Source organism: Shewanella vesiculosa (assembly GCF_009994065.1).
Classification (GTDB): Bacteria; Pseudomonadota; Gammaproteobacteria; order Enterobacterales; family Shewanellaceae; genus Shewanella; species Shewanella vesiculosa.
The window spans coordinates 230,687-288,357 of sequence record NZ_JAACSD010000006.1 but is presented as its reverse complement, the minus strand read 5'-3'; the positions used below and the strand labels follow the sequence as shown (position 1 = coordinate 288,357).

Here is a 57,671-nt window from a genome sequence, read left to right as displayed (position 1 = left end):
GGTTGCGGAGTTAACCACGACACGGTAATGAGTGTCGGTTAAGTAGTAGGTGATAAGGTCGTCGATGATGCCAGCGGTTTCGTCTAGCATTCCGCCGTAAAGGGCTTTACCTGGTACGGTAAGCTTGGCGACATCGTTAGCAAGTAACTTACGTAAAAAGGCACAAGCATCGCTGCCGGTAACGTCAACTACCGTCATGTGAGACACGTCGAACATGCCTGCATCTTGACGAACTGCGTGGTGTTCTTCGATTTGAGAGCCGTAATTAATCGGCATGTCCCAACCGTGGAAATCAACCATTTTGGCTTTAGATTCTAAATGCTTGTTAAAAAGTACGGTTTTGCTAGCCATTATTATCCCTTTTTTTGAGGCCTTTCTTATGTAGGTTTTTGATAAAATGCGGCCAAAATTATACTCCGCAGACCTACTTTGTATACAAAAAATTTTTCTAATCCGAGTCCTGTCGCATTAGTTTAGCTAATCTATTGTTGTAATTTATTTACATAATTTTTTACAGTAAAAACGCCGACTTAGCTGTATAGACTGATATTAAACAAGTTTCTATATTCGCTACGATGAAATTGGCTCACGACAAAGTTTAGGTAATGTCATTTTGTTACCCATAGCCTGTTTGATGAACACTGTTTTCAGCCCAGCGACATTATCAACTAGGGTTAGGCCTATGTCGCGCATGGCTTTTTTAAGCGGATTGCTGCCGGCGAACAATCTTTTAAAGCCTTCCATGGTGGCAATCATCTCCATGGCTTCAGCTTTACGCCAACGTTCAAGGGCGCGCAAATGACTGTATTCGCCTAAATCTTTGCCTTGTTCGTGCAATTGGCTAAAGGTGTCGATAATACTGGCGGCGTCTAAAAAGCCGAGGTTAACCCCTTGGCCAGCAAGCGGGTGAATGGTATGGGCAGCATCACCAGCCAGCACTAATCGATGGCGGGCAAAATGGCGCGCATAACGCATACGTAATGGGAACGATTGTCGCTCGCTAATCACCTGGCACAGGCCTAAACGACCATCGAGTGCAGCGGTTAACGTTTTGCCAAATTCGATATCGTCTAATGCTAATAATTGCTCGGCTTGATCGGGCGATACCGACCAGACGATGGAACATAAATTATCGTCATACAAGGGCAACATGGCTAGCGGACCACCGGGTAAAAAGGCTTGTCTGGCGGTCGCATCGTGGGCTAACTCAGTGCGCACAGTAGCCACTATGGCATGGTGGCCGTAGTCCCAGAATGTCAGCGGAATATTGCATTGTTCACGCACCCAAGAATTGGCTCCGTCGGCGGCCACCACCACTGCGGCGCTGATGTTGTCGCCGCCGGCTAGGGTTAGCCAGGCTTCACGTTCGCCAAAGGCAATGCGTTCAAGGCGTTGACCTTGTAAATGAGTTAAATTGCTGATTTCGCTGGCGCGCTTAGCCAGTGCATAGCTAATGGCATCATTCTCGATAATTGAGCCTAAATAGGCTTCGCTAATACTGTGAGCGTCAAATTCAATTTTGCCTAGACCGTCTTTGTCCCAAACCGACATTTTTTGGTAAGGGCTAACACGGCTGTCATCAAGGTATTGCCACGCACCGAGATTTTCGAGCAATTGTTGGCTGGCTTTGTTAACGGCACTAACACGCAATTTGGGCTCGCCACTCACAGCTTGGGTTTCGCCAGCATCAATGACCACCACATTAAGGTCGGCATTCGCTAACCCAATTGCCGTTGCCAGCCCGACCATACCACCGCCAACAATGGCAACATCATATGTTTGAGTAGAAAACATGCTCAATCCTTACCTTAAAATGAGTTAACGCCAGCCCATTGCGGTTTGTGCGATGGGACGTTTTAACGGTGGTAGCCAAGACAATAGGCGTAAACCAAGATTGCGACCCGCTACCATCGGCCAATATTGGTTGGAAAAGCCACGTACTAAAAATTCGATATTACTCAGCGTGCTGTCGCGATCCGCTTGGCGTGCGGCTAAATACTGATGCAAGATAGCATTACTGCCGACATCGACCTCGGTTGAGGGATTAGCTAATTGATACGTACTGAAAGCCTGTTTCAGTACATCCAGTAAGCCCACAACATCACGCAGGCCAAGATTAAAACCTTGTCCGGCAATCGGGTGTAGGGTTTGCGCCGCATTACCAATAAAGATGCAGCGATGGTAAATAGGTCTTGGCATGTACGATAACGTCAGTGGATAACTGCTGCGCTGACCCACATCAACGAAGCGACCAACGCGATGGCCAAAGGCTTGTTGTAATGCGGCTAAAAACTCGGCTTTGTCGGCATATTTTAGTTGCTCTGCTTGAGCGGGCGGTAATGCCCACACTACGGAAAAACGCGACTGAGCAGCGCTGGCTGACACAGCAGTATGCGCCGCAGCAGTCATGGGCACTGAACTCATAGGCAGCAGAGCTAATGGCCCTGTTTGCGTAAAGCGTTCGTAAGCCCAATGCTGGTGCGGCTGGTCAGTACTCACATTGGCGACAATGGCCGTTTGATCGAAATTGATTTGTTCTGTCGGTTGGCCAAGATGTTGACGCACCACGGAATTAGCACCATCGGCAGCAACTAATAACTGGCAATGCAATTGCGTACCGTTATCTAAAGTTAATAAGTGACCATTGGTTTGAGCCTGCAACTCAGTCACGGTAGCCGGACAAAGCACCTCAACAGATGATTTAGCCAATTGCTCAAACAACACTTTGCCCACTTGGGCTAACTCAACCACCTGCCCTAATGCTCCTAAGCCAAGGGGTTTAGCGTTAAGTTCGGTCATACCAAAGTGGCCGCGATCAGAAACATGAATATTTTCGATCGCCGTGCCTAGATGCTGCAACTTGGGCCAAATACCTAAACGAGTCAGTTCGAAAATAGAACCGTGCGCAATGGCAATGGAGCGAGCATCAAAACCTGGGTGATTATTGCTCGCTAAGTGGGCTTCGATTAAGGCGATGCGCAGCGGACGCGACAAGGTGGCAGATAACTTAGCTAGCCCGAGGGCTAACGTGGCTCCGGCCATGGCGCCACCGACAATGGCAATATCAACATTTAGCTGTGCTGTGATGGTGTGTGCTGTGGTCATACGCTGCGTTGCTGCCTATACCAAAAATGTTAGTGGAAAGTTGAAGACTCATCGGTGTCATTCAATGGCATGTCTAAGCCAAACTCTGAGTAGCATAAAATAGCTGACATTCTGACAAACTCTTGTAGCTCAAAGTAAGCAACTTCTGACTCTTCATCATCACCAACATCAAATTCTACTTGAGCAATATCGGCCAGATCTTTAATCACTTCACGTACATCTGGCGATGCTTTGGCTAGCTGTGGTTGAATAATGGCAATGCCGGTTAAAAAGCTTTGAGTCCACAGGGCTAACGCTTCGACGCGATCGCTTAATGACGCTTCTTCTTCTGGCAATAAGAGGGTAAAACCAAATTCGAAATCCACTAATCGATTAACCGTATCTTGATACAATTCGCTGATCAGCAGTTGTAAATTAGGCTCTAACGGTTGCCCATCGTTCATTAACTCAACTAACGGTGTTAACCAGGCTAAATTTTCTTGCTTAACGCCACCACAAATAAGCCCAACCAGTGCGCCGTGCACTTCTACTGGATGCTGGCCAACTTCTGCGTAATCTAGGGCCTGTTTTAGTTTTTCAATACATAATGAAGGTGGGGTTGCCATGGTTAATTCCTAATAGCGCAATATCTGCATCAATGCTAGCAGAGTTAGGATGATGCTCCAAATGCTAGTGTGTAATGTGGTTAAATTTGTGAGCCATAAAGTGACTATAATAATTGACAATGAGTGTATTTGTTCAGACAACCAGCAAATAGTTAAAAAGGCGCGTTGTTGCCTTGCTCTTTTAAATTCAGCCCTATATAGTTCGCCACATGCTTGAGTTTAACTAAGGATCTGTGGCGACATTATGAGTAACAGTGCTGTTGATATCACCCTATTAGGGCGCACCTACTCTATCGCATGTCCAAAAGGACGCGAAGATGCCTTGCGCACGGTAGCCAGAGAAGTTGAAAACCAACTGACAACCTTAAAATCTCGTACTAACAATTTGAGCCGTGAAGAGCTGGCCATTATGGCAGCATTAAACATTGGTAATGAACTGTACGAAGAAAAGCAAAAGAATAAGCAGTACATGGCGCAAATGGATGAGCGTATTTCGTTATTGCAATCAACCTTGGAAACATCGTTGGTTGAACGAAGCCGCTAGGAAGGCTAGACTAAGATTTAAGAATGAAGCAAAGCTTGATTCAACCAGTTTTGCTCCCTGAGATATTCGCCAGTTGGCTAAGTCCCTGTGCCGATAATTACAAACCCAGGGTGAATGCTTTTGTTGACATTGTGCATGCTCGGCTCGTACCGAGAAGCCTTAGGAAATGAACATTTACCCGCCTTGAACCTACGGTTCAAGGGCTACGCCGGCAGCGGTATTTTGGGGAGCATTCTAATTTTATGACCATCACTCGTTTTATGACTAACACAGAAAATCGTCCGGTTACGTCAACATCTTCGGCACGTATTAGCTACTTTGCCACCCCTTCTGAGTTTCAAGAACCGCTGTTCGATAGCACAGACATGAGCCGCGACAACATTCGCCGCCATGTTCGCCAAGAGCGAAATAGCCTTAGTCCTGAAGAACAAAGCCAATTAGCCTTAATTGCTAGCCGCCACATGCTTGCTGAAATTCAAGCTCAGTCGGCTAAGCATGTTGCCTTGTATTTTACCCAAGACGGTGAATTAGCGACTCAAAAGCTGATTGAAGCATTATGGGATCTCGACATTAACCTGTATTTGCCTCGGCTTCATCCGTTCAGTAAAGGCAACTTACTGTTTATTCGTTATGATCGCGATTCTGTGATGCTTGAAAATCAATACGCTATTAAAGAGCCACAATTGAATGTGCAGCATGTTATTACTGTCGATAAACTCGATATGATCATCACCCCTTTGGTGGCATTTGATGAACACGGTAACCGTATGGGCATGGGCGGCGGATATTACGACCGCACTTTGGCACAAGTGGTCGATAACAAGCCCTTAGCAGTAGGCTTTGCCCACGATTGTCAGCAAGTGAGCCAAGTTCCTACCGAGTTTTGGGATATGCCTTTACCAGTGATTATTACCCCAACGAGGCGATTAGCTATTTAAAATAGCTTAATACTATTAAGGTCGTGGCGTTTCGCCCACACCAGACCAAGAAGGGGAAAACTGCTTCCCGCTCTTAGATCTCCCCGCCAGCTCCGGCAAAATGTTAGTCCTCATAGCATAATAAAAATCACCTAACGACTCAGATGGTACATCTGATGTGAATGGACTGACGAATGTCGTGATGACATGGATGTCAAAAAACGACCATGCCCTCCGAGCCTGTTACATATCTGCAAAACAGGAGTCTACATGCCTTGAAATACAGGCATGTGTGATAAAGGCCATGATGTCACTACGACATTTTCATTATGCTATTTCGGACACTTTGGACGGAGACACCTTGATACTGCAGGTTCCTCTTATATACCAACTAGACTGTGTAGAAGGTAGGAATTAAACATAACAGAATAGAAAAAGCCCCATCAATAAACGCTATTGATGGGGCTTTTTTCATTATATTGCTTAGGTAAAAATAGGCTTACACAATTGCTTTATCTAATGCTTGGCTAACATCGGCGATGATGTCGTCTATGTGTTCAATACCCACAGATATCCGCACTAAGTCTTCTGATACACCAGCTTTAGCTAACTCTGCGCCGCTCAGTTGGCGATGAGTGGTACTGGCTGGGTGACAAGCCAGCGATTTAGCGTCACCGATATTGACCAAACGAAGCACCATTTGCAATGCATCAATAAACTTACCACCAGCCACTTTACCCGCTTCAGCATTGGCGGCTTTAATGCCAAAACTAATGATACCAGAGGCTTTACCGCCAGTGATTTTTTGGCAAGTTGCATGGTGTGGGCTGTCAGGTAATGCGGCATAGTTTACCCAACTAATGCTTGGGTGTTGCTGCAAGTATTCCGCTAGTGTGAGCGCATTACTGCAGTGACGTTCCATGCGTAAACTTAGGGTTTCTAAACCTTGTAGTAATAAAAATGAACTGTGTGGCGACAATGCTGCGCCAGTATTGCGCAGTGGCACAACTCGACAGCGACCAATAAATGCCGCGGGGCCAAAGGCGTCGGTATAAACTACGCCGTGATAAGACGGATCGGGCTGATTAAGTATCGCAAAACGTTTTTTATTGGCGACCCAATCGAATTTACCCGAGTCAATAATCACCCCACCAATAGTGGTGCCGTGGCCGCCAATGTATTTAGTTAATGAGTGAATGACAATGTCGGCGCCATGATCAAATGCGCGGCACAACACTGGCGTGGCCACAGTATTATCGACAATTAACGGCACCCCATGTTTGTGGGCAATATCGGCCAAACGCTGTAAATCGACAATATTGCCGGCAGGGTTACCAATTGATTCACAAAATAATGCTTTAGTGTTGTCATCAATTAACGCATCGAGGCCATCGAAATCATCAAAGGCAGCCATACGCACTTCAACGCCTTGGCGCGGTAATGTATGCGCAAATAAGTTATAAGTACCGCCATACAATTGGCTAGTACTGACAATATTGTCGCCTACTTGAGTTAATGCTTGAATAGCATAAGTAATGGCCGCCATGCCAGAAGCTACAGCCAGTGCACCAATGCCGCCTTCTATCGCCGCTAAGCGCTGTTCCAGTACACTGGTTGTGGGGTTCATTATGCGGGTGTAAATATTACCGGCGACTTTTAAGTCGAACAGATCCGCCCCGTGTTGGGTATCGTCAAAGGTGTAAGAGGTGGTTTGGTAAATCGGCACTGCAGCAGCTTTAGTGGTTGCTTCTGACTCGTAACCATAATGTAATGCCAGTGATTCCAGTTTCATGTTTGCTGCAGTCATAGTAACTTCCTTCAGGTAATAGGCTGTGTGATATTGCACTGATATCCACACTAGCAATTAGCCATCTAGAAGTCTATGTTAAATTATCGCTTCACACTTTTTAATGATGATGTTGACTGGCTATTTTAATTGTCTGCCGCCATCAACCGCATAACTGCGACCCGTAACATAATGACTCGCATGCAAATAATCGATTAAGGCGATGATTTCATCATTACCCGCTTCTTTTGGCAAAATCGCTTTGGCTAACGCTTTTACTTTATAAGCATCATCGTCATGGTCGTTAAATAAGATCATCGCAGGGGCAATAGAGTTCACTTTAACGTGCGGTGCTAACAAGCTGGCAAATGACAGTGTCATATTATGCAGTGCAGCTTTACTGGCAGCATAAGCAATATGCTTTTTACTGCCCTTTTCGGCGACATAATCGGTAATATGAATAATGTTACTGGCACCAATACTGTCGTGATTGATTTTAGCCGCGCTAATAAGCAATGGCGCTAAAGCAAGGTTGATTTGATAAGGCGCAGTGACGTGAATTTGCATCATTCTCGCCATGGTGTCACTCGGGCTTAAACCGCTGTTGTCGGGCAACCAGTCGGATGCATTATGAATAATGGTATCGAGGCGATCGTGATGCTGATTGACGTGGCTAATTAAGCCATCAATGGCGCCTGCATCGGTTAAATCGCATGAATGTAAACTCGCGCCTAACTTACCCAACTGTTCAATACTGTCGTAGTGAGTGCGATAAGTGCCAATAACATGGTGACCTTGAGCCAAATAATACTTAGCCAGTGCATAGCCAATACGCTTACCTACGCCAGTGATCAGTATTGTTCGTTCCATAATGTTGCCTTTATTGGTTGTCGCTCTGATAACGTGTGACTTTATCATAAGCAAAATTAGATGGTTATCTCAAAGTAATGGATAATGAAACATTTACCCTACCGACTAATAATGACAAAAGATAGTCGGTTAAATTATAAAAAAATGACTCCGCTAGTGGGAGTCATTCAATCATAATGATACCGTGGTTTACTAAGCTAAAAATTCAGCGCGGCTAGCTGGGTTGGCTTTAAAGCAGCCACCAAGTGCAGTGGTTTGGGTGCTTGATGAGGTATCCATGATGCCACGAGATTTTACGCAATAATGAGTAGCATTAATGCTCACGGCGACATCTTCGGTGGCAAGCAAGGTTTGCAAAGCCACTAAAATTTGCTGAGTTAAGCGCTCTTGAACTTGAGGACGCTGCGCAAAAAAACGCACGATACGGTTAATTTTCGATAGACCGATAATGTTGTCTTTGGGGATGTAGGCCACCTTGGCAAGCCCGTCGATAGTAATAAAGTGATGCTCACAGGTACTGACCACACTGATGTTACTGATCTTAACCATCTCTTCAACACCCATTTTATTGTCAATTTGGGTGATTTTAGGGAAGTTAGCATAATCAAGACCTGAAAAAATCTCGTTAACGTACATTTTAGCAATGCGATGCGGCGTTTCGGCCAAACTGTCATCGGTTAAATCGAGCCCTAAAGTAGACACAACCTCAGTCATTAAACCTTTAATACGCTGATATTTTTGCTCGCTAGTCATGTCACTCGGTACCAAAGGAGTTTCCAGTCCGTGAGCAACTAACGCTTGTTGTACTTTTAATGCTTCTGCAGACAACTCTACACGGGTTATGTCATTAATGGTCGTCATAATAACATCCTTAATATTGGGTTAGGCTTGATACTCTAAAGATAACGATACAGAATCTGCGAATCGCAATGCATGCGGCTTATCAATAGTGACCCGAGCTAAAGTAACAGTTGGGTGTTCACGGCAAATATCTAACACGTCAGCAACTAATTTTTCCAGTAACAAGAAACGCCCTTCTTCTACATGCTGAATCACTTTTTTGGTGATGATTTTGTAGTTTAGCGCATCGGCAACGTCGTCGGTTTGAAACGATCGATCGGCTGGATAATGGATCTCAATGTTGATCACCACATCTTGCTGTTTTTCGCGCTCGTCTTGGTTAAAACCAATAAAAGTACGTAAACGTAAATTGGTGACCTTAATAATGGCTTGGCTTAATGGCATTATTTAGCCCTTGTGAATTGTTTTGAATAGATACGCGAGGGTGCAATAAAAAGATCATAAATATTGATTTTGATCGGTTGAACCGCCTGTTGCATTAAGGTGAGAACATAAAGGTAAACTAGCTGGGCCTATTGTGCGTACAATGATTTATATACACATTAGTTCGAACGAGGTTAATGATGGAACTGACGGTTTTTTACGATGGCACTTGCCCGCTTTGCCTCAATGAAATGAAGCAATTGAAGCGTTACGATAGCTTAGATCGCATCAAGCTTGAAGATATTAATGCCGATGATATTAATGATCGTTTTCCTGATTTAGACGTGGCACATGCTAATACCGTATTACATGGATTGCAGGCTGATGGCAGCTGGCTTTATGGTTTAGATGTTACGGCTAAAGCATGGGGCCTAACCGGTAAACATGGTTGGATAAAACTGTTGCGCTTGCCATTGATAAAACCGCTTGCTGATATTGCTTATTTAGCTTTTGCCCGCAATCGCTACCGGATATCTTATTTACTCACTGGCCAAAAGCGCTGTGATAATGGCAATTGTAAGGTTAAATAAGCGCTTCATTTATGAAAAATAAGGTATGAGATTAGCTATGAGTGAGTCAACTTCAATACAGACCTTGGTAGTTATTGGGGCATCATCGGCTATCGCCCAAGCCTTTATCGACCATGCCATTGCTGCTGCTTTGAAGGGGCTTGCTGACATGGCAGAACAAACTGATGATTTAGCCTTAAATGTTATTACTGTTAGCAGACAATCCGAGCTGACATTAGCCAATCTAAGTAACAAGATTACCCACCAGCATTTTTATTGTAATTACCAGCAAGCATCGATTATTGATTGTGTTAACAGTATCGGCAAGGTCGCAGGCAAAATCAGTCGCATTGTGATGTGTAATGGTATTTTGCATTCACAAACAGCTGACGTGCAAATTCAGGCTCAACAACCTAGCTTGATGCCAGAAAAACGCATTGAAGATATTAATGCTAATGCCCTAGAGCAATTATTTTATGCCAACAGCATTGTGCCCATGCTGTGGCTGAGTGCATTGACGCCGTTATTATCGCAAGCCCGTCATAAGGTAGACGCTGACAATAAGTGTGTGATCAGTATATTGAGTGCTCGGGTCGGCAGTATTTCTGACAATCGTTTGGGTGGTTGGTATGGGTATCGCGCTTCAAAAGCGGCGTTAAACATGCTGATTAAAACCACAGCCGTAGAATATGCAAGACGACTTAAGCGAGTTAAGTTAATTGCGTTTCATCCAGGCACCACTGACACACCATTATCAAAACCTTTTCAAGCCAATGTACCTCAAGGTAAATTATTTACCCCAGAGTTTGTCGCCAGCCAGTTGTATCACATTATGGCCAATATTGAGCCAAACGGTGAAGCCAGTTACTTGGATTGGCAAGGGCAACAGATTAGTTGGTAAATGAGTTGCTAGCGGACTCATTAAGGAGTCGGTTAGCCTCTTGCTCATGGCCAGTATTCAACAATCTCTGCTGTCTATAAGCAAACTGTCATCAACACGATTAACCCACCATCTGTAACAAATGACGTTTCCCTATGGTACTAAGGTGCCAAATAAATAGTGCTGTAATTGCTTTATTCTGAGAGTACTGACTCGGATTGTAGTGAAACCATGTCGTTGACATCACTTTGCTATGAAACATCACACTATGGGCGATCACATATGCTGTCATTGCCGCTATTGAATTGAGGAAACCGATATTATGTCGACGTTACAAACAGGACTACAAGGCAAAGTGGCGCTTATTACTGGCTCAACTAGCGGTATTGGTCTAGCGACTGCACATGTGCTGGCTGAGCAAGGTTGCCATATCGTATTGCATGGCCTGATGGATCATGATGAAGGGCAAACTTTAGCTGCTGAGTTTCGGGCACAATACCAAATCAACACCTTTTTTAGCAATGCTGACTTAAGAGAGGCTAACTGCATACATGAGTTTATCGACAATGCGGTTAATGCCCTAGGCAGTATTGATATTTTAGTGAACAACGCCGGCATTCAACATACACAAGATGTGGCTCATTTTCCGATAGAAAAGTGGAATGACATCATTGCGATTAACTTGTCTGCTGCTTTTCATACTATTCAACAAGTTATCCCTGCTATGGCTGAAAAAGGCTGGGGCCGGATCATCAATATTGCCTCAGTGCATGGTTTAGTCGCCTCAGCAAATAAAGTGGCTTATTGCGCGGCAAAGCATGGGATTGTGGGCTTAACAAAAGTGGTCGCGATTGAATGTGCTGAACAAGGCATTACCGTTAATGCAATTTGCCCTGGTTGGGTTGATACCCCGCTTATCGGTAAACAAATTGACAGCATTGCAAGCGATAAAAGCTTGAGTTATGACGAGGCTAAATACCAACTGGTAACCTCAAAACAGCCATTACCAGAAATGTTAGCTCCCAGACAAATCGGCGAGTTTGTTTTATTTCTTTGTGGTGGTGCAGCAAGAGGCATTACAGGATCAGCGCTGCCGATGGACGGTGCCTGGACGGCGCAATAAGCTTAACTAACCTTAGCTTTAACTATTAGCATTCGGTTTAGCCTTAGCCTTATATAATCACGTCAACCCGCACTCACTGTCTGTGAGTGCGGGTTGTTTTTATTAGCAGAGAAGACTTGGCCAACTGAGCCACTAGCCAAGATAATGGTGCAGTTAACAGACTAATATGAGATCAATTAGGCCTTGGCCATAAACGCAGCTATGTGTTGATAGGTTGCCATACATTCCTCTTTGACTAAGTCGTGCAGCAACATATAGGCATGGATCATGCCGTCGAACGCATGGTGCTCAACCTCCACACCCGCAGCAGTTAAGGCATTAGCATACGCTATGCCCTCATCCCTAAGCGGATCGCAACCTGCGGTAAAAATTAATGTTTTCGGTAAGTGAGCGTTAATGGGACCAAGCAAAGGTGAAGCCAGTTTAACTTGCTCTATCTGTTGCTTTGACAATGATTCGGGCAGTTGAAAATACTGCTCAAAATACCACTTTATACGAGGTGTTTCGAGTAAGAAGCCGGTGCCATTACTATCAAGTGATGGGCTGCTTAATGTGTAATCGACGCTGGGATAGATCAAAATTTGTTGATCTATCTTAATCTGTTTATCAGTTAGACTTTTCATGCTTAAGCTAGTGCAAATAGCACCACCAGCACTGTCACCAATAATGGTGACTGAGTCTTGATGGTTAACATCATCGAGTAACTCGGCATAATGGATCAGTGCATGTTCACAGTCATCAAGCCCTGCAGGGTATGGAAATTCAGGCGCGAGTCGGTATTCAACCGATATCACCACGCACTGCACAATACTGGCTAGATGACGGCAAATCGGATCGTACAGCGCCACACTGCCACACATATGACCGCCACCATGAAAGTGCACCAACACAGGCAAAGGCTGCTCTGGTGCAGGGCTATACACTCTGATCGGAATAGCTCGGTCGGTTAACGTAAACGCCTTATCGGCAATATAGCTCACTGAGGGGGAGTCACTCATTAGAGCGCCAAGTTTATTGAGATTTTCGCGTAATATCGCTGGGGTAAATTGGACATTATGTTGTTTAGCCAAGGCAATATTGCTGTTAGCTAACGCTAGAAAATCAGTCAGCTTAGGGGAAACGATTCCTCGCATTAGATTAACTCCTTTGGTTTGCCTGTTTCTGGTAGAAAATAACTGCCCACAAACACAGTGCCGCTGAGTATGGTAATCATCACAAATGAGCCAAAATAACTGCCATCGCTTAAATCAACCAGCTTACCAAATACCCACAACACGATAGTAGAAACCAGATAACTGATTGACCAAAATAGGCTAAAAACCACGGTGATTTTTTGGCCGGTCATCATAGGCAGTTCGTGAGGGATGGACACTAAAGCTGTCACGGGGAAAAAGATAAAAAAGCCCAAGACTATGGCACATAAAACCTGTAACCAAGGCTGAGTACTAAAGGATAAACCCAAAACGGTGATAACAATAATCAAGCCACTCCAGCGAATAATCGGCAGGCGTAACGGATTTTTGCGACTATAAAGCATCCCCGCAATCGTGCCGACAATCCCAAAACCAATCACCCATTTGCTTTGACTTATTCCCGCTTGAGGATAGAAAGTAAATAAGCAGATGTAAAACGACAATAATCCTGAATAAGTAAACGCATAAGCCCAATTAAATTGATCTTTTAATCCCTCAAGGTAACCGTATATTGCGGGCTCTGCACCTGCTGCATGAACAGTGGCTGCTGGAGTATCAAACTTAACCAGTAACCAGAGTATGGCTAATATCAGGCTAGCGGCAGAAAATAACACTAAACTGCTTTGCCAACTGCCCGTAATAGCGTTAATACCTGTCATGCCCCATAAAATAATCGCTGTGCCGACGTTAAATGCCACCGCATTTAGACCATTAATGACTGGGCGATCTTCTGGTGCAAACCACAGCATCACAATGGGGTTAAAGTACACAATCATAAAGGCTCCGCCTAAGCCCATCAAAAAGCGGCTCACCAGCAGTAATTCATAATTGGTCGCAAAAGGAGTCACTATACCGACGACAATTAATAGCGCCGCGAGTAAAAAGGCATACTTTATACCAAACTTTACTGCCACATAAGCGGCGCTAAAGGTGCCGACTATTTTAGCCAAAGTGACGGCACCACTGATAAAACTTGCTGAAGCTAAACTATCTATGTGCATCGATGCCATGATGCTGCCCATACTCGCGGTGCCGCCAACCCATGCCATGGCAAAGAGAACATAACTCGTAAAAACCAGACCTTCGACCAAATATCTATGGGTTATTTTCATAGGCGTAATGTAAACCTTCAATGACACAAATGTAGGTTAATCATGTTATCTGATGGGTATGGATAAATAAGTACTACCTTAGTTCACCGCGATATTAAAAATCTTTATCAAACAGGACGTCTAGTGTAGTTTCGCTAACATATAAGAAAAAATGATTGGGGAATCACTTGCAGGCTTGGTTATCTATTGACACTTGGTTGATCAGTTCCATTTCGATTGCTTATCTTGCAATGCTTTTTGTGGTGGCGCAGTGGGGACAAAATCGCGCCATAAAAAAGTTAAGCCAGAAGCCATGGGTCTATAGCCTATCCTTAGGCGTGTGCTGCACCTCATGGGCATTTTATGGCACTGTGGGTCAAGCAGCAACGACAGGGGCTTGGCTTGCTCCCATTTACATTGGTTCGATCATTTGTTTAGTGCTTGCTTGGCCAATGTTAATGCGCACTTTGCAAATAATTAAAAGCCAAAACCTGACCTCAATTGCTGACTTTATTGCTTGCCGTTTTGACCGCTCACCTAAAATTGCTGCCAGCGTCGCCATAGTGTCACTGCTAGGAACGATTCCTTATATCGCCTTGCAGTTAAGGGCTATCAGTACCAGTTTCGACTTACTGACAGGCACATTCCAGTCGGGCATTAGTACCGCATTTGTGGTCACTATCGTATTAATTATTTTCAGTATTTTATTCGGCACACGTCAATTATCGGCCAGTAAACATAACCAAGGCTTAGTTCTGGCGATCGCGTTTAGCTCTATCGTGAAATTGTTTGCCCTTACCGCTGTAGGTATATTTGCTACGTTTTATGTTTTCGATGGCTTTAGCGACCTACTCAGTCAAAGCCAAAATATTACTGAAACCACCCATGCAGACTCTACTTACCTTGTTATTTCGCAGGTGATTTTAGGCGCGATTACTATCTATGCATTGCCGCAAGAATTCCACATGATGATGATAGAAAATAATCATCACCAGGAGCTTAAATCCGCTCGCTGGATGGTGCCGCTATATCTGTTACTGATCAATATTTTTGTATTACCTATCGCCTTGGCTGGGCAGCTTAGCTTCCCCGGTGGTAGCGTGGGCGCCGATACCTATGTACTCACACTGCCGTTATTTTATCAGCAAGCTTGGTTAGGCATATTGGTTTATATCGGTGGACTTGCCGCCGCAACGGCAATGGTTATTGTGGCCGCTATTGTGCTAAGCACCATGATTTCGACAGAAATCCTCACCCCATTATTATTACGTCTACCGAAGTTTAATTCCCAGCAAAAAACCCCACAACTGGCGGGAATGTTATTAAATTTAAGGCGCATATCTATCGCGGTCATCTTGTTATCAGCCTTTGCATTTGAACGTTTTATTAATCAGCAAAATCATTTAGCCAGTATCGGCTTACTATCGTTTGTATTGTTATCGCAGTTTGCACCAGCCGCAGTTGGCGCCTTGTATTGGCGCAATGCAACCACTCAAGGCGCATTTGTGGGGTTAATTATGGGCAGTATTGTTTGGCTCTATACCCTACTCTTGCCAGTTACGTTCCCTGATGCCCAATGGGTTAACCTTGGCTTATTTGGTATCACTTGGTTAACACCGACAGCATTGTTTGGCTTAACTGATTTAGACAACATCAGCCACGGGGTGTTTTACAGCTTAGCGGCTAACATCGGCTGCTTTGTGATCATTTCACTGGTTAAAGAGCAAAGCATTGGCGAGGTGCTGCAAGCCGATTTATTTGTTAATCGAAAACCCGTTCAGTCAGAGCGTCACTTGTCTGTAGATGATTTAGCCAGTTTGTTAAATCGGTTTATTAATAAAGATGAAGCTGATGCCCTCCTCGCCGAATCCAAAAAACTCGCTGGAAAAGATCAACAGCAACAGCTAGTTGATTACACGCGTTTGAAACTGTCTGGGGTGCTCGGTTCTGCCTCAACACGCATGGTAATGAGCGCCGCATCTCGCACCCAACATGTTCCCTTAGAAGATGTGGTGAGCATTGTCGATGAAGCCAGCCAAATATTTGAGTTTAACCGTGAACTGCTGCAATCTGGCGTTGAAAATATTGAGCAAGGCATTAGCGTTGTCGATGCTGATATGCGCTTAGTTGCATGGAACCAACGCTATATTGAACTGCTTAATTACCCTAAACACTTTGTCAAAGCGGGGCTTCATGTTGAACAGCTGATTCGATTTAACATCGACAGAGGCATTATCGTGGGTAACGAAGCCCAGGAACTCATCGAAAAGCGCTTAGAGCATATGCGCGGGGGTAGCCCGCATCATTTTCAGCGAACTATGCTCGATGGAAAAGTATTAGAAATTCGCGGTCAAGCCATGCCTGGCGGTGGATTTGTGAGTACTTTCACGGATATTACCGCGCATATTGAAGCAGAAAAAGCCTTACAACTGGCGAATGAAACATTAGAAAAACGGGTAGAAAGCCGCACCAAGGAACTGGAAAAAGCCAAAGCAGAAGCCGAAGCGGCCAATAGCAGTAAAACCCGCTTTTTAGCCGCAGCAAGCCACGATTTAATGCAACCTTTTAACGCATTAACCTTGTTTACTGAGATGTTAAAACAAAGAGTTAAGTCGACTGAACTGCATGATTTAGCAACTAATATTGAAGATTCTCTAAACGTAGTAGAAAGTTTACTATCGGATCTGGTTGAGATTTCACGCTTAGACAGCAATTCGTTAAAAACCGAAAAAAGCCAATTTGCCATTGATGATTTACTGTCCACACTGGTTAATGAATTTAAGGCATTATCGGTGCAACAAGGCATAGATTTTAACTATCAAGTCTCTTCCTGCTTTGTACACAGCGATCAAAGGCTATTAAGGCGTATTATTCAGAACTTTTTGTCGAATGCATTTCATTATTCACCTTCAGGTAAAACGCATCATCAAGTCATGCCAGATGATGCTAAACCACACCATAAAACAAAAAATATCCGTAAGCACGGTGAGTTTGTGCCTAAGGTGTTATTAGGTGTGCGGCGGACTGAGAACGCCTTGTTGATACAAGTTTGGGACAATGGTCCGGGGATCCCTGTTGATAAGCGCCAAGCCATTTTTTGTGAGTTTGAACGCTTAGAGCTGACTCGTGAAATCCCTGGATTAGGCCTAGGTTTGGCGATATGTGACCGTATCGCCAAATTACTCAATGTTAAAATATCACTGCATTCAGAAGTGGGAAAAGGGACTTGCTTTAGCGTTGAAATACCGCGAGTGTCGCAGCAGAAAAAGCCGGTGCATTTATTAGACATTGCCGAAGAGGAGATCAGTCGCGACAACCTAAATATGACTGTACTGGTTATCGACAATGATGACCTTATGTTGAAAGCGATTTCTTCATTACTCAGTGGCTGGGGATGCCATGTGATTACCGCTAAAGATCAACCCAGTGCTATACAGCAGCTAGCCGATAATCCACAGCCAAAATTAATTATTGCAGATTATCACTTAGAAGATGATAAAAATGGCGTTGATTTGGTGCAGTACTTATTAGCTCAGCATACCGATAGCATTAACAAGCAAACCACCTGTGTTATTTGCTCTGCAGACCCTTCAGAAGCAGTTAGACAACATACTAGCAGCGCTCAATTTAGTTTTGTACGCAAACCGCTTAAGGCGATTGCCTTAAAACGGATTATTAAACAACTTATGCCTTAGATTGATGACATAGAATTGATGACATAGATTTGATGACATTGTATTGATGACATTGTATCGACAGCATAATGCTCACGACATGTTTAAAGTCGGTTGATTAGACCCTGTCATTGTAGATGCCGCTTAGCTAAAAAACGCCTCAAATTGAGGCGTTTTTTATGTTGGTATTTGACAATATCGACTTGATATTAAGCATTTAGCTGCTGGTTTTCGCTGGACGTTATCATGAGTTGTTGGAACACCAGTCCTGCCTGAGTGCGGTTGTACACCTCAAGCTTTAGCAAAATAGCCGAGACATGCTTTTTAACCGTGGTTTCTTTAATGTTTAAGTCATAGGCTATTTGCTTGTTTAAGCGACCATTAGCAATATTAGCAAGCACAGTGTATTGCTGAGGAGTTAACTGGGCGAGTTGTTTCGCTAAGCGTTGATGCTCAGCAGCTGTATGCTGATCGGCAGTGATATTAGTGTGTTCTGGTAACCAAATATCTCCTTCAAGCACTGTGGCTATGGCGGTCGAGATTTGGGTTAAATTAGCAGACTTGGGAATAAAAGCACTGGCGCCAAAATTGATGGCTTTGCGAATGATTTCAGGTTGATCGTCAGACGACACCATAATAACGACAATATCGGGGAAATGATTTTGTAATAAGGTTAATCCTGTAAATCCATCGTTTCCAGGCATGTGCAAATCGATAAAGATAATTTCGATGTCGGAATGCTGTTCCACTATGCTGATTAGCTCTTGGAAGTTTTCCGCCTCTAACACTTCAGCATCATTGAAATTTTTAAGCACCGCTTGTGTTAAGGCGGCACGAAATAGCGGGTGATCATCTGCAATTGCCACTTTTATTTGAGACATACTCGGCTCCTAAAAAATTGCGCGGGTTTTGTTTATTATTTTTTAAATCGCGCAAACTTCATTCTCTATAAAAAAGAATAACCGGTTCTATAGGGAGCCGGCTATCCTTTAATAGACAATTGATTCATTAATGCTTAGAACTGGTAGCCAACCGTTAACGAAATCGTTTCTGGATCGCCATAATAGCCAATTAAAGTATTATCCCCACCAAGCCCTGGAGTAAAATCTCCGTTGCCTGTCGGCGTCACAAAAGCGTAGTTACCGACTAAATACTCCTCGTCAGTGACGTTTTTCCAATGCAATCCAGCATTCCAATGGCCGTCATTACTATACCAATTGACACCAAAGTTGAGTAACCCGTATCCATCTTGACTCAGTAAGTTATCCACTACCGCTAAGTCATAATCACCACGGTAATAGTAATTACCATTAATGATAAAGCTGCCAATATCAGCTTCAATATTATAGCTGAAACCAAGGTTTGCAGTGGTATCTGGCGTATTAGTAATAGTGTAAGTGTCACTGATATCAATTTTGTTGCCAAGTTCATCATAAGAAATTACTTCATCGAACGTAGCATCTATTAAGCCCAGATTGGCGAACAAGTTAAGTGAATCTGTTGCAGCATATTCAACTTCAAGCTCCAGTCCGCTGGCGGTAGACTTACCTATGTTACCTAAACGCTGATTTAGGTCTGAACTATCTTCACCAGGTAACACGGAGACGAATTGTCGGTCTTTGTGGTTGAGATAAAATAGCGTTGCATTGACGCGAAGATTATCATTCCACTCACTCTTGATACCCACTTCATATGAGTCGACGGTTTCAGGTTCAACAGCAGGTTCAGCGCCGGTCGCCCTAGGATTGAATGTGCCCGATTTGAATCCCTGTGAATAACTGGTAAAGAGCATCATGTCGTCGTTAACTTGATATTCTAACCCCACACGAGGATTGAATTTAGACCATGTTTCTTCATCATCAAGCACTTTAGGGACTTGCGCTTCAATTAACGCTTCATCACGCACAAACCCAGGATACCAACCGGTTTCAGGATAAATACTGTCAAATATAACGCCGTTATAAACCGTAGCGTCTTTCGTTTCACGAGTATAACGACCGCCTAATGTCATCGATAATTTTTCAGTAAAGTCATAAGAACCTTGCACGTAAGCGGCATAACTTTCGCTATTATTACACCCACTAATCTCACGAGTAAGGCCGCCGAATGCTTTAAAGGCTTCTTCTAAAATAGCATCGAAAAGTCCACAGGAATCACCTTTAAAATAGTAAAGGCCAGAGACTAACGTAAGATTTTCACCAACATAGTTTGCTTGAAACTCTTGGCTAAATTGTTCATCTTCATAAATGGCAGGCACGTCAAAAATACGTAAACTGGTGTTATCAAAGTCGATGTTTGTTGGTGAGTAACCTTCACGTTTAGCTGTGACAGACTTTACACTCCAATTTTCATTGAGGTTATACTCAATTGTTGCTCCCCACCCTTCTGTTTCAACCTTATTCCAAGTAGGCATACTGGTATAAGAATCATATATACTGTCTGGCACTGGGGCATCGGTTAATAAACTAGGCAGTAGGCGGTAGCCCCCCTTTGAATTTGATTCATCTTGAGTTTTGTCATAAGTAAAACGCATAAACAGGTCATCAGTAGGCGTATATTCAACGCTTAAGCGACCGGCCATAACATCCTTATTATAGTTTTCAGTGTCTTGGCCATCTAATGCAGAAGTTTTAAATTCACCAAAACCATCGCGATTTAAGCTAGCAAAGGCAAAACCAACATAGAGATTGTCATCGATAAGCGGTAATTGTCCTGCAACTTTAACATCCTTTTGGCCATAGGTGCCGACAGTACCTTTAAGGCTCAACTCTCCGTCACCAGTCATTTTCTTCGTAACGTATTTAATCGCTCCACCGATAGTATTTTTGCCGTATAAGGTACCTTGTGGCCCGCGCAGCACTTCAATGCGTTGCACATCAAGAATGTCTAATACCGCGCCTTGTGGGCGTGCAATGTAGACATCATCTATGTATATCCCCACACCTGGCTCATAACCCCATAGCGGATCTTCTTGGCCCACGCCGCGAATAAACGCGGTTAGCGTAGAGTTAGTGCCTCGGCTAGATTGTAATGTCGTGTTGGGAGAGAATTGTTGCACTTCAGTCATCACACTGATGCCGTTTTCTGACAGCTCTTTTTCACTGACAGACGTCACTGCAACAGGCACATTTTGTAAACTTTCAACTGTTTTACGTGCGGTTACTTCAATGCGTTCTAAAACTGCGGGCTTATCAGCGCTGCTATTTTCTGCATCTGCGGCATTGGCAAACGAAGCGGTTAACGCAGACGAAATTGCTAGGGCAATACAACTCATTTTAATAGTATTCTGTTTCATACAGATCCCCGTTGTAATATTTATTATTAATGGTTTTTACTGCTTATTTGGGTTTACAACAAACTGTTCACATATTGACTTTATAGTATTTTCAAGTGCATTGAATCGGTACTATAGTAGTATGTGCTTTGGTCTATAGGTGTTGAAAATAAACCTGGTATTACATATTAAAAACAAAAAGTTATGTGAAGACCTTGATTAAAGCCCCCAAAGCTTAATTATCTCAGTGACACTACTTATTGGTGCTTTGAGTAGAAAGTCACTTTCTACTCCGCCATTTTTAATATCTGGATTAACGGCAATTCCATGGCCGAAATTTTTAAGAGTGACTAGCTCTATTACTGTGTTATTTTGAGGGTCTTTCCAGCGCGAAATACTGTAGCCAGACTGAGTATTGACTTCTGGTTTGGCGCCAGATTGAGTCAATATTTGCCATTGAGAAGCAAGCATCTGCGCATTATTCGCGTCGACGACAGTGTCACTGTCACCGGTCCAAATGGACAGTGAAGGCCAACTTTTTTGCTGTGGGTGTATGGCTTGAGCAAATTGAGCTAACTCTTCGGCAGACTGAGCCGGGCCACGCTTCATGCACGATATCGCTTTAATTAAATTATCAGCACATGGATATGGCAACCCAGCAATGACAGCACCGCGTTGGAATAGATCAGGGTAATTGACCAATGCTGCACTGGCCATAGCCCCACCCGCGGATAACCCAATCACGTAGACATGCTTTATCCCAAGCTTTGCTTGAGTGGCTAAGATCATGTTTTTTATTGACAGTATTTCACCGCTATCGAGTTGTGTATCTTGACTAGCAAACCAGTTAAAACACCGTTTTACGTTATTGTCATAACTTTGTTGTGGCACTAATACCGCAAAATGATGCTCTAATGCTAAAGCGGTTAATCCACTCTTGTTAGCCAGTTCGACGCCATCTTGAATACAACCATGAAGTAACACAATTAACGACGAATTAGCGCTATCAGAGGTATCTAGGTCTTCCGTTAGCGGAAGATAAAAGCTGGTTAACGCACCAGGATTATCACCAAAATCGGTTAGTGAAAGATAAGGTGTTTCATTAGCTTGAATAGGTTGGATTAAAAAAATCCACCACAGTAAAAGCACGGATTTAATTAAGCTGTATGGTTTATTGCTCATTTCAGCGGTTTCCAAATTTAACATAACCATAACTTGCTCAATTTTACTGCAAACAGCAATGGCACTTTAGATCCACATAGGGCATTTGGGGCGAATATGTCGTCATGGATTGGGATGATAGCGCGGGAAATTCACATAGGTTGACACGGCGGGATGCTGGAAATAAAGGCTAAATTAATTGCGATACTAGTCATGTTAAATAAAAAAAACGCGAAGCCTTGGCTTCGCGTTTTTAGATCATTGAGAGTGTTAATTACTTAACAAATTCAACGCCTAATTTGATATCACCTTTAAGGGTATCTAACATTGCATCACGAGCGTTAGCTTCAAATGCACTGATTTCACCGTAAGGTAATACTTTTTCTACGCCATTCTTGCCAAGTAAAATTGGCTGGGCGAAGAATGTAGCATGCTCACTGCCGCCGTCAACATAGGCACATTCAACAACGTTAGCTTCACCTTGAAGACCACGTACCAATGATAAACCAAAGCGACATGCCGCTTGGCCCATTGATAATGTTGCGCTACCGCCACCGGCTTTAGCTTCAACAACTTCAGTACCTGCGTTTTGAATGCGAGTCGTCATTGCTGCCACTTCTTCGTCAGTGAAAGTCACGCCTTCAACTTGAGAAAGTAATGGAAGAATGGTCACACCGCTGTGTCCGCCAATAACGTTAACTTTAACGTCAGCAACATTTAAGCCTTTAAGCTCAGCAATGAAGGTTTCGCTACGGATAACGTCAAGTGTTGTGATACCGAATAAACGGTTTTTATCATAAACACCGGCATTCTTTAATACTTCAGCAGCAATCGCAACGGTAGTGTTAACTGGGTTAGTAATAATACCCACTAATGCTTTAGGACAAGTTACTGCCACTTTTTCCATTAGGTTACGTACAATACCTGCGTTGATATTGAATAGATCAGAACGATCCATGCCTGGTTTACGCGCAACACCAGCAGACATTAATACGACATCAGCACCAACCAATGCATCTGTTGGGTCTTGACCAGCAAAACCTTTTACTTCTACGTCTGTTGGGATGTGACTTAAGTCTACCGCAACACCAGGAGTAACAGGTGCGATGTCATACAGAGACAACTTTGAGCCCGCAGGCAGTTGAGTTTTTAACAGTAAAGCTAGCGCCTGGCCGATACCACCAGCAGCACCTAATACAGCAACTTTCATAATTATCTCCATCAATTTATGCAGTTTGTGACATTCATCTAAATTGTCGTGGCGTCACATTACTGCATCGTCACAATAATTTCAATTATACGTTAGTGGACAATCTTAAATAAGTCAGCCCTAATGCATGCATAGACTGGCGTGTCGCCGTACATTATGAGTATTAACACACATAAAAATGGTCCCATGAACAGCTTAAGTGGATTATTTTTCAACATGCCAATGTCGCTATCTTTTTATATTATGGACAATCTCATGTTGCACAAAATTAATTCAGCTGTTTTATTACCGGCCTGTAAACATGCTATCAAGCGGATTGAACAATAGTTGAATGTTTATATTAAGGGTTGAAACCTAGAGCCAATGCAGAGAGATCTCGACGAGACCACACTCAAGCATTGACGCTGTAAACATGTGCTAGATATTATGTCACCCGTTATTGGCGTACACATTTACTGACGCAACAGGCCAATACATTTATTAAGTGGAAAGGTATGATATCCACAGAACATCCTATAAAAACGAGAAATTCATGACAATAAGAATAGGCCAACATGCCGACCTACAAGCTCTAGTTCAGTTTAATCAAGCTATGGCAATGGAAACCGAAAACCTTTCATTAGACACTGAGCAATTAACCCGCGGGGTTGAAGGCTTGCTGAACCATCCAGAGCGCGGAGTATATTTAGTCGCTGAAGTTGATGGTGAAATAACTGGTTCTTTGATGGTCACTTACGAGTGGAGCGACTGGCGCGCAAGTAATTATTATTGGATCCAAAGCGTCTATATACGCCCGCAAAATCGTCGTCAGGGTATTTACGCCAAACTGTATCAAGCAGTAAAAGACTTAGCGGCAGAAAATGGCGGCACAGCGAGCTTCCGCCTATATGTTGAACATGACAATGAGATTGCTCAAAAAACCTATGAGTCACTGGGTATGCAGCAAAGCCATTACTTAATGTACGAAGAAAATACTAAGTAACGCTGAGAGATCATAAGATAAATGCAAAAAGCCGGAATTATCCGGCTTTTTTGTTTTTTTTGGTTTCAATAAACCGCTGTTATTGAGAGATTATCGCGACAATCGCTAACCAGTGCGTAACCCTAGAATCTTGCTGATATCCATTGGCGCAGGATATTGGCTAAAGCTTTTATGTTTTTGATCGATAGCATGGATCGACATTCTGTCTGCCAACTCATTACCTTCAATGCCAATATGGGCAGCAACATGCTGTAATACCAAATCCGCTTTCATTGCATCATATAGCTCATGTGCTTGCTTGATAATCTCAAGGTTCGCTATTTCGCCGGTTTTTCGCGTCCAGTTTTTAGCTTTCCAACCATATGCCCACTCACAAACACATTTAATTGAATACTGTGAGTCACTCATAATTTGCACAGTTTCACCCGCAGCTATGACCTTTTTAGCGACAATTAATGCTTGGTGTAACGCATTCAGTTCAGCGGTATTATTGGTACCGTTTGGATTATATAAACCAAACCATAACTCGGCTAACTCGCCTTTGCGATATATCGCCATTCCCGACCCGGCTTTACCTGGGTTAGGTTCACAACCGCCGTCGGTATAAATGACCACATCAAATTGGCTTAACACTGCTTGATTGGCACCTTGAGTTTTGGTTGATACAGATCCAGCAGATGTCACTGTTGCTGAGCCTGCCGCTTTTTTAGCGGGTGCACTTTTACCAATACTGTTTGCCGGTGATTGAGCAAACGCAGTTTTGGCTTCCGCTTCGGTGGCAAAGGATTTGTATTTGGCTTGTGGATATTTATCCACTGCACGCTTAGTGACATCCCAGCTGGTAAAAATGCCCGTTTCTCGGCCGGCCCATACTACATAAAACTTCTTTGCCATGATGAACTCTTACTTATCTAATGCTAATTGACTCATATCGAAGAGACATGATGCCATGATTAAACTTGGCGTTAAAACAAAAATGTACCTGAGCCGGTTTGATTAGCGTTAATGTGAATATCTTGAGCTAATAACCTTATCTACGCTCATCTCAATTAAGTATTAAGGGCGAATTAGTCGAGTATCAATGGGCCATCGATGTCATGATAATTAACACTGCCAGAACCGGCATTATGTATGGTTAAGCCTTTAGTGTTAGCAACATTAATGCTACCGGAACCATCTTCAATTTCAACCAGTCCCAATACTTGATTAACCTTGATTGAACCAGAGCCATCATTAATAGCAACATCGCCAACAACATCACTAATACGAATAGATCCCGAGCCATCTTGCAACCTAATAGCGCCTTTAGCATCGGTAATATCAATCGACCCAGAGCCATCAACTAATACCAATTTACCAATACGGTTGATGACAATACTCCCAGAACCATCGGTTAAATCAATATCGGCACTGATATCATCTATTTGAATGGCACCTGAGCCATCATTTATTTTAAGGGCTAGTGTGGGTGGCACTTTCACTAATAAATCGATAAAAGGTGATTCACCTATAACATGATCACTGTGGATTTCTGATAGCAAATAGGCTTGGTTACCTTTGCGGGTCAAACTGAGTTTAATTTCAACATCATCTTGATCTAATGACGGACTATAAATATCGGCATGCACCACGACTTCGTTTAAACCTTTTACGCCAACAACCGTTAACTTACCCGCTCCCGTGTTGGCTACTAGCTCAGTTAACGACCCAGCATCAAGATTCAATTGTTGCTGTACCAAATTAAGATCAGCATGAGTGACTAGCGACGGTTTTAATGATGAAAATACAGACTCAGCTTCACTTTGCGACGCACCAAAGATTGTTGCCCCTAAAATAAGTCCGGCCGTGACACTAATGGTTGCGATACGTATAGACATATGACTAATTCCTTTTATAAGAATAAAAATAAGCTTGGCCGCTACACAAATGTGATTAACAGAGTTAACTGTTACAGGCATGACTAGCAGCAATTAATCATTAATTAGCAGGTTTCATACCAACTAGACAAAACCATTATTTACAATGACTTACAATTATCAGTAATAAAATTCACTCATCCATCAAACCAAAAAGCACGAAAATCCAATACAATGTGGTTAATTTCACTAGCGTGAACATCACGATTAACTCAAAAAAAAGAACTCTCCCTATGCCGATATCACTTGCAGTACCGCAAACGTTAGAGATTATTGTTGGTTCAACCAACCCAGTTAAAATCAGTGCAGCACAACAGGCGATTAAATTATATTTTCCTGATGCTCAAATCCGTTGTCATGGCATGCATGCCCCATCATTAGTAGCAGAACAGCCCATGACCGAAGCAGAAACTAAATTGGGGGCGATTAATCGAGCTAAGTTTTGCCAAGACAACGCCCATATCACCAATCAAAATGCAGACTTTTATGTGGCGATGGAAGGTGGGGTTGATCAGTTTGATCACGGCCCCGCCACTTTTGCGTATATGGCCATTATTCATAACGATAAATTATCTGTCGGTCGCAGCGCCAACTTACCGCTACCACAGAATATTTTTAACGCTTTACAAGCGGGTGAAGAACTGGGCAAAGTAATGGACCGAGTATTTAATACCCATAATATTAAGCAAAAAGGTGGCGCGATTGGCTTGTTAACTCGAGGTTTAGCCACCCGAGAAAGCATTTATACCCAAGCTTTAGTGCTGGCAATGGCTCCTTTTATCAATGCGGAATTATTTAATGACTAACAATGACCCAACAAATGCAATCAGTGCCAACGCGCAGCCTCCCATAATTCGCGCGCTACACGCTGACGACAATGCTGCCCTAGCCGCAGTGATCCGTGAAGTATCAGCAGAATATGGTTTAACACCAGATAAAGGCTTTAGCGTAGCAGACAAAACCCTCGACTGTTTAAGCGAGGTTTATGACGCACAAGGCTCACAATACTGGGTGATTGAATACCAAGGCAAAGTGGTCGGCGGCGCTGGTGTAGCCCCGTTACCTGGCAATGATGGGGTATGTGAATTACAGAAAATGTATTTTGCCCGCACTATTCGCGGCCAAGGTATGGCGAAGGCAATAACGGGCCAATGTATTGAATTTGCTAAACAGCAAGGCTATCAATCAATGTATTTGGAAACCACGGCGGTATTAGTTGAAGCATTGGCCCTGTATGAAAAGCTTGGCTTTAGTCATTGTCAGCATTTAGGCGAAACTGGCCACGATGCCTGTGAAATCGCTATGATAAAACCAATTTAGTGATTTAAAACACTCATATTGCACATTTTTTACTCACTCTTTCTCTCTGCTAAATGATAGCGCTTTGCAAGGACACAAAAGCTTGTTAGCCTCAGATTAAGCACATTCCATAGGAGGATGAAATGGAATATCAACGTATCGCACATTCTAGCCTTGAGGTCAGTAAGATCTGTCTCGGCACCATGACTTGGGGTGAACAAAATACTCAAGCAGAAGCTTTTGCTCAACTCGATTATGCTATTGGGCAAGGCATTAACTTTATTGATACCGCAGAAATGTACCCTGTACCGCCTAAAGCTGAAACTCAGGGCGACACTGAACGAATTTTAGGTAACTACCTCAAAGCCCAGGGCAACCGTGATAATTTGGTTATTGCGACTAAAATAGCCGCACCAGGTGGTAAAAGTGATTATATTCGCAGTGATATGGCACTCGATTGGCGCAATATTCATCAAGCTGTTGATGATTCATTATCACGCTTGCAAATCGACACTATCGATTTATATCAACTACATTGGCCGGATAGAAACACTAATTTTTTCGGCGAAATGATGTATGAGCATGACAAAGAAGAACATTACACTCCTATTTTAAACACCCTTGAAGCCTTAGCTGAAATAATTAAGCAAGGTAAAGTGCGTTATATCGGTATTTCAAATGAAACCCCTTGGGGGTTTATGAAATACCTAAAATTAGCCGAAAAGCATGATTTACCCCGTATTATCAGCGTGCAAAACCCTTATAACTTGCTTAATCGTAGTTACGAAATCGCGATGTCTGAAATTAGTCATCGTGAAGATGTGCCGTTATTAGCCTATTCACCTTTAGCCTTTGGCGCATTAACCGGTAAATATGAAAATAATCAGTGGCCAGAAGGTGCACGCCTGACTTTATTTAAACGTTTTGCCCGCTATAACAGTACCCCTATGGCGCTAGAAGCCACACAGGCTTATATCGATTTAGCTCGTGAGTTTGGGTTAACACCTACCGAGATGGCCTTGGCATTTGTGAATAGCCGCAAATTTGTCGCCTCTAATATTATTGGCGCCACTGATTTACATCAGCTAAAGCAAAATATCGACAGCCACAAGGTGAGCTTATCGGCAGAGTTGATGGGCAGAATTAATGAACTATCGGCTTTATATCGCTTCCCTTGCCCTTAAGTTTATTAGCCTAAGCGCAAATGCGATATTGAGCTTATTGCCACAAAACCTTGCATTAGGCATCAAGATCACAGAAGATCTTGATGCCTTTTATTTTCAACATAGAACCCCTATTTATGAAGCTTGCATCGTCTGTTGTTTTATTTGATCATCAAGCGTTACGCGATCAATTCCCAGCGCTAAAACAGACCATTGGCGATCATCCTTTGTGCTACTTAGACACAGCAGCAACCAGTCAAAAACCCCAAGTGGTGATTGACGCGATGAACGAGTATTACCAATTCAATAATGCCAATGTGCACCGCGCGGCTCATCAATTGTCAGCAAGAGCGACTCAGCAATATGAAGCCGTACGTTTGCAAGTAACCGACTTCATTAATGCATCGCAATCTCAAGAAGTTATTTTCACCCACGGCACCACTGAATCGATCAATATGGTGGCCTTTGGGCTGACGTCACAGATAAAAGCGAATGATGTCATTTTAATTGATACTGCAGCTCACCATGCCAATATCGTGCCTTGGCAAGAACTGGCAAAGCGCACTGGTGCAGTAATTAAACCGATACCACTCACCGCAGATGCCCAACTTGATATGACAGCATTTGAGCAACTATTGCTGCTTAAGCCTAAAGTCGTCGCCATCAGCCATGTATCAAATGCACTAGGCACAGTAAACCCGATCAATGAGCTCGTCGCCAAAGCCAAAGCTGTTGGTGCCTTAACCTTAGTGGATGGTGCTCAGGCAGTTGCCCATTTATCGGTGGATGTACAACAAATTGATTGTGACTTTTATGTGTTTTCTGGCCATAAAATGTATGGTCCAACTGGTGTGGGGATTTTATATGGTCGCTATAAACAACTCGATCAACTAACTCCAATGCTCACTGGTGGCGAAATGATCAAAACAGTGAGCTTTAATCGTACTGTATTTGGTGCACTACCTAATCGCCTTGAAGCTGGCACTCCAGCCATTGCTGAAGTGATTGGTCTCGGGGCCGCCATCAGCTTTTTGCTCCAATTGCCGCGCGAACAACTGCTCGCACATGAACAACAATTGATGCAATACTTACAGCAACAATTACAAAAGCTGGGCGATATTGAATTGTATGGTATTGCCCCTATCAATGTGGGTGCTGTGGCCTTTAATTTACAAGGTGAACACCATCAAGATGTAGGGATTTTACTCGATCAACAAGCTGTTGCGGTTCGCTGTGGTCATCATTGTGCCATGCCGCTAATGGCTAGCCTTAATTTAAATGGATGTTGCCGAGCATCGATTGGCATCTATACTAATAAGCAGGATGTTGATCAATTTATTCATGCACTTAATGCTGTAAAAGAGTTATTGTTATAGTCATAAGGCACAACAGGCTGATCCTAACGCATCTTTTATCTACAGCCGAGGTTAATTGAATTACCATGTTAAACCCAAGCATCACACCTTCAGCGCAATTATTTTTACCATTATCAGATGAATTAGTTGATGCTGTTAACCTCATTGAGCAAGCGAATAACTGGCAAGATAAATATCGCCAAATTATGTTACTCGGTAAATTAATACCGCCATTAGCGGCAGAATTTAAGCACCAAGACGCACAAGTAAAAGGCTGTGAAAGCCAAGCTTGGTTGTACCATTACAGGTTAAACGAACAGCATTTTTATATCGCCGATAGCGATGCTCGTATCGTAAAAGGCTTAATGGGATTATTACTGGTTGCTTGCCAAGGTAAAACCGCAGAGCAAATACAACAATTTGATGTAAACCAGTATTTTGCCCACCTTGGACTCAGTGGCCAATTAAGTCCATCTCGTACTAATGGTTTAACTGCATTAGCGCAGGCCATCGTGGCCTATACACACGATGTTGGCACCTGAAACACTCGCCAGCACTAAGGAATAATAATGCCTCAAAAAGTCTGTAACCAAGCTCGCCGTCATATCTTAAAAGGCCTTGGAGCAGCCACATTATTAAGCCCTTTAAGCTCCTTTCCAGCATGGGCAGCTAAACCACACCGTTTATACGTAGATGGGTTATCTTTTTTACCTACCGACATCAATGATGTAAAGGCCTCAAAACTCGATGCCTTTATTGCCGATATTTCAGCAGTAGAAACCATTGAACAAGCCGATGGCACTAAAAACTATAAACGCACTTATCAAGCCTGCATCAACAGCATTAAACAAGCGGCAGACTCAGTCATAGCGAATCCCGATGTGTATCTGCAAGGACTTACAGGGACAGATATAAGTAAAGCCAGAACGCAACAAAAAACAGCGGTGTTTTTTCAAATTCAAGGGGCTGATTGTGTTGAAGATGATGGTTTAAGCAATGAATGGCGGCAATTAGACAATTTACATCAACAGGGTTTACGGGTACTGCAACTGACACACCATTATGGTAATCGTTATGCTGGTGGTGCCTTAGATAATAACGGCTTAAATAGTTTAAATACGCCATTAACATCTGCAGGCAAAGAGCTAATAACAGAGCTGAATCGTAAAAATATTCTTATCGATGTCAGTCACTCTAGTGCTCAAACAGCCCTTGATACTGTTAAAGCCAGTCAATCTCCTATTATCCAAAGCCATGGTGCTGCGCGCGCGATTGTAAACAATGCCCGCTGCTCACCTGATGAAGTGATCCGTGCTATTGGCGATAGCGGTGGTGTTTTTGGGGTGTTTATGATGAGCTTTTGGCTGACGAACAAACCTGTACCCACGATTGAAGACTATATCAATCAACTGGCTTATATTGCTAAAGTTGGCGGATTCGATAGTGTCGCCATTGCCAATGATTTTCCACTTCGCGGCCAAGAAAATTTATTAGCGTTAGACAACGATAACAGCGAAGGAATAAAAGAATACTTAGAATGGTGGCACAGCCTAGAAGACAAAAATGTATTAGGGTTTGATGTTGAGCCAAAGCATGTGGTTATCCCCAAGCTCAATAATATTGACCGCATGAGCCGTATCGACGACGCCTTGAAAAAAGCCCGTTTTAAAGCCACTGATCGCGATCGTTTTATGGGTGGAAACTGGCAAAGAGTATTAAAGCAAGTACTGGTTTAGAGCGGCAAAGTTTAAGGCGTGAATGTTGAGATTAACTGCAACTCAACAATAAAAAGGGCTGAATAATCAGCCCTTTTTTGTCGATTGATTAGGTTATCAATTTAATTGTCGATTTAGTGCAGTTTAAATGCCAGCACCCGCAATTTGTCTTGCTGGGTTGAGCACTTCAATGGCTTTTAAATAAGCCAACAAACCATTCACTTGTGTGCTTAAATCGCCTTTACTGGTATCTATGGTTAGCTCCGCAGATACTGGTACTTCGTAAGGTGATGAAATACCAGTAAAGTTACTAATTTCCCCCTTACGAGCTTTAGCATATAACCCTTTAGGGTCTCGTGACTCACACACGCTCAATGGAGTAGATACATGCACTTCAACAAATTGGCCTTGGGGAAATAACGCCCGGACACGATCACGCTCTTCACGGGTAGGCGAGATAAATGCCGATAGCACTACTAGGCCTGAATCCACCATCAATTTAGCGACTTCGCCGACACGACGTAAATTCTCATCGCGATCATCAAGGCTAAAACCTAAGTCTTTACACAGACCATGACGAACATTATCACCATCGAGCAAATAGGTATGAAAACCGTGTTCAAATAACGCTCGCTCTAATGCGCCTGCAAGGGTTGATTTTCCTGAGCCAGATAATCCAGTAAACCATAATAGCACTGGATTTTGGCCCTTTTGGGCTCCACGGGCAGCTTGGTCAATGGCATGTTGATGCCAAACAATATTGCTCATCACTACTCCTATCGAGTGGTTGTGACACCACACTAAATACTTTTTTAAAACGGAAAGAAATATGGGATCGAAAAGATAACCACTAGGGAATATACAATTGATAACGGTAAACCTAAGCGAACAAAATCACTGAATTTATAATTACCAGCATTAAAGACCATAAGATTGGTTTGATAACCGTAAGGCGAAATAAAGCTCGCGCTGGCGCCAAATACTACTGCCATAATAAAGGGTCGGGTATCGACACCAAAACTGGTTGCAACAGCAAAGGCAACCGGGAACACGAGTGCTGCGGCGGCATTATTGGTAATTAACTCTGTAACAATTAAGGTGATCAGATAAATGCCCACAAAAGCGGCAAACACACCATAACCATTAAACACACTTAACATCGCTTGCGCCATGACATCTGCTAAGCCTGTGGTAATCATCAAGTTAGCTAAGCCCAAGGCACTGCCTACAATCACCACGAGTTCTAATGGGAAACGACGTTTAAGCTCAGTTAAGGTTATTGCGCCAATCGCCACGTAGCTAAGTAACAATAAGACTAAACCTTTGGCTAAGGGCAATACTTCTAAAATACTCGCCGTAATGGTTAGTGCAAACCCGATCAAGACCCAATTACCGCGTTTACTATCTAAACGGACGCTTAACTCTAAGCCACTGATAGCAGCAAAGTCGGTGGTCAAATTAGGACATTTAGAAAAACGGTCACCAGGGGTTAATAGTAATACATCACCCGGTTGTAACACTATGTCGCCAAGCCCACCTTTTAACGGCAAATGTCCACGACGAATAGCCATTACTGCAGCATCAAACACTTCACGAAAACGCGAATCTTTCAAGGTTGTGCCAACTAGGCTCGATGATGGCGCTAATACGGCTTCAACCAGGTTTTGGCCTTTTGCATGCTGCTTACCGAACCATTCTAAACCATCAAACTGATGCAATAACTCAACCGACTCAACCGCACCACTAAAACGTAAAACGTCATCAGCTTGCAGCACCATTTGTGGTGGCACAGGGCAAATACGTATACCGCTACGTTCTAATTCAACTAAGTAGAGCTTTTTCAGCGCCCGCAGACGATTTTCGAGTACGCTCTTACCCACTAAACTCGACGTTTTAGCCACATGCGCTTCCAACAGATAAGGCAGAGACTCATCTTCGTTTTCTTCACGTCTGTCAGGTAAAAAGTTGGCCATAATGGTCAGCACTATTAAGCCACTAATGACCACTAATGAGCCGACTTGTGAAAACTCAAAAAAACCTAGAGGCTCAAGACCGGCATTTTCAACAAAGGAGTTAACAATCAAATTGGTGGAAGTACCAATGAGCGTAAGTGTACCGCCCAAAATGGCTGCGTAGTTTAACGGCAGTAACAACTTAGATGGCGCATGCGCTTGATTACGGCGCACCACACCAATTAACGAGGCGACTACTGCAGTGTTGTTAGTAAACGATGACAACAGGGCTGTCGATACACCTAACTTAGCTAGAGTAGAAAATAACGAACCTTTACCTATCACATGGCTTAATTTGCCTAATAATGAGGTTTTTTCCAGTGCTGTAGCGGCAAGCACCAACAGCACTAAAGTGATCAGTCCGTTATTGGTAAAACTACCCAATGCGACCGTTAAATCAACAAGCCCGAGCAGATAACAAAGTAATGAAGCGAAGAAAAACATGGCAGCCGGTTTTGCAAGCCCAGCAAGAAGCCCACCGACCAGTGCTAACAAGATAATCGCTAACAACCACATTTCGCTCATTATTTATTTTCCAAGTACGCTAATATCGCGCGCGTTCCAATGTGGATAATGCTTACGTACTAACGCATTAAATTCGACTTCAAATGCACTAAACTCAGTATGACTTTGCTTGTCACCTTGATGACCACTCACAACCATAGCGGCGGCTACAGTGGCATTAGATAGGCGATCAATTAAAATCATTCCACCTGTATCACGCACTAGGCTATAAGCATCTAACACTATTGATTCAGTTAGATCTAACTTAACTCGTGCAATGGTGTTTAAGCTTAATGTCGATGCTGCACTGCGTTCAAGGGTATTCACATCGGTGATGTATTCAATCTCACTCACCACGGCTTGAGTTTTCTTACCCGCGACTTTGACATCATATAACTGACCGATTTGTAATGGTTTTTCATCCATCCAGACTAAGTCTGCCACAATATGGTTAGCAATGTCTGGCGCAGTTGCTGGATGAGCCAGTAAATCACCACGAGAGATATCAATCTCATCTTCAAGGGTAATGGTAATGGCTTGGCCTGCTACCGCTTCTGGTAAATCACCGTCAAACGTCACAATACGCGCAATTTTACTGCGCTTGCCCGATGGCAGAGCGACCAGCTCGTCACCCACTTTAATAATGCCTGACGCTAAGGTGCCCGAGAAACCACGAAAATCGAGATTAGGACGCAGCACGTATTGCACTGGGAAACGAACCGGTAATTCGCTCAGTTCACGCTGGGTATCAATAGTTTCAAGTAACTCAAGTAATGTGCCACCTTGATACCAATCACACTGAGTGCTGCGATTAACCACGTTGTCACCATTCAAGGCTGATAACGGCACGTAGTGAATATCTAAATCACCAAAATCTTTTACAAAGTCAGTAAAGTCAGCTTGAATTTTTTCAAACACAGTTTGATCAAAGCCAACTAAGTCCATCTTATTTACCGCAACGACAAAGTGACGTAATCCTAATAAAGAGGCAATAAAGGCATGGCGTTTAGTTTGGGTTTGCACCCCATAACGTGCATCAACCAAAATAACCGCTAGGTCACAGGTAGATGCACCCGTTGCCATGTTACGCGTGTACTGTTCATGACCTGGAGTATCAGCAATAATGAACTTACGTTTTTCACTGGAAAAATAGCGATAAGCGACGTCGATAGTAATGCCTTGCTCACGCTCAGCCTGTAATCCGTCTACCAATAACGCGAGATCAATGGCTTCACCTGTAGTGCCCATTTTAGCGCTATCACTTTTCAGGCTTGCAAGTTGATCTTCATAAATCTGGGCGCTGTCATGCAGTAAACGGCCAATTAAGGTACTTTTACCATCATCGACACTGCCACAAGTTAAAAAACGCAGTAAGCCTTTATTCTGCTGTAATGCTAAATATTCTTTTACACCGTGTAGTTGGATCTCTGCCGCCATGCGGTCAGTATTAGTTTTTGCTTGGTCCATAATCTTTCTCACTCAAATTCGTTCGCATGCTGGATAGGTAAAATAACCCTGTTCAATGACTTAGAAATAGCCTTGACGCTTTTTCTGCTCCATTGATGCACTTTGGTCTGAATCAATTAAGCGCCCTTGACGTTCACTTGAGCGAGTTAACAGCATCTCTTCAATAATTTTCTCTAAGGTATCAGCTTCTGATGGCATCGCCGCGGTTAACGGATAACAACCTAAGGTTCTAAAACGAACTCGTTCAACCGATTCAACATCACCCTCTTCAATAGGCATACGATCGTCATCTTTATAAATGAGCTGACCGCCTTTGTTCACTACGGTACGAGGCGCAGCAAAATATAACGGCACAATTTCGATGTTCTCTTGATAGATGTATTGCCAAATATCCAGCTCGGTCCAGTTTGATAATGGGAACACACGAATACTTTCGCCCTTATTTACCGCGCCGTTATAAGTGCGCCATAACTCTGGACGTTGGTTTTTCGGATCCCAGCGGTGGTGTTTGTCACGGAACGAATAGACCCGCTCTTTCGCGCGAGACTTTTCTTCATCACGACGAGCACCGCCAAAAGCAGCATCAAATCCATACTGATTTAACGCTTGCTTTAAACTTTGAGTTTTCATGATATCTGTATGTTTAGCACTGCCATGGGTAAATGGGCCCACGCCTTGTTCAACGCCTTCTTGGTTGGTGTGAGTCAACAACTCAAAACCAAATGCTTTAGCTTGCGCGTCACGAAACGCGATCATCTCTTTAAATTTCCAACCGGTATCAACATGCAGTAATGGAAATGGAATTTTACCTGGGTAAAATGCCTTACGCGCAAGATGCAACATAACCGATGAATCTTTACCAATAGAATAAAGCATCACAGGGTTACCAAACTCAGCTGCAACTTCACGAATAATCTGGATGCTTTCAGCTTCCAGTTGTTGTAAATGGCTTAACGAACGGCCTGCCATGATGATTCTCCATTACCTAAATATGCTGCAAAAAAGCAGCGGGTTAAATTATTTGACTACAGCGCCTTGGCGACTGAGTCTAAATCTGTTTTTTGTTGCGCTGTAAGTGGGTCAAACCAATTCAAGCTGTCAGCTAATTCAACGACTTCACCGATAATCATCAGCGCAGGCATCTGCAAGGCAGGATCGGCGGCTAATCGTGCCAGCTCACCTAATTTACCGATAAACCGCTGTTGTGATGAGGTGGTGGCGTTAGACACTATCGCTACTGGCGTATCAGCACTGCGGCCAGCATTAATCAAACCATCACTGATAATATTAGCGTTTAATATACCCATATATACCACTAAGGTGTTGTTAGAGTTAGCATAACCTTGCCAATCCATCGGGCGGCTCGCTAACTGGCAGTGACCCGTAATAAAGGTAACGCCTTGAGCATAGTCACGATGTGTTAGGGGAATACCGGCGTAAGCTGCTGTGCCGCTGGCCGCAGTAATGCCAGGAACCACCTCAAAAGCAATACCCGCTGCCACTAAGGTTTGTAACTCTTCGCCACCGCGGCCAAAAATAAACGGATCGCCGCCTTTCAAGCGCACAACATTTTTACGGGTAAACGCTTTCGTCACTAATAGCTGATTAATGTCTCCTTGAGCAGCACTGTGTTTACCTGCGCGCTTACCCACAGCGATTTTTTCAGCATCACAAGGGATTAAATCTAAAATATCTTGGCTCACTAATGCGTCATACAGCACAGCATCAGCATTCTTTAGGATGCGATAGGCTTTTAGCGTTAGCAGTTCAACGTCACCAGGACCTGCACCAACTAACCACACTTTGCCTTTGGCTTTTTGCCCCAGCATAGATACTAATTCCATCACATTTACCTCAAGATATTTGACCATGATCGAATATAGCGTTTTCTATATTCCATATACAATAGTTAATAGTTAGTTTTTATAACTAAATAGAATATGAGATTATTTGTTTGCTGTTTAATCGATGTCATATGCAAAAATGTATAAAATGATCCACTAGAATCAAAACAATTGTTAACTTAATTCGACAAATCTCTAGCAATTGATGACAATGAACTTCGAAAGATACTCATACTAAGAATCACATTAAAATTACTATTAATTATGCTTATGGATGATGCAATGATAAAAAGCACACAATATCTTGGACTCTCGTTGTTGTTATGGGGTTATAGCTCGATAGCCCTTGCAGAAGATTCTTTAGTCGACGAACGTGTAAAAGGAGAGTTGGCAACATCTGAAAAGCCGTTTGTGATCACTCCGCACAAAGCTAATTATCTACTTCCTGTTACCTACCAAACCAGAACCAACTCATTGCCATTTGAAATTAAATACCCAGATGAAGATTTCAGCATTGATAACTTAGAAGCAAAGTTCCAAATCAGTTTTAAGTTTCCGATTATGTATAACGTTTTTGGTGATAATGGCCATTTGTTCTTCGCCTACACCAACCAATCATATTGGCAAGTTTACAATGAAGAAGCTTCATCGCCATTTCGTGAAACCAATCATGAACCTGAAGTATTTATGTTATTTAATAATGATTGGAAAATTGCTGGCTTTACCAACTCATTTTTAGGTGTGGGGGCTGTGCATCAGTCTAATGGTCAAACCAATCAATTATCGCGCAGCTGGAACCGAATATACGGCAGCGCAATATTCGACCGTGGTCCTTTCGCTCTGGGACTTAGAGTGTGGTGGCGTATCCCTGAAGATGCAAAAGAAGACATTAATTCAGCTAAAGGCGATGACAATCCAGACATTGGCAGTTACATGGGTAACTTCGAACTGACGGGAGTATACGGCTTAGATGAGCACCGCTTTACCATGCTACTGCGTAACAACTTACGCGATAATAATCGCGGTGCAGTTGAATTGACCTGGAGCTACCCGATTATTGGTACTTTGCGTGTTTATACTCAATATTTTAATGGTTACGGTGAAAGCTTAATTGATTATAACCATCATAATCAACGAATTGGTATCGGTATTGCGTTAAACGATTTGTTGTAACACAGCCACTCAATATCAAAAAGGTGACCACATGGGTCACCTTTTTTATTACCAATTTGTTGAAATCACCAAGTGACCTTATTTTGTATTGGCTTTACTGTTGACCTTAGAACCAATGACTAAGCCTTTATCAGTAAAGTCTACCGACATCTGTAAACGCATGTTGTAGTCTTTTAACATAAGCATTTCTTCTGGCATTGGTTCGCCACTCATTTCGACCATATCAACTAACGGGGCAAACATTTTCTGATAATCAACCGCCATGTTAAAGAATCCGTTAGACTCAAGCGATTGCTTATACATTAAATCAGCAAGCTCTGTGCCTCTGTCTCCAGTATAAGCCACTAAATGATTGCCCTTGATGGCTAATTTAGCGCTCACACCAAGTTCAGGAGGTAACATCAGCATTGGGGTAATATCAACCGGATCGCCGTTATCTTTTAAGTCGATATTCGCAAGAGGCGGATAAAATGGCTTAAGCATGTCGACTAACATCATCGGTTTTTCAGCCGAGACACTGATTAATGCATCTAACGTTTCAAAGCTAGGTTGGCCATTATTGTCAGCTAACTTGTAATCGGCAAGTGTCACACTAATGCCTTTAACGCCATTAGCCATACCTGTCATCATTCCCAACATAGCAGGATTTAACTCGCTCAACTGTAATTGCATTTGAGCCAACGCAGCACACTGATATTGCGGAGTTTGTAAATCGGTCCACACCTCATTCAATGCTGGTGCCAGTTGATTAACATCAACCCCCAGCGCAACCGATAAGATGTTGTCATGACCTTTAGTGGTAAATGATGGCACAAAGCCACGCATTTTATTTAATGCCGACAGGATGACTTGGTTGTTACTCTCAAACACCATAGAGGCATCAATGTTGCTTTCTTCACGACTAATCGAATATGAGTTTAATCCCATAACACTGCGCGGCCAGTTAGCTGCTATGCCATTTAACTCAGTTTGACACACAGGTGTTTTCAGTTCAGCAAATGGATCTTCGCCCTCAATTTCAATCATTTTGGTCATTTGCTTGGCTAGCATGTTACCGTCTGTTGACGTCAGACCTTTAACCAGTTCAACATGGTTAATAAAGCTTATGCTGTCTTGCATAAAACCATGTGCATTCGCGATGTCTTGCAATATGGTCGTTGCACTAATTGGATGTTCAACTTTCTTTTCACCCAATGCAGTTTCAAGTAATTCAGCTTGGTTAAATGACGTATTCAATGTCACGGTTAACCAGTTATCTTTAACAGCAAAGACGATATCTATGTGTTCTTCATCATCTGCATTGGTTAATGCATACCCACGATACTCAACAGAACCAGACTGACCTACAGTGTGAGTTAAGCCACTTTCCTGCTCGGCGCGATCAAGTTCCGCCCAAAATGCTGCAGGATTACTCAACTCAATTTTCATTACCGGCAATGCGCCTAAGGTATAAAAATAACTCTGAATGGTATCGGGTAAACCGTAAGTCGATAGCAAGGTTTCTGGTTCAGACAATACGCTCATGTATTGCTTGTATAAACTGACAAAAAAGCGCTCTTTTGCTGATGAATTCTCATCTAACGGCAGCATTTTATCAACGTCATAAGCTTGATAATTACCTGCAATGCTATACAAATAATCTTTTAACGGAAATGGAACCAGCTGCCCAGAAAACGCTAATGTATCAGCAGGGATATAGTCCAACATGGGGTCGTTTTTAACCACTGACGTCCCTTGTTGTGACAAAAGATATCCACCAGCACCAACAGCCAATACCACAGCAGCAATTGCCATTTTATTCATTTATAAACTCCAATTTATATTATTGTTAACTCTTCCTTGAAATGAGTTAGCATTTGAAAATTTGTTATCTTTTGAGATAAGTATTATCGATTCCACCGATAAACTGCGGAATAATTTAGCACTAAATGTTAACAAACGCATTAAACCTTACCTTATTGCATACGACTTATGCAGCAAAAACGAATATCGCACTATCAAAGCACGACATTATGCTACCAAGTTTAGAAGTCAATAGCACAAGTTTAGTCATGGCGAGGGGGCGTAAAAAACAGTAAGCAGATGATAAATTAAAAGTCGGTTTTCCCGATAACTCTTCAATAGAGAGTTATCGGGAACAACCTAATCGATTGCTTATACGCTAACAAGTCAATCAATGTGCTCGAGGATGCGAGCGAAGCTTTTGAAGGTACTTGGATTGCAAAAACAATCCCAAAACGTCAACAAAAACCATCTACGGGGACTTCTAAATTTAGACTACTATCGGCGCGGATGCATGAAAATTTAAATAAAATTTAATTCTTTTTTATTCATGCTAAGTAAATTAATCAATTAGCGAAAATACTGTGTATTCCATCGCCCAAAACAGCATCAATCGCACCAGTCATATTGTGGCGATAACCTATTACGATGTGATGAAATAAGAGTAGATTGCAACAAAGTTCAATCTTATAAATGATTGAAAATCGGCTTACGAAATACGCCTTATTAAACAGAAGCTCATTAACAGAAAGAGTAACCTAGCAGCACAGCAAAGAGTAAACACATTCATCTGCATTTGACTGCGGATGAATGCAATACTTTACGGTAAATAGCTTAAGCCTAAATATCGAAATGCAAACCACATTCACGCTGTAAACCATTAAAGCGCGTGTCTTCTTCAGACATGCCTAACTCCAGCGGCTTACTTGAGTGAGTATCACCAACCGACACATAGCCTTGTTCCCACAATGGATGATATGGCAAGTCATGCTCGGTTAAATATAGGTGCACATCTTTATTGCTCCACTCAATAATAGGCAATAACTTAAAGCGTTTACCGCTAATGGCCAAAATTGGCAAGGCTTCACGAGTACTAGACTGACTGCGGCGTAAGCCCGCAAACCAAGTACCAACATTGAGTTCAGCTAATGCACGCTGCATAGGTTCAACTTTATTGATGCGGTTATATTTCTCCAACCCATCAATCCCCTGCTGCCACAGCTTACCAAAACGCGCTTCTTGCCACGCCTGGGTTTGGCCCGCTTGGTACACTTTAAGATTCAGGTTTAAGCGCTCAGTTAACTGGTCAATAAATTGATAAGTCTCAGCAAATAAATAACCCGTGTCAGTTAAAATTACTGGAATATCACTTTGCGCCTGAGTCACCATGTGCAGCATCACTGCACCTTGAATACCAAAGCTAGACGATAGCGCATGCTCACCAGGTAGGTAGGCTAAGCCCCAAGCCACTCGCTGCTGCGCCGTTAAGCCTGCTAAAAACTGGTTAATCCTTTCTAGCGCTGCAGTTTGCTCAGCTTTAGGCGCTGATAACAACGCCTGCAATTGAGCCGGAGTGATAGAATGATCGACGGCTGCACTTGTTGATGCAGTCGTTACCACGTCATTACGCATGAAAATCCTTAGCGGCGTCATTAACCGCCTTCACTACGCCAATGCGCACAGTGAAGTTACCAAAGGTTTCGCCAGCATCACGTTCGGTGGCATAACGGCCAAACAAGCCATCCAATTCTGCTAAAATTTCAGCTTCTTGAATGTTTTCTTTATGCATTTTATTTAACCGCGTACCTTCAAAGCTGGCACCTAAATACAAGTTATAACGTCCTGGAGCTTTACCCACTAAGCCAATTTCGGCGGCAAATGGACGAGCACAACCGTTTGGACAGCCCGTCATACGTACCACAATTGATTGCTCACTAATGCCATGTTTCGCCTGTAGTGCATCGATATGATCAATAAACTCAGGGAAGTAACGCTCAGCTTCAGCCATCGCTAATGGGCAAGTTGGTAGTGCCACACAGGCAATTGAATGACCGCGTGTACCACTTAACACTTGACCTAATAAGCCGTGCTTGCGCGCTAGACCTTCAATTTCGGCTTTATCTTCTGCCGCAACACCCGCAATAATCATGTTTTGATTAGATGTCATGCGAAAATCGCCTTTATGGATTTTAGCAATTTCACGTAAACCCGTTTGCAAGGTTTGGCCAGGCATGTCTTTAATACGGCCGCTTTCAATAAATAAAGTTAAGTGGAACTTGTTATCGATACCTTCAACCCAGCCATAACGATCGCCGCGATCACCAATGATCACATCACGCTTTGGCTCAAAGTTAACCCCAGCACGCTTTTCCACTTCCGCTTTAAAGGCATCATATCCGTGGTCAACAATGGTGTACTTCAAACGCGCACGTTTACGGACAACACGGTTACCCCAGTCACGCTGAACTGTCATTACCGCTTCGGCAAACTTAGTCACATCCTCAGTTTTAATAAAGCCAAAATCGTCAGCTAAGCGTGGGAAGGTTTCAACTTCACCGTGGGTAGAGCCCATGCCGCCGCCAGCAACCAAGTTGAAACCAACCAATTCACCCGCTTCTGCTACCGCAATAAAACCAAGGTCGTTGGTGTATACATCAACATCATTATGTGGCGGAACGGCGACAGCCATTTTAAATTTACGTGGCAAATAGGTTTTGCCGTAAACAGGTTCAACGGTTTCGGTACCTAATAGCTTCTCTTCATCTAACCAAATTTCAGCATAAGCGCGAGTGTGTGGTAATAGATGATCCGATAAATGCTTTGCCACCGCATATGCTTGCTCATGCAGTTTAGACTCAACCGGGTTTGGGTTACACATCACGTTACGGTTTACATCACCACAAGCAGCAATAGAATCAAGTGCTGCGCGATCAAGACCTTGGATCAAGGTTTTTAGATTACGCTTAGGAATGCCGTGGTACTGAAACGTTTGACGCGTGGTTAAACGAATGCTGTTTGAGGTGGTTAGCGTAGATGAAATTTTATCCACTTCTAACCATTGTGCTGGAGTACAGATACCACCAGGTACCCGTGCTCGTAGCATAAAGCTATGCAGTGGCTCTAACTTTTGCTCTTTACGTTCATTACGTAAATCGCGATCGTCTTGCTGATAAAAACCGTGGAATTTGATCAACTGCTGATCGCCATCACTAAACGATCCTGTTACTTGGGTATCTAAACCCTCTTGGATATCACCGCGTAAATAATCACTGTCGATTTTTAAGTATTCGTTTAACGCTAACTTTTGCTCACTCATGGCCTAGGCCTCTCTTAATTCTGTTCAATTCAGTAGTGCGATTGGGTTGCTAGATTTGTGCTAACAACCGAGGTCGAATTTAGTACACGTCTTTTTGGTAGCGTTTTTCACTACGTAGTGTTTCAAAGTAAGCTTCTGCGTCATCAGCACTTAAGCCACCCTGTTCAACCGCAATATTGACTAATGCTTGATGGACATCTTTTGCCATACGTTCTGCATCACCACAGATATACACATGGGCGCCATTTTGTAGCCACTGCCACAACGTTTCGGCTTGTTCTGCAATGCGATGCTGAACATACACTTTATGAGCTTGATCGCGTGAGAAAGCCACATCTAAACGCGATAAATCGCCATTTTTAAGGTACTGCTGCCACTCAACTTGGTACAAGAAATCTTGTTCAAAATGCGGGTTACCAAAGAATAACCAGCTATCACCCGAGGTGCCGTCAGCTGCACGTTGCTGCATAAAGGCGCGGAAAGGCGCAACACCAGTACCAGGACCCACCATGATCACCGGTGTGTTTGGATTTTCGGGTAAACGGAAATGGTTATTAGACTCAACATAGACTTTAACGTGTTGGCCTTCTTCAGCCGAGGCTAAGAAATGCGATGCCCCACCAAAACGAGCTTGGCCTTGACGTTCGTCTTCAACCAACGCGACCGTTAAGTGTACTTCTGCTTCCACTTCGGCTTGGCTAGAGGCAATTGAATATAAGCGTGGCGTGATTGGGCGCAACATATCAACTAACTGTGTCGCGCTTACCTTTGCCGGATAAGCAGCCACTAAATCGGCAAATTGATGTTTAATAATAAATTGTCTGATGTGTTCTTTGTCTTCACAAATGGCAGCAAGTTGTGCATTACCACTCAACTCAGCCCATGTTTTCACTAAGCCTGGGTATAACTGAGTTAATTCTTTCTTATCGGTTAACGCAGCTTTTAATGATACTGACTCTTTCGACACTGTGACATTATCGTCTGCAGCTAAACCGAGCGCGGCGATCACTTCATCAACAAGTACTTCGTTATTGCTAAACCACACACCTAACGCATCGCCGACTTGATAAGTTAATCCCGACTCGCCTAAGTCAATTTCAACATGGCGTACATCACGATCAGAACCTCGACCAGTAATTTTTTGGCTTACCAATACTTCAGCGGTATAGGGATTTTGCTTGGTGTATTCACTTTCACCCGTAACAGATGCGGCACCAATTGACACCACATTTGCACTTGAGGCTTGAATGTACGGCTTAACAGTTTCGACAACACTGTCCTGCCATTGTTGTGAAATATCTTCATAGTCAACATCACATTCTACCAAAGGTAATAATGATGTTGCCCCTAATGCACTTAAACGCGCATCAAAGTCTTTACCTGTTTGGCAGAAAAACTCATAGCTTGAATCACCTAGCGCTAACACAGAATAATGTAGCTTATCTAATTTAGGGGCACGCTTTGAAGCTAAAAACTTGTGTAACTCAATGGCATCATCAGGCGCTTCACCTTCACCATGAGTGCTGACAACTAATAGCAAGATGGTTTCTTGCTTTAACTGACGCACATTGTATTCACCCATTGATGTCAAATTAACCGCATAACCTTGCGCCTGCGCTTTAGCCGCTAACTCTTTGGCAACACCACGGCCGTTACCCGTTTGGCTACCGTATAAAATCGTAACTGTTGGGGCTGTACTTGTCTCTGCTGTCGTCTCGACACCGCTTTGACCATGATTAGCACTCGCCGCTAGATAACCGCTGACCCATGCGAGCTGAACTGAAGATAATTCTGATGTGAGTTGTTTTAGCTTATCGATTTGTCCTTGAGACAAAGGCGAAGCTAAAGCTGAAAGTTCTTTTAACAACATAAGACGGCCTTATAACAGTGTAATGTGGAACAGCTTACTCCTGAGTATCAAAACAAAAAAAGAATAAAAGATAATTTTTTATTCCATTTAGGAATATGCAAAGTTGTTTTTTTAAGCTACAAAAGTGTGGCGCAGTTAAAAGTTTTTAAATTACCTCTATTTAAAACCAAGTAATTAGCCCAAAGGCACTTGTACCGAACACGCTTCCTGTCGCAAGCTAGGAGGTTCAATTAACTGATGAATAATGTTCAGCTTGATTGTTCTCTGAGTAAAACGACGTGCAAATACAATGTAACTATGTCAGCGTAAAGCCATTGATTAAATAGTTTACCCGACTTCAATGTTTACATGCTGCACTTTTTCTATCATTAAAGTGTCCATGTTAGGCTGTAATACTCAAACGGAATGGTCTATTGGTGGGGAACAACAATAGACGGTCTTTTTATCAACCATCAGGAAACAGTCATGCAGATTGGAATACCGAGAGAAAGTATCGAAGGTGAAACTCGAGTCGCCGCGACTCCAGCCACTGTGATACAACTAATAAAACTCGGCTTTAGTGTGGCAATTGAAGCACAGGCAGGTGTGAAATCAAGCTTCGATAATGCTGCATTTGAAGCCGCTGGGGCAGATGTTGTCGACAGCGTCTATCAAGCGGACTTTATTTTTAAAGTCAATGCGCCAAGTGATGAAGAAATCGCTCAAATGAAGCCAGGCACTACCCTGGTAAGTTTTATTTGGCCAGCACAAAACCCTGAGCTTGTTGAAAAACTGTCAAGTCACAATATTACTGTGATGGCGATGGACATGGTGCCGCGTATCTCACGCGCACAATCACTCGATGCTTTATCATCGATGGCCAACATTGGTGGTTATCGCGCGGTGATCGAAGCCGCTCACGAGTTTGGTCGTTTCTTTACTGGGCAAATTACCGCCGCAGGTAAAGTCCCACCAGCCAAAGTATTAGTTATTGGTGCTGGTGTAGCCGGTCTTGCCGCTATTGGCACAGCAGGCTCGCTAGGCGCCATAGTTCGCGCATTTGACACCCGCCTTGAAGTGGCGGAGCAAATTGAGTCAATGGGCGGCAGTTTCTTAAAGCTTGAATTTGAAAATAAAGAAGGCGGATCGTCAGACGGCTACGCAAAAGTGATGTCAGAAGAATTTATAGCCGCTGAAATGGCGCTCTTTGCCGAACAAGCTAAAGATGTCGATATTATTATCACCACCGCATTAATTCCGGGTCGCCCGGCGCCAAAACTGATCACCAAAGACATGGTCGATACCATGAAACCTGGCTCAGTGATTGTTGATTTAGCGGCAGCCACGGGCGGTAACTGTGAATATACCGTCACTGGTGAGCGCTTTATTACTGACAACGGCGTCAAGGTATTAGGTTATACCGACCTGCCAGGTCGTTTACCGGCGCAATCGTCACAACTTTATGGCACTAACTTAGTCAACTTGATGAAGCTAATGTGTAAAGCCAAAGACGGTAACGCAGTACTCGATTTTGATGATGTAGTAATGCGCAATATGACCGTGACCCGTGGCGGCGAAATTACTTTCCCACCACCAGCGATTTCAGTGTCTGCCGCGCCGCAAAAACCAGCTGCCAGCATCGAGCCTAAAGCGGCGAAAGTCGATAAAGCACCGTCAAAACTTAAATACATTTTAGGTGTGTTAGGTCTTGCCGGCTTTGCAGCAGTCGCTTCGGTTGCCCCCGCTGAGTTCTTGTCGCATTTCACCGTGTTCATCCTAGCCTGTGTGGTGGGTTATTACGTGGTGTGGAATGTGTCGCACTCATTGCATACGCCGTTAATGTCGGTCACTAATGCGATTTCAGGCATTATTGTGGTCGGGGCGTTATTGCAAATAGGTCAAGGTTCAGCATTAGTCACGGCGCTTGCGTTTGTCGCGGTGCTTATTGCCAGTATCAACATCTTTGGCGGGTTTACCGTCACTCAGCGTATGCTGAAGATGTTCCGTAAAGATTAAGGAGTTATATCGTGTCTCAAGGACTGGTTACAGCATCTTATATCATTGCCGCGGTGTTTTTTATTCTCAGCTTAGCTGGATTATCAAAACAAGAAACCGCCAAGAATGGTAATTTATTTGGCATTATCGGGATGGCGATTGCACTCATTGCCACCATCCTCAATCCTGCTACAAGTGGCGTAGAATGGATTATTCTTGCCATGGTTATTGGTGGATCGATTGGTATTCGCTTAGCATTAAAAGTTGAAATGACTGAAATGCCAGAGCTAGTGGCTATTTTGCACAGCTTTGTGGGCTTAGCAGCAGTATTAGTTGGCTTTAATAGCTTTATTGATATTCAGCCACATGAAGTGTCGGAAATTGTCGTCGTTATGGGACAAGATCTCAACACTACGCTCGAAACCGCAAAAGCGGCATTTGCCCAAGCAAGTCAAGCTCAACAAACACAGCATTTAACCGGTGCCATGCTTAACATTCACTTGGTCGAAGTGTTTTTAGGTATCTTTATTGGTGCAGTTACCTTCACCGGTTCGATTGTGGCTTTTGCTAAGCTACGTGGTTTGGTGTCATCAAAAGCGTTAATGCTGCCGCATCGTCATAAATTAAATTTATTGGCTGTTGTGGTGTCGTTTATTCTGATGGTGCTATTTGTTCAGGCTGGCGGTGCAATCACACCACTGATTCTGATGACATTGATTGCGTTTGCATTTGGTTGGCATTTAGTCGCATCAATTGGCGGTGCAGACATGCCAGTTGTGGTGTCTATGCTGAACTCATATTCAGGTTGGGCAGCAGCAGCGGCCGGTTTCATGCTATCAAATGACTTACTGATTGTCGTCGGTGCACTTGTGGGCTCGTCGGGTGCAATTCTGTCTTACATTATGTGTAAAGCAATGAACCGCTCGTTTATTTCAGTTATTGCCGGTGGTTTTGGTAATGACAGTGTTGCCTCTTCAGGCGATGACACTGTTGGCGAATACCGTGAAACAACCGCTGAAGATGTCGCTGATATGCTAAAAGCATCTGATACCGTCGTTATCACCCCAGGCTATGGCATGGCTGTGGCTCAAGCTCAGTACCCTGTCGCTGAAATCACTAAAAAGCTGCGAGCGTTAGGTATAAAAGTGCGCTTTGGTATTCACCCTGTAGCAGGTCGTTTACCTGGTCATATGAACGTACTTCTTGCAGAAGCTAAAGTGCCTTATGACATAGTGCTGGAAATGGACGAAATCAACGAAGACTTTAGCAGTACTGATACTGTGCTAGTCATAGGTGCCAACGATACGGTTAACCCCGCAGCGATGGAAGATCCAACTAGCCCTATCGCGGGCATGCCAGTATTAGAAGTATGGAAAGCACAAAATGTCATTGGCTTTAAACGTTCAATGAATACGGGTTATGCAGGTGTACAAAATCCATTGTTCTTCAAAGACAATACGCAAATGTTGTTTGGTGATGCTAAGGACAGTGTTGAGGCGATTCTTAAAGCCTTATAAGGTTATCTTTTAATGCTAAAATACCAGCAGTTTGCTGGTATTTTTTTGTTTAAGAACCCGCTAAACTAGAACGATTAGACTCTATAGGATTATTGATGACACCGCAGGACGTCATTACTCAATTACAGCTTGAACTTGCGCAACAAGAGCAAAAAATCAAGCAATTAGAGTATGAAAATAATCGGCTTACTCTATTGAATAAACGAGTAAACGAACAACTCAGTGCCACGCTTGATCGCACTGGCTTATGTTTGTGGGAGCAACATATTCCTACAGGCAATTTAACTATTTTTAATCAACAATGGGGACACCTCCTCGGTTTTACTCGCGAAGAGCTACCCGCCCATATCGACAGCTGGAAAAACAATCTCCACCCTGAAGATAAAAACTGGGTTATCCAGGCCTTTGACAACCATGTTGCAGGTAAAGCCGAAACCTATCACGCCGTGCACCGGATGATACACAAAGATGGCAGTGTTTCTTGGGTTTCTGACCGTGGCCGTATTGTTGAATATGACATTGACGGTAAACCGCTGCGCATTATGGGCACCCATATTGATGTCACTAAAGAAAAACGTTACGAGGAAGATCTCGCTAAGCGAGCTCATCGTGATCAGTTAACTCATCTCCTCAATCGAAATGCTCTCATCGAAGTATTTGAGCAAGGAAGAAAAGCTAACCCTCCCCATAAGGGCGCCCTTTGCTTCATCGATTTAGACGGTTTTAAGATGATTAATGATCGCTTAGGACACAGATATGGCGATAGCATATTAATCCATGTAGCAGATCATATTTGCCAAGTATGTGAGCAGATTTTTAGTACTACTGATAGCGCCCAGTCTCAACATCACTATGTGGCTCGATTTGGTGGTGATGAGTTTGTTATTTTAGCCCATTCCAATAACGTTGAATTATTAACAACCATGGCTAAAACATTGTTATCACAGTATCAACACCCCATAGAATTAGAGGGAGAAACCATTAAAATTGGCCTCAGTATTGGTATCAGTCTATTTGATGAGTTAGACCATTTTTCGAATGTTTGCGAGCAGGCTGATAAAGCCATGTACAGTATTAAAAAAGATGGCAAACATAACTTCTTATTTTGGTAAATACGACTCTCAAAGTAGCGAGCCTTGGTAACTTAAGCCTTAACATGACGATGATTAATCTCAATTCGCTTAAGCGTGCAAGTTAATTAAATAAGCCAATCTTATGCGACTAGGATATGCTGCAGACTTAAAAGATGAGTTCAACGCAAAAGCCTAACTGGACAAAATAGGTAAGGAATTGATATATATGGAAATGCATTATTATCTGTCACTAAAAGCCATCTTAAACCGTTACCATGCTTAGCCTAATCTGGCTATCGACATAGTCATCGGGTGAGTGTATTTGGCGTTTTACAGTAAACTCTCGCTCAACTACTGATTTTATTAATTACTTTGTTTGCCCTACGCTTTCGCTTTCTTGTTACTGAATGTTGAGTAACAAATACCATATGCGACAGCAGGCAACTGACCAATAAGAATTATTGTTTATGTTTTTATCACCTTATTTTACCAAGCAAGATCAAAGCGTATTTATTTCGGCTCAACAAGCCAGTGACTTCGCAAAAAAAATCGCTGGCGATTTTAATCCTATCCATGATGTGGGCGCTAAACGTTTTTGCGTACCGGGCGATTTATTGTTTGCCCTCGTGCTGACCCAATATGGCTTAAGCCAAAATATGCAATTTAAGTTTGCTGGCATGGTAGGTGACAATGTTGAACTTCACGTTGATAAGAGTGTTGGCGAAAAATTTAGTATTAGTGACACCAAAGGTAAAGAATATCTGCATATTCAACGTCAAGGTGAAGTGTGTAAATGCGATATACAAACTGCCGCATTCATTCAAAGCTATGTGGCTTTTTCAGGCTTAAATTTTATTCATGTACTTGTGCCAATGATGAAGCAATACAAGGTAATGATTAACCCTGATCGTCCATTAGTCATTTATGAAAGTATGTCTTTTCATTTAGATAACTTTGATTTCAGTACTATCAGTTTGCATTTGGTTAAGCAAAACTTAGTCATTGATGGTAAGCGTGGTGATGTTACCCTTACCTTTGAACTGCAAAGCGAAGGCAAGGTTATCGGTAGCGGTGTAAAAACATTAGTATTAAGTGGATTACGTGAGTTTGATGACGAGAAAGCACAAGACATGTGTGACAGATACGAAAGCAGAAGCTGGAATAAGTAAACAGTAACTTCATCGTAGAAGAAATACCATACCGTAATGATATCTGCTCGATTCAGTATATTGAAGGCTCAGATGCCAATACGGGATGGTTGTTTCGATGCGGTATTGATCATAATGTCAATTTGAACATCGATTTGTTACTAACAGGGTAAAAATTTAAATAGCCAAACATTTGGTGCATATAACAACTTAGTCAAATATTGTGTATGACTTATTGTTAATCTACGCTGCTATCTTGCAATAAAACCAATGCACTATTGCCGATAAGTTGTTCAACGCATTGGCGTCCTTTCTCAGCAAAATGACTCATAGCAACCTCACTCACAACATTAAGCGAATTTAGCTTTTTGATGTTTTGATCAGTACTGGCACATAAACTGAAAAACAGTTGTAAAACTGCTTTTCGATCAGGTTGTTGCATCACTTCTCCCCATGATTGCTCTAATACCTCTAGCGAAGAGAAATCGAGTCCTTCAATAAAAAACTGCCCAATACGTTGATCTAAACGCACTAGGAATTCTGTTTTACGAGGAAAGTGATGACTAATACCCGTACGACTGATCCCGGTGGCAGCAGACAACGTGGTATACGACATCGCCTCAAAACCAATCGTGAGTATTTGTTTAAAGGCTTCATCTAAAATTTGGTTAACGGTTAACTCAGTTTCAACTCGCGAACGTTTGGCCATAAACTTGGTCTCTCTAATTATTTTTGGTGCAAGAGCTTACCAGACCAAACTAGAAAATTCTGCTATGAATTAGCAAATTTACAACATATTTAACCGTACAATATCCAGATAGACAGGATAAAACAGAACATTATCGCGATAACGATTTATTTACCTCTTTAAAATCAAAGGTTATTAGAAAACACTATAGAATGAACTGCATACGGTAAAAAATAAGCGCAATAAGCGTTTACAAACTACTTTACCGTTGAGAATTGATTTTTCAACCATCGCTGGGATTCAGCCTTACCCATTAAACGATCCAAAGTCGGTGACAACACTTGGATGAGTTCGGGCTGACGCCAAAATATATACCCAGGTAGAGACTGAACTGCGCTAAAAGTACGTTGGACTAAGCTAGAAAACTCGCCCATGTCACGCGTAGACCATAGCGGCATTAATGGATAAACTGCGGTGATAAAATCTTCATAGCGAGTAAAATCGAGCAATTGCTGAGCATTATAATGGCTGAGCACTATTTGAAGTTGTGGTGCACTCCAATGTGACAAATTACCGCTGTCATTAATAAGTGCCAGATTACGTCGATGAAACTGCTGCCAAGCTAAATCGAGCTGATGATAATGCTGCGCAATCTGCCACAGAAGGTACAAATCGGCTAGCCACTCATGCTGATATTCGCTTAAAGAGGAAGGTAAAATAGTGCCTTGCAAGGTAATATTATATAAATGACCTATTTCATGCCACAAGGTTAATTGGGCTTGTTTTACTAATGGCAATTGATAAGTGACTAAACCAATAGAGCCACTCTGCTCGAGCATGTCTCTAGCTCGATTAATCACAATAACCCCTGCTACAGTGTCATGTTCAGCAACCAGTGCCATCGCACTTTTACGCCCTATAGCGCGGCGAATATTGGCAACAGAAAAAGCCGTTTGTTGTTGTAATGAAGCAGGGAGTAACCCGACACACAGCTCAAGGGCAGGTAAATAACACACGAGTGCTTGTTTGGAGGCGACAGGGATAAAATAAGCTTGGCGAATCGTCTGATCCGCCAAACTATCTACTGCACTGATCTGAGTGGTGATGACAGGGTCTATCGCCACAGATTGACTGACACTTAGCTGGCCGGCATTAACAAAGTGACAAACCAATAACATTGCGCAAGCAAGGCTAAAGCTTAATAACCTGAGTAATGCCCCTTGCCAGTATCTAAGCATCGACTACTTTTGTGACATAATATTTTGAATAATGGCAGTAGTGGACACCCCATCTTCAAATCCAAGCACCTCAACCTTACCGCCAGCGGCAATGACTTCAGCCCCGCCCGCAATGTCTTCCACTTTATAATCGCCACCTTTAACCAATGCATCGGGTAACAAGCGCGCAATAATCCGTTGTGGTGTATCTTCAGAGAATGGCACAACCCAATCTGCCGATGCGAGTCCCGCTAACACAGCCATGCGACGATCAACAGGGTTAACCGGACGTCCTGGGCCTTTTAAGCGTGTTACCGAGCTATCATCATTCACAGCCACGATAAGACGATCGCCCAAGGCTTTGGCTTGTTGTAAATAGCTCACATGGCCAGCATGGAGAATATCAAAACACCCATTGGTCATGACAATGCGCTCACCGCGTAAACGGGCCTGATCCATGGCATAAGCTAATTGATCTTCAGTCATTACGCCAAAGCCAGACTCGCCATGATTAAGCGCCAGTGCCTGAATCAGTTCAATACGGCTTACCGTTGATGTACCTAACTTACCCACAACCACACCTGCGGCAGTATTGGCAATCGCGCAAGCTTGCGCCAAAGTTGCACCTGCGGCAATCGAAGTTGCTAAAGCAGAAATCACCGTATCACCAGCCCCCGTAACATCGTGAACCTCACGGGCAACGGTTGGGATGTGCAATTCTGGTTGGTCTTGCGACACTAACGTCATACCCTTTTCTGAACGAGTGACTAAAATCGCGCCAAAATCGTGTAACTTAATCAGTTTTTGGGCTTTTTCGATTAAATCATCTTCGCTAGTAACGCTACCAACAACCGCTTCAAACTCACTCATATTGGGGGTTATTAATGATGCACCATGATAACGGGCAAAATCATGTCCCTTAGGGTCAACTAAAACGGTTACCCCTTTAGCACGAGCTTTAGCGATAAACTCTTTCGGTTCATCGATAGCACCTTTGGCGTAATCTGACAGCACCAATACGTCAATATTATCTAAAATGGCTTCGCTTTGGGCGAATAATGCTTGGCTCGTGGCTTTATCAAATTGCTCTTCAAAATCTAAGCGGATCAACTGCTGATTACGTGACAATACCCGCAATTTAGTAATCGTCGGCTTGTCTGCTACCGTTAACCACTGCGGTTCAACGCCAAACACTTTTACCCCTTGGGTTAATGCTTGTGCGGTTTCATCTTGACCAACAATGCCCGCTAACTGGACATGTCCACCTAATGTCGCAATGTTTAATGCCACGTTGGCGGCGCCGCCGGGTCTATCTTCAATTTGATTAATTTTAACAACAGGTACAGGGGCTTCGGGGGAAATGCGTCCCGTAGGGCCTACCCAATAGCGATCTAACATCACATCGCCGATCACTAAAACGCGCGCATTTTCAAAAGCTGGGAGAGAAACCTTCATGGTGTATTCGCTGTCTTGTAAAATTTAACCGTGATTGTACCTAATTTTCATCAAAATATGAGGTAGAATAACAAATAATTTTTGTGAACTAGACGAGTTGTCCGTGGTCGAGAAAGCCGAATTTTCTTCTGATTTATATCATCCTAAACACTGGCCTATATGGTTTGGCGTCGGTTTAATGCGTTTAACTTTGCTATTACCTCTGTCTTGGCAAATGAAAATCGGCCGTGGTATTGGTCGATTAGTCATGAAAGTGGCGGGCGGAAGAACCCACACCGCTAAGCGTAATATCGATTTATGCTTTCCAGATATGAGCGATGCTGACAAACAGCAACTGCTTGAACGGACTTTTGAAGAAACCGGTAAAGCGGTATTTGACACCATTAACGCATGGTGGTGGTCAAATGAACGCGTGCAACAACACATGACCATTAAAGGCACTGAGCATGTTAGCCAAAGTTTAGACAATGGCAAAGGGGTGATTTTATTTGCAGTGCATTGTTTACCACTTGAAATGGGCGCGCGAATATTTGGCCAGTTTGCTCCGGGAATTGGCGTGTATCGTCCACATAACAATCCGGTGATGGAATACTTACAAGTTAAAGGTCGCTTACGTTCAAACAAAGGCTTAGTGCCTAAACGTGACGTTCGGCAAATGATCCGCAGTTTGCGCAGTCCTGATGTTATTTGGTACACCGCCGATCAAGATTTTGGTCGTTCGAGCGCCGTATTTATCCCCTTTTTTGGCGTCCCCGATGCCGCCACAATTACAGGCGCAACGTCACTGGCAAGACTCGGTAAAGCCAATGTGGTGCCTTTTTTTGTTGAACGTAATAGCGATGATAAAGGCTATACCCTTGAAATCATGCCGCCTTTAGAGAATTTTCCTGGCGACAATGAAACAGACGACGCCATTCGTGGTAACCAGATTGTTGAACAGCTGATTAGCCGTAATAAAGCTCAATATATGTGGCTACATCGTCGTTTTAAAACTCGTCCAACCGAAGATACCCCATCGTTATATGACTGATGTGAGTTAATTGAGTGAGATGTTTGCTTATAAAGCGCCTTTGGGCGCTTTTTTTATCGCCTCATTATGCCATGGGTTATCTCAAGGCCATCTAAATAACCGTACTTAGGCACAATGAGTGCTCCACCCCAGACAAATAACCCTCCAAGCATCTCACCCATAAAATCAATCTAGGTTTTGTCGTGCAGCTAAATAGGCTAAAAATCTTAACCCTCTCGAGTCAACGCTCACGTTTAGGGGACTAATATCGTGTGAGCAAACCGAACAATAATAACGATTAAAATATTCTTATTGAAACCGTTAAGACGACAGATTAGAGTTTAGCCAGTGTGTTTAGCTTTCTAAAGGATTATATGATTGCAGCAATTATAGGTGCGACGGGGTTAGTAGGTAATGCCTTGTTAACTCGCATCATTGAAAGTGAACAGTACAGTAAAGTCTTGGTCATTGGCCGTTCGGAACCAAATTTAGTAGAACACCAATTTGGTGAGCAAAAGGTGCAGTTTATTGGCTGCCAACTTGATGAGTTACATGAGCTTACCTTGGACGAAAAAGTTGATCATGCATTTTGCTGTTTGGGCACCACAATCAAACAAGCTGGCAGTGAAGAGGCCTTTATACAAGTCGATAAATTAGCCGTAGTAGCGTTTGCGAAACTCTGCCAAGCACAAGCGAATCCTGCGCTTAAATTTATGGTGGTAACCGCATCGGGCGCGGACGCTAAATCAACTGTGTTTTATAATCGAATTAAAGGTGAAGTCGAGCAAGCACTGAAGGCATTATCTTTACCCGTTCTGAATATTTTTCAACCGAGCTTATTATTAGGACCGCGAACGAATAGGCGTTTACTGGAAGATATTGGCCAAACCATTTTTGGTGGCCTATCATTTTTATTTATCGGACCTCTTCGTCAATATCAACCCATTGATGCGAAAATGGTCGCAGAGTCGATGTATCAGGTCGCGTTAAAGCCTCAGGTAGCCCCTGCGACTCAGATCATCAATAATGCCATGATGCATCGTTATTAAGACTACTCTCGACAACTAGGTACGTTTATGACAAGTTAATACACATGTTGTTCAATGTTAATAACGTAACGGGTAAAGATAACCATAACGTAAGGAGAATGAGCATGAGTGATGATAACGATTTAACCTTAAATGAAGTCTGTGAAATACTCGACAAAAGCCCTACTACGATTAAGCGTTATGCTCGCGAAAATTTACTGCTTACTGAACAAAACGGTAACGTACTTAGTTTTAGCAAAGCCGAGGTGATGCGTTTAGCATGTTCTGAACGATAATCCTTTGTTTACCTCTATGACTAAAAATCCCCAAACTGTTAAAACAGTATGGGGATTTTTATTAGCGCGTTAATATGAGTACTCTGTGACTAACGAGATGGTGATTGACGAGTGCGTTATTAAACCAGTTGATTATTAAACCAGCCTTTTACGCCACAAGCCTGCACAGGATTGCCCCATAAGGCACTCATCACACAACAACTAATCGCCAAAGTCATCAAGTAAGATATTTTCCGACTCAACCCCTAAACTTTCTAGCATGGCTATCACTGATGCGTTCATAATCGGAGGGCCACACATATAAAATTCGCAGTCTTCTGGCGCTTTATGCTGCTTTAAGTAGTTTTCGAATAACACATTATGAATAAAGCCGGTATAACCCGTCCAGTTATCTTCAGGAAGTGGATCAGACAAAGCAACATGCCATACAAAGTTGTCGTTTTCAGCGGCTAGTTGATCAAAATCTTGCTGATAGAACACTTCACGAGTTGAACGAGCACCATACCAAAAGCTCATTTTGCGCTTGGTTTTGACACTTTTTAGCTGATTAAAAATATGCGACCGCATCGGTGCCATACCAGCACCACCACCAACAAACACCATTTCAGCATCGGTTTCTTTGACAAAAAACTCACCAAATGG

At 43.0% G+C, this 57,671-nt stretch carries 51 protein-coding genes and 1 other RNA gene (2 of these 52 running past the window's edge); 23 read left to right on the top strand and 29 right to left on the bottom strand.

The window, feature by feature from the left end; translation table 11 throughout:
• The 4 genes from gcvT to GW828_RS07270 form a co-directional block, all read right to left on the bottom strand.
• Positions 1–351: the 5' end (the start) of a glycine cleavage system aminomethyltransferase GcvT gene (gcvT, locus tag GW828_RS07285; RefSeq protein ID WP_124015464.1), read on the bottom strand. It extends 744 nt beyond the left edge of the window; 351 of the gene's 1,095 nt are visible here — the first part of the coding sequence; it begins with the start codon at positions 349–351; its stop codon lies off the left edge, out of view.
• Between the two features lie 219 nt (positions 352–570).
• Positions 571–1,794 carry an FAD-dependent oxidoreductase gene (locus GW828_RS07280; RefSeq protein ID WP_182722633.1) on the bottom strand — a complete coding sequence of 408 codons (1,224 nt, stop codon included), beginning with the start codon at positions 1,792–1,794 and terminating at the stop codon, positions 571–573.
• A gap of 24 nt (positions 1,795–1,818) precedes the next feature.
• Entirely contained in the window at positions 1,819–3,105 is a 1,287-nt protein-coding gene (ubiH, locus tag GW828_RS07275; protein ID WP_273058197.1) for a 2-octaprenyl-6-methoxyphenyl hydroxylase, read from the bottom strand.
• Positions 3,106–3,134: 29 nt separating this feature from the next.
• Positions 3,135–3,710 (bottom strand): UPF0149 family protein, encoded by a 576-nt coding sequence (locus GW828_RS07270; RefSeq protein WP_124015461.1) that lies wholly within the window; start codon positions 3,708–3,710, stop codon positions 3,135–3,137.
• A 244-nt stretch (positions 3,711–3,954) separates the two neighbouring features.
• Between GW828_RS07270 and GW828_RS07265 the strand changes: the two genes are divergently transcribed.
• The 3 genes from GW828_RS07265 to GW828_RS07255 all read left to right on the top strand — a co-directional run bounded on the left by GW828_RS07265 (position 3,955) and on the right by GW828_RS07255 (position 5,192).
• A complete protein-coding gene (locus GW828_RS07265) occupies positions 3,955–4,254 on the top strand; it encodes a cell division protein ZapA (RefSeq protein ID WP_101086040.1) in 300 nt (99 codons plus the stop codon).
• A 51-nt stretch (positions 4,255–4,305) separates the two neighbouring features.
• Positions 4,306–4,487: non-coding RNA, 6S RNA (gene ssrS, locus GW828_RS07260), on the top strand.
• 9 nt (positions 4,488–4,496) lie between these two features.
• Complete coding sequence (locus GW828_RS07255; RefSeq protein ID WP_124015460.1) at positions 4,497–5,192, top strand: 5-formyltetrahydrofolate cyclo-ligase; 696 nt, start codon at positions 4,497–4,499, stop codon at positions 5,190–5,192.
• Between the two features lie 478 nt (positions 5,193–5,670).
• On the opposite strand, the gene GW828_RS07250 is transcribed toward GW828_RS07255, so the two are convergent.
• From GW828_RS07250 to folX, 4 genes are all read right to left on the bottom strand, one after another.
• Complete coding sequence (locus tag GW828_RS07250) at positions 5,671–6,963, bottom strand: O-acetylhomoserine aminocarboxypropyltransferase/cysteine synthase family protein (RefSeq protein WP_273058391.1); 1,293 nt, start codon at positions 6,961–6,963, stop codon at positions 5,671–5,673.
• A gap of 135 nt (positions 6,964–7,098) precedes the next feature.
• A complete protein-coding gene (folM, locus tag GW828_RS07245; RefSeq protein ID WP_273058198.1) occupies positions 7,099–7,827 on the bottom strand; it encodes a dihydromonapterin reductase in 729 nt (242 codons plus the stop codon).
• A 192-nt stretch (positions 7,828–8,019) separates the two neighbouring features.
• A complete protein-coding gene (folE, locus tag GW828_RS07240) occupies positions 8,020–8,688 on the bottom strand; it encodes a GTP cyclohydrolase I FolE (protein ID WP_273058199.1) in 669 nt (222 codons plus the stop codon).
• 21 nt (positions 8,689–8,709) lie between these two features.
• Positions 8,710–9,072 carry a dihydroneopterin triphosphate 2'-epimerase gene (gene folX / locus GW828_RS07235; RefSeq protein ID WP_124015457.1) on the bottom strand — a complete coding sequence of 121 codons (363 nt, stop codon included), beginning with the start codon at positions 9,070–9,072 and terminating at the stop codon, positions 8,710–8,712.
• 179 nt (positions 9,073–9,251) lie between these two features.
• On the opposite strand from folX, the gene GW828_RS07230 reads away from it, so the two are divergent.
• The 3 genes from GW828_RS07230 to GW828_RS07220 all read left to right on the top strand — a co-directional run bounded on the left by GW828_RS07230 (position 9,252) and on the right by GW828_RS07220 (position 11,623).
• Positions 9,252–9,641: a thiol-disulfide oxidoreductase DCC family protein gene (locus GW828_RS07230; protein WP_124015690.1), complete on the top strand. Its 390-nt coding sequence runs from the start codon at positions 9,252–9,254 to the stop codon at positions 9,639–9,641.
• Positions 9,642–9,678: 37 nt separating this feature from the next.
• The gene (locus GW828_RS07225) at positions 9,679–10,521 is read left to right on the top strand and encodes an SDR family NAD(P)-dependent oxidoreductase (protein ID WP_273058200.1); all 843 of its coding nucleotides are present in this window, start codon (positions 9,679–9,681) and stop codon (positions 10,519–10,521) included.
• A gap of 301 nt (positions 10,522–10,822) precedes the next feature.
• Positions 10,823–11,623 (top strand): 3-hydroxybutyrate dehydrogenase, encoded by an 801-nt coding sequence (locus tag GW828_RS07220; RefSeq protein WP_182755160.1) that lies wholly within the window; start codon positions 10,823–10,825, stop codon positions 11,621–11,623.
• A gap of 176 nt (positions 11,624–11,799) precedes the next feature.
• On the opposite strand, the gene GW828_RS07215 is transcribed toward GW828_RS07220, so the two are convergent.
• Positions 11,800–12,756: an alpha/beta hydrolase gene (locus GW828_RS07215; RefSeq protein WP_273058201.1), complete on the bottom strand. Its 957-nt coding sequence runs from the start codon at positions 12,754–12,756 to the stop codon at positions 11,800–11,802.
• Positions 12,756–13,928: an MFS transporter gene (locus GW828_RS07210; RefSeq protein WP_182755164.1), complete on the bottom strand. Its 1,173-nt coding sequence runs from the start codon at positions 13,926–13,928 to the stop codon at positions 12,756–12,758. The genes GW828_RS07215 and GW828_RS07210 overlap by 1 nt, the downstream gene beginning before the upstream one ends.
• Positions 13,929–14,095: 167 nt before the next feature.
• On the opposite strand from GW828_RS07210, the gene GW828_RS07205 reads away from it, so the two are divergent.
• Entirely contained in the window at positions 14,096–17,602 is a 3,507-nt protein-coding gene (locus tag GW828_RS07205) for a hybrid sensor histidine kinase/response regulator (RefSeq protein ID WP_273058202.1), read from the top strand.
• A 188-nt stretch (positions 17,603–17,790) separates the two neighbouring features.
• Here the strand turns inward: GW828_RS07205 and GW828_RS07200 are convergent, their stop codons facing one another.
• From GW828_RS07200 to mdh, 4 genes are all read right to left on the bottom strand, one after another.
• Positions 17,791–18,462, bottom strand: a complete 672-nt coding sequence (locus GW828_RS07200) for a response regulator transcription factor (protein ID WP_182697574.1) — start codon at positions 18,460–18,462, stop codon at positions 17,791–17,793.
• Between the two features lie 134 nt (positions 18,463–18,596).
• Positions 18,597–20,876, bottom strand: a complete 2,280-nt coding sequence (locus tag GW828_RS07195; protein WP_273058203.1) for a TonB-dependent receptor — start codon at positions 20,874–20,876, stop codon at positions 18,597–18,599.
• 198 nt (positions 20,877–21,074) lie between these two features.
• Complete coding sequence (locus GW828_RS07190; RefSeq protein WP_273058204.1) at positions 21,075–22,037, bottom strand: extracellular catalytic domain type 1 short-chain-length polyhydroxyalkanoate depolymerase; 963 nt, start codon at positions 22,035–22,037, stop codon at positions 21,075–21,077.
• Positions 22,038–22,290: 253 nt separating this feature from the next.
• The gene (gene mdh, locus GW828_RS07185) at positions 22,291–23,226 is read right to left on the bottom strand and encodes a malate dehydrogenase (protein ID WP_011638612.1); all 936 of its coding nucleotides are present in this window, start codon (positions 23,224–23,226) and stop codon (positions 22,291–22,293) included.
• Positions 23,227–23,758: 532 nt separating this feature from the next.
• On the opposite strand from mdh, the gene GW828_RS07180 reads away from it, so the two are divergent.
• Complete coding sequence (locus tag GW828_RS07180; protein WP_182697576.1) at positions 23,759–24,208, top strand: GNAT family N-acetyltransferase; 450 nt, start codon at positions 23,759–23,761, stop codon at positions 24,206–24,208.
• 105 nt (positions 24,209–24,313) lie between these two features.
• On the opposite strand, the gene GW828_RS07175 is transcribed toward GW828_RS07180, so the two are convergent.
• Positions 24,314–25,102, bottom strand: coding sequence for a ribonuclease H family protein (locus GW828_RS07175; RefSeq protein WP_273058205.1), 789 nt, complete (start codon positions 25,100–25,102; stop codon positions 24,314–24,316).
• Between the two features lie 173 nt (positions 25,103–25,275).
• Positions 25,276–26,085 carry a DUF4097 family beta strand repeat-containing protein gene (locus GW828_RS07170; protein ID WP_273058206.1) on the bottom strand — a complete coding sequence of 270 codons (810 nt, stop codon included), beginning with the start codon at positions 26,083–26,085 and terminating at the stop codon, positions 25,276–25,278.
• A 272-nt stretch (positions 26,086–26,357) separates the two neighbouring features.
• On the opposite strand from GW828_RS07170, the gene yjjX reads away from it, so the two are divergent.
• The 6 genes from yjjX to GW828_RS07140 all read left to right on the top strand — a co-directional run bounded on the left by yjjX (position 26,358) and on the right by GW828_RS07140 (position 31,677).
• Positions 26,358–26,930 (top strand): inosine/xanthosine triphosphatase, encoded by a 573-nt coding sequence (gene yjjX / locus GW828_RS07165; RefSeq protein WP_124015444.1) that lies wholly within the window; start codon positions 26,358–26,360, stop codon positions 26,928–26,930.
• The gene (locus GW828_RS07160; protein ID WP_337956444.1) at positions 26,923–27,444 is read left to right on the top strand and encodes a GNAT family N-acetyltransferase; all 522 of its coding nucleotides are present in this window, start codon (positions 26,923–26,925) and stop codon (positions 27,442–27,444) included. Before yjjX ends, GW828_RS07160 begins: the two co-directional genes overlap by 8 nt.
• A 122-nt stretch (positions 27,445–27,566) precedes the next feature.
• The gene (locus GW828_RS07155; RefSeq protein WP_182741098.1) at positions 27,567–28,607 is read left to right on the top strand and encodes an NADP(H)-dependent aldo-keto reductase; all 1,041 of its coding nucleotides are present in this window, start codon (positions 27,567–27,569) and stop codon (positions 28,605–28,607) included.
• Between the two features lie 116 nt (positions 28,608–28,723).
• Entirely contained in the window at positions 28,724–29,962 is a 1,239-nt protein-coding gene (locus GW828_RS07150) for an aminotransferase class V-fold PLP-dependent enzyme (RefSeq protein ID WP_273058207.1), read from the top strand.
• A gap of 65 nt (positions 29,963–30,027) precedes the next feature.
• Positions 30,028–30,483, top strand: a complete 456-nt coding sequence (locus GW828_RS07145) for a SufE family protein (RefSeq protein ID WP_273058208.1) — start codon at positions 30,028–30,030, stop codon at positions 30,481–30,483.
• A 27-nt stretch (positions 30,484–30,510) separates the two neighbouring features.
• On the top strand, positions 30,511–31,677 hold the full coding sequence (locus tag GW828_RS07140) for a membrane dipeptidase (protein ID WP_273058209.1): 1,167 nt from the start codon (positions 30,511–30,513) through the stop codon (positions 31,675–31,677).
• A 123-nt stretch (positions 31,678–31,800) separates the two neighbouring features.
• Here the strand turns inward: GW828_RS07140 and cysC are convergent, their stop codons facing one another.
• Genes cysC through cobA form a run of 5 tightly spaced genes read right to left on the bottom strand, consistent with a single transcriptional unit; the run spans position 31,801 to position 37,483 of the window.
• A complete protein-coding gene (gene cysC / locus GW828_RS07135; RefSeq protein ID WP_124015435.1) occupies positions 31,801–32,424 on the bottom strand; it encodes an adenylyl-sulfate kinase in 624 nt (207 codons plus the stop codon).
• Between the two features lie 44 nt (positions 32,425–32,468).
• Complete coding sequence (locus tag GW828_RS07130) at positions 32,469–34,193, bottom strand: SLC13 family permease (protein WP_182697584.1); 1,725 nt, start codon at positions 34,191–34,193, stop codon at positions 32,469–32,471.
• A gap of 3 nt (positions 34,194–34,196) precedes the next feature.
• The gene (gene cysN, locus GW828_RS07125; protein WP_182697585.1) at positions 34,197–35,639 is read right to left on the bottom strand and encodes a sulfate adenylyltransferase subunit CysN; all 1,443 of its coding nucleotides are present in this window, start codon (positions 35,637–35,639) and stop codon (positions 34,197–34,199) included.
• 60 nt (positions 35,640–35,699) lie between these two features.
• Complete coding sequence (gene cysD, locus GW828_RS07120) at positions 35,700–36,608, bottom strand: sulfate adenylyltransferase subunit CysD (RefSeq protein ID WP_124015432.1); 909 nt, start codon at positions 36,606–36,608, stop codon at positions 35,700–35,702.
• 56 nt (positions 36,609–36,664) lie between these two features.
• Positions 36,665–37,483 (bottom strand): uroporphyrinogen-III C-methyltransferase, encoded by an 819-nt coding sequence (gene cobA, locus GW828_RS07115; RefSeq protein ID WP_182697587.1) that lies wholly within the window; start codon positions 37,481–37,483, stop codon positions 36,665–36,667.
• 282 nt (positions 37,484–37,765) lie between these two features.
• On the opposite strand from cobA, the gene GW828_RS07110 reads away from it, so the two are divergent.
• Positions 37,766–38,656, top strand: a complete 891-nt coding sequence (locus GW828_RS07110) for a phospholipase A (RefSeq protein WP_235781606.1) — start codon at positions 37,766–37,768, stop codon at positions 38,654–38,656.
• 78 nt (positions 38,657–38,734) lie between these two features.
• Here the strand turns inward: GW828_RS07110 and GW828_RS07105 are convergent, their stop codons facing one another.
• Positions 38,735–40,459: a hypothetical protein gene (locus GW828_RS07105; RefSeq protein ID WP_124015429.1), complete on the bottom strand. Its 1,725-nt coding sequence runs from the start codon at positions 40,457–40,459 to the stop codon at positions 38,735–38,737.
• 125 nt (positions 40,460–40,584) lie between these two features.
• Between GW828_RS07105 and GW828_RS07100 the strand changes: the two genes are divergently transcribed.
• Positions 40,585–40,734 carry a hypothetical protein gene (locus tag GW828_RS07100; protein WP_273693310.1) on the top strand — a complete coding sequence of 50 codons (150 nt, stop codon included), beginning with the start codon at positions 40,585–40,587 and terminating at the stop codon, positions 40,732–40,734.
• A 544-nt stretch (positions 40,735–41,278) separates the two neighbouring features.
• Here the strand turns inward: GW828_RS07100 and GW828_RS07095 are convergent.
• The 3 genes from GW828_RS07095 to GW828_RS07085 form a co-directional block, all read right to left on the bottom strand.
• Complete coding sequence (locus GW828_RS07095; protein ID WP_182741103.1) at positions 41,279–42,070, bottom strand: phosphoadenylyl-sulfate reductase; 792 nt, start codon at positions 42,068–42,070, stop codon at positions 41,279–41,281.
• A complete protein-coding gene (gene cysI, locus GW828_RS07090; RefSeq protein WP_182697590.1) occupies positions 42,063–43,754 on the bottom strand; it encodes an assimilatory sulfite reductase (NADPH) hemoprotein subunit in 1,692 nt (563 codons plus the stop codon). Before cysI ends, GW828_RS07095 begins: the two co-directional genes overlap by 8 nt.
• A 79-nt stretch (positions 43,755–43,833) precedes the next feature.
• A complete protein-coding gene (locus GW828_RS07085) occupies positions 43,834–45,624 on the bottom strand; it encodes an assimilatory sulfite reductase (NADPH) flavoprotein subunit (RefSeq protein WP_273058213.1) in 1,791 nt (596 codons plus the stop codon).
• 465 nt (positions 45,625–46,089) lie between these two features.
• On the opposite strand from GW828_RS07085, the gene GW828_RS07080 reads away from it, so the two are divergent.
• The 4 genes from GW828_RS07080 to GW828_RS07065 all read left to right on the top strand — a co-directional run bounded on the left by GW828_RS07080 (position 46,090) and on the right by GW828_RS07065 (position 51,357).
• Positions 46,090–47,619, top strand: coding sequence for a Re/Si-specific NAD(P)(+) transhydrogenase subunit alpha (locus GW828_RS07080; protein ID WP_124015425.1), 1,530 nt, complete (start codon positions 46,090–46,092; stop codon positions 47,617–47,619).
• A gap of 11 nt (positions 47,620–47,630) precedes the next feature.
• Positions 47,631–49,115 (top strand): Re/Si-specific NAD(P)(+) transhydrogenase subunit beta, encoded by a 1,485-nt coding sequence (gene pntB / locus GW828_RS07075; protein WP_124015424.1) that lies wholly within the window; start codon positions 47,631–47,633, stop codon positions 49,113–49,115.
• A 95-nt stretch (positions 49,116–49,210) separates the two neighbouring features.
• The gene (locus GW828_RS07070; RefSeq protein ID WP_273058216.1) at positions 49,211–50,227 is read left to right on the top strand and encodes a sensor domain-containing diguanylate cyclase; all 1,017 of its coding nucleotides are present in this window, start codon (positions 49,211–49,213) and stop codon (positions 50,225–50,227) included.
• 428 nt (positions 50,228–50,655) lie between these two features.
• Complete coding sequence (locus GW828_RS07065) at positions 50,656–51,357, top strand: DUF3581 domain-containing protein (protein ID WP_182697593.1); 702 nt, start codon at positions 50,656–50,658, stop codon at positions 51,355–51,357.
• Positions 51,358–51,574: 217 nt separating this feature from the next.
• Here GW828_RS07065 and GW828_RS07060 read toward each other — a convergent pair whose 3' ends face one another.
• From GW828_RS07060 to hldE, 3 genes are all read right to left on the bottom strand, one after another.
• A complete protein-coding gene (locus tag GW828_RS07060) occupies positions 51,575–52,045 on the bottom strand; it encodes a TetR/AcrR family transcriptional regulator (RefSeq protein WP_273058218.1) in 471 nt (156 codons plus the stop codon).
• A gap of 236 nt (positions 52,046–52,281) precedes the next feature.
• A complete protein-coding gene (locus tag GW828_RS07055) occupies positions 52,282–53,262 on the bottom strand; it encodes a hypothetical protein (RefSeq protein WP_273058220.1) in 981 nt (326 codons plus the stop codon).
• A 3-nt stretch (positions 53,263–53,265) separates the two neighbouring features.
• Positions 53,266–54,696, bottom strand: a complete 1,431-nt coding sequence (gene hldE / locus GW828_RS07050; RefSeq protein ID WP_124015419.1) for a bifunctional D-glycero-beta-D-manno-heptose-7-phosphate kinase/D-glycero-beta-D-manno-heptose 1-phosphate adenylyltransferase HldE — start codon at positions 54,694–54,696, stop codon at positions 53,266–53,268.
• Between the two features lie 103 nt (positions 54,697–54,799).
• On the opposite strand from hldE, the gene GW828_RS07045 reads away from it, so the two are divergent.
• From GW828_RS07045 to GW828_RS07035, 3 genes are all read left to right on the top strand, one after another.
• Complete coding sequence (locus GW828_RS07045) at positions 54,800–55,726, top strand: LpxL/LpxP family Kdo(2)-lipid IV(A) lauroyl/palmitoleoyl acyltransferase (protein WP_273058222.1); 927 nt, start codon at positions 54,800–54,802, stop codon at positions 55,724–55,726.
• Between the two features lie 353 nt (positions 55,727–56,079).
• Positions 56,080–56,754, top strand: coding sequence for a Rossmann-fold NAD(P)-binding domain-containing protein (locus GW828_RS07040; RefSeq protein ID WP_273058224.1), 675 nt, complete (start codon positions 56,080–56,082; stop codon positions 56,752–56,754).
• A 104-nt stretch (positions 56,755–56,858) separates the two neighbouring features.
• On the top strand, positions 56,859–57,029 hold the full coding sequence (locus tag GW828_RS07035) for a helix-turn-helix domain-containing protein (RefSeq protein ID WP_124015416.1): 171 nt from the start codon (positions 56,859–56,861) through the stop codon (positions 57,027–57,029).
• A 201-nt stretch (positions 57,030–57,230) separates the two neighbouring features.
• Here GW828_RS07035 and nqrF read toward each other — a convergent pair whose 3' ends face one another.
• Positions 57,231–57,671 carry the end of an NADH:ubiquinone reductase (Na(+)-transporting) subunit F gene (gene nqrF / locus GW828_RS07030; RefSeq protein WP_124015415.1) on the bottom strand. 777 nt of this gene lie beyond the right edge of the window, so only the last 441 of its 1,218 coding nucleotides appear in the window; its start codon lies beyond the right edge, outside the window; its stop codon occupies positions 57,231–57,233.

Bases quoted from the DNA above. Each gene is read 5' to 3' on its own strand.
- folX (WP_124015457.1), bottom strand. From the start codon at position 9,072: ATGCCATTAAGCCAAGCCATTATTAAGGTCACCAATTTACGTTTACGT.
- GW828_RS07105 (WP_124015429.1), bottom strand. From the start codon at position 40,459: ATGAATAAAATGGCAATTGCTGCTGTGGTATTGGCTGTTGGTGCTGGT.
- GW828_RS07255 (WP_124015460.1), top strand. From the start codon at position 4,497: ATGACCATCACTCGTTTTATGACTAACACAGAAAATCGTCCGGTTACG.
- GW828_RS07130 (WP_182697584.1), bottom strand. From the start codon at position 34,193: ATGAGCGAAATGTGGTTGTTAGCGATTATCTTGTTAGCACTGGTCGGT.
- GW828_RS07040 (WP_273058224.1), top strand. From the start codon at position 56,080: ATGATTGCAGCAATTATAGGTGCGACGGGGTTAGTAGGTAATGCCTTG.
- GW828_RS07160 (WP_337956444.1), top strand. From the start codon at position 26,923: ATGACTAACAATGACCCAACAAATGCAATCAGTGCCAACGCGCAGCCT.
- GW828_RS07175 (WP_273058205.1), bottom strand. From the start codon at position 25,102: ATGGCAAAGAAGTTTTATGTAGTATGGGCCGGCCGAGAAACGGGCATT.
- GW828_RS07200 (WP_182697574.1), bottom strand. From the start codon at position 18,462: ATGTCTCAAATAAAAGTGGCAATTGCAGATGATCACCCGCTATTTCGT.
- GW828_RS07085 (WP_273058213.1), bottom strand. From the start codon at position 45,624: ATGTTGTTAAAAGAACTTTCAGCTTTAGCTTCGCCTTTGTCTCAAGGA.
- GW828_RS07195 (WP_273058203.1), bottom strand. From the start codon at position 20,876: ATGAAACAGAATACTATTAAAATGAGTTGTATTGCCCTAGCAATTTCG.
- GW828_RS07155 (WP_182741098.1), top strand. From the start codon at position 27,567: ATGGAATATCAACGTATCGCACATTCTAGCCTTGAGGTCAGTAAGATC.
- GW828_RS07210 (WP_182755164.1), bottom strand. From the start codon at position 13,928: ATGAAAATAACCCATAGATATTTGGTCGAAGGTCTGGTTTTTACGAGT.
- GW828_RS07035 (WP_124015416.1), top strand. From the start codon at position 56,859: ATGAGTGATGATAACGATTTAACCTTAAATGAAGTCTGTGAAATACTC.
- GW828_RS07215 (WP_273058201.1), bottom strand. From the start codon at position 12,756: ATGCGAGGAATCGTTTCCCCTAAGCTGACTGATTTTCTAGCGTTAGCT.
- GW828_RS07270 (WP_124015461.1), bottom strand. From the start codon at position 3,710: ATGGCAACCCCACCTTCATTATGTATTGAAAAACTAAAACAGGCCCTA.
- GW828_RS07065 (WP_182697593.1), top strand. From the start codon at position 50,656: ATGTTTTTATCACCTTATTTTACCAAGCAAGATCAAAGCGTATTTATT.
- cysD (WP_124015432.1), bottom strand. From the start codon at position 36,608: ATGGCAGGCCGTTCGTTAAGCCATTTACAACAACTGGAAGCTGAAAGC.
- GW828_RS07180 (WP_182697576.1), top strand. From the start codon at position 23,759: ATGACAATAAGAATAGGCCAACATGCCGACCTACAAGCTCTAGTTCAG.
- GW828_RS07070 (WP_273058216.1), top strand. From the start codon at position 49,211: ATGACACCGCAGGACGTCATTACTCAATTACAGCTTGAACTTGCGCAA.
- GW828_RS07220 (WP_182755160.1), top strand. From the start codon at position 10,823: ATGTCGACGTTACAAACAGGACTACAAGGCAAAGTGGCGCTTATTACT.
- GW828_RS07170 (WP_273058206.1), bottom strand. From the start codon at position 26,085: ATGTCTATACGTATCGCAACCATTAGTGTCACGGCCGGACTTATTTTA.
- GW828_RS07110 (WP_235781606.1), top strand. From the start codon at position 37,766: ATGATAAAAAGCACACAATATCTTGGACTCTCGTTGTTGTTATGGGGT.
- folE (WP_273058199.1), bottom strand. From the start codon at position 8,688: ATGACGACCATTAATGACATAACCCGTGTAGAGTTGTCTGCAGAAGCA.
- GW828_RS07190 (WP_273058204.1), bottom strand. From the start codon at position 22,037: ATGAGCAATAAACCATACAGCTTAATTAAATCCGTGCTTTTACTGTGG.
- GW828_RS07250 (WP_273058391.1), bottom strand. From the start codon at position 6,963: ATGAAACTGGAATCACTGGCATTACATTATGGTTACGAGTCAGAAGCA.
- GW828_RS07095 (WP_182741103.1), bottom strand. From the start codon at position 42,070: ATGCGTAATGACGTGGTAACGACTGCATCAACAAGTGCAGCCGTCGAT.
- GW828_RS07100 (WP_273693310.1), top strand. From the start codon at position 40,585: ATGTTAACAAACGCATTAAACCTTACCTTATTGCATACGACTTATGCA.
- cysC (WP_124015435.1), bottom strand. From the start codon at position 32,424: ATGAGCAATATTGTTTGGCATCAACATGCCATTGACCAAGCTGCCCGT.
- GW828_RS07080 (WP_124015425.1), top strand. From the start codon at position 46,090: ATGCAGATTGGAATACCGAGAGAAAGTATCGAAGGTGAAACTCGAGTC.
- GW828_RS07150 (WP_273058207.1), top strand. From the start codon at position 28,724: ATGAAGCTTGCATCGTCTGTTGTTTTATTTGATCATCAAGCGTTACGC.
- GW828_RS07225 (WP_273058200.1), top strand. From the start codon at position 9,679: ATGAGTGAGTCAACTTCAATACAGACCTTGGTAGTTATTGGGGCATCA.
- folM (WP_273058198.1), bottom strand. From the start codon at position 7,827: ATGGAACGAACAATACTGATCACTGGCGTAGGTAAGCGTATTGGCTAT.
- yjjX (WP_124015444.1), top strand. From the start codon at position 26,358: ATGCCGATATCACTTGCAGTACCGCAAACGTTAGAGATTATTGTTGGT.
- hldE (WP_124015419.1), bottom strand. From the start codon at position 54,696: ATGAAGGTTTCTCTCCCAGCTTTTGAAAATGCGCGCGTTTTAGTGATC.
- ubiH (WP_273058197.1), bottom strand. From the start codon at position 3,105: ATGACCACAGCACACACCATCACAGCACAGCTAAATGTTGATATTGCC.
- mdh (WP_011638612.1), bottom strand. From the start codon at position 23,226: ATGAAAGTTGCTGTATTAGGTGCTGCTGGTGGTATCGGCCAGGCGCTA.
- GW828_RS07055 (WP_273058220.1), bottom strand. From the start codon at position 53,262: ATGCTTAGATACTGGCAAGGGGCATTACTCAGGTTATTAAGCTTTAGC.
- cobA (WP_182697587.1), bottom strand. From the start codon at position 37,483: ATGGAATTAGTATCTATGCTGGGGCAAAAAGCCAAAGGCAAAGTGTGG.
- cysI (WP_182697590.1), bottom strand. From the start codon at position 43,754: ATGAGTGAGCAAAAGTTAGCGTTAAACGAATACTTAAAAATCGACAGT.
- GW828_RS07280 (WP_182722633.1), bottom strand. From the start codon at position 1,794: ATGTTTTCTACTCAAACATATGATGTTGCCATTGTTGGCGGTGGTATG.
- GW828_RS07060 (WP_273058218.1), bottom strand. From the start codon at position 52,045: ATGGCCAAACGTTCGCGAGTTGAAACTGAGTTAACCGTTAACCAAATT.
- GW828_RS07230 (WP_124015690.1), top strand. From the start codon at position 9,252: ATGGAACTGACGGTTTTTTACGATGGCACTTGCCCGCTTTGCCTCAAT.
- cysN (WP_182697585.1), bottom strand. From the start codon at position 35,639: ATGGACCAAGCAAAAACTAATACTGACCGCATGGCGGCAGAGATCCAA.
- GW828_RS07140 (WP_273058209.1), top strand. From the start codon at position 30,511: ATGCCTCAAAAAGTCTGTAACCAAGCTCGCCGTCATATCTTAAAAGGC.
- GW828_RS07145 (WP_273058208.1), top strand. From the start codon at position 30,028: ATGTTAAACCCAAGCATCACACCTTCAGCGCAATTATTTTTACCATTA.
- GW828_RS07265 (WP_101086040.1), top strand. From the start codon at position 3,955: ATGAGTAACAGTGCTGTTGATATCACCCTATTAGGGCGCACCTACTCT.